The 57,671-nt window shown below is 44.8% G+C and carries 49 protein-coding genes, 2 tRNA genes and 1 riboswitch (2 of these 52 cut by a window edge); of the genes, 32 read left to right on the top strand and 19 right to left on the bottom strand.

Annotation, left to right across the window (positions count from 1 at the left end; all coding sequences use genetic code 11):
• From G5B06_RS00505 to G5B06_RS00530, 6 genes are all read left to right on the top strand, one after another.
• A protein-coding gene (locus tag G5B06_RS00505; protein WP_148445013.1) for a glycosyltransferase family 2 protein crosses the window boundary here: on the top strand, positions 1-587 show its 3' portion. 343 nt of this gene lie to the left of the window's left edge; 587 of the gene's 930 nt are visible here — the last part of the coding sequence; the start codon falls outside the window, past its left edge; it ends in the stop codon at positions 585-587.
• 124 nt (positions 588-711) lie between these two features.
• Positions 712-2,412: a S1C family serine protease gene (locus G5B06_RS00510; RefSeq protein ID WP_243278883.1), complete on the top strand. Its 1,701-nt coding sequence runs from the start codon at positions 712-714 to the stop codon at positions 2,410-2,412.
• 131 nt (positions 2,413-2,543) lie between these two features.
• Entirely contained in the window at positions 2,544-3,926 is a 1,383-nt protein-coding gene (gene clpX, locus G5B06_RS00515; protein ID WP_243278882.1) for an ATP-dependent Clp protease ATP-binding subunit ClpX, read from the top strand.
• 36 nt (positions 3,927-3,962) lie between these two features.
• A complete protein-coding gene (locus tag G5B06_RS00520; protein ID WP_148445011.1) occupies positions 3,963-4,544 on the top strand; it encodes a zinc ribbon domain-containing protein in 582 nt (193 codons plus the stop codon).
• A gap of 79 nt (positions 4,545-4,623) precedes the next feature.
• Positions 4,624-6,270 (top strand): hypothetical protein, encoded by a 1,647-nt coding sequence (locus tag G5B06_RS00525; RefSeq protein WP_173771121.1) that lies wholly within the window; start codon positions 4,624-4,626, stop codon positions 6,268-6,270.
• 16 nt (positions 6,271-6,286) lie between these two features.
• A complete protein-coding gene (locus G5B06_RS00530) occupies positions 6,287-9,925 on the top strand; it encodes a protein kinase domain-containing protein (protein WP_173771124.1) in 3,639 nt (1,212 codons plus the stop codon).
• Positions 9,926-9,953: 28 nt separating this feature from the next.
• On the opposite strand, the gene G5B06_RS00535 is transcribed toward G5B06_RS00530, so the two are convergent.
• The 3 genes from G5B06_RS00535 to G5B06_RS00545 all read right to left on the bottom strand — a co-directional run bounded on the left by G5B06_RS00535 (position 9,954) and on the right by G5B06_RS00545 (position 11,370).
• Positions 9,954-10,655 carry a protein phosphatase 2C domain-containing protein gene (locus tag G5B06_RS00535; protein WP_173771125.1) on the bottom strand — a complete coding sequence of 234 codons (702 nt, stop codon included), beginning with the start codon at positions 10,653-10,655 and terminating at the stop codon, positions 9,954-9,956.
• Positions 10,656-10,668: 13 nt separating this feature from the next.
• The gene (locus G5B06_RS00540; RefSeq protein WP_148445007.1) at positions 10,669-11,019 is read right to left on the bottom strand and encodes a DUF2500 domain-containing protein; all 351 of its coding nucleotides are present in this window, start codon (positions 11,017-11,019) and stop codon (positions 10,669-10,671) included.
• Positions 11,020-11,286: 267 nt separating this feature from the next.
• Positions 11,287-11,370 (bottom strand) — tRNA-Leu (locus tag G5B06_RS00545).
• A 238-nt stretch (positions 11,371-11,608) separates the two neighbouring features.
• On the opposite strand from G5B06_RS00545, the gene G5B06_RS00550 reads away from it, so the two are divergent.
• The 5 genes from G5B06_RS00550 to G5B06_RS00570 all read left to right on the top strand — a co-directional run bounded on the left by G5B06_RS00550 (position 11,609) and on the right by G5B06_RS00570 (position 19,605).
• Positions 11,609-12,685 (top strand): carbamoyl phosphate synthase small subunit, encoded by a 1,077-nt coding sequence (locus tag G5B06_RS00550; protein WP_015527400.1) that lies wholly within the window; start codon positions 11,609-11,611, stop codon positions 12,683-12,685.
• On the top strand, positions 12,685-15,900 hold the full coding sequence (carB, locus tag G5B06_RS00555; RefSeq protein WP_173771126.1) for a carbamoyl-phosphate synthase large subunit: 3,216 nt from the start codon (positions 12,685-12,687) through the stop codon (positions 15,898-15,900). The genes G5B06_RS00550 and carB overlap by 1 nt, the downstream gene beginning before the upstream one ends.
• Positions 15,901-16,070: 170 nt before the next feature.
• Positions 16,071-16,973: an undecaprenyl-diphosphate phosphatase gene (locus G5B06_RS00560; protein WP_173771127.1), complete on the top strand. Its 903-nt coding sequence runs from the start codon at positions 16,071-16,073 to the stop codon at positions 16,971-16,973.
• 34 nt (positions 16,974-17,007) lie between these two features.
• The gene (locus tag G5B06_RS00565) at positions 17,008-17,907 is read left to right on the top strand and encodes a hypothetical protein (protein ID WP_173771128.1); all 900 of its coding nucleotides are present in this window, start codon (positions 17,008-17,010) and stop codon (positions 17,905-17,907) included.
• A 90-nt stretch (positions 17,908-17,997) separates the two neighbouring features.
• Entirely contained in the window at positions 17,998-19,605 is a 1,608-nt protein-coding gene (locus G5B06_RS00570; protein ID WP_173771129.1) for a serine hydrolase, read from the top strand.
• A gap of 4 nt (positions 19,606-19,609) precedes the next feature.
• On the opposite strand, the gene G5B06_RS00575 is transcribed toward G5B06_RS00570, so the two are convergent.
• Both G5B06_RS00575 and G5B06_RS00580 read right to left on the bottom strand, forming a co-directional pair.
• Positions 19,610-20,530 carry a helix-turn-helix transcriptional regulator gene (locus G5B06_RS00575; protein WP_173771130.1) on the bottom strand — a complete coding sequence of 307 codons (921 nt, stop codon included), beginning with the start codon at positions 20,528-20,530 and terminating at the stop codon, positions 19,610-19,612.
• Positions 20,523-20,735 (bottom strand): TOBE domain-containing protein, encoded by a 213-nt coding sequence (locus tag G5B06_RS00580; protein ID WP_173771131.1) that lies wholly within the window; start codon positions 20,733-20,735, stop codon positions 20,523-20,525. Before G5B06_RS00580 ends, G5B06_RS00575 begins: the two co-directional genes overlap by 8 nt.
• Positions 20,736-20,929: 194 nt before the next feature.
• On the opposite strand from G5B06_RS00580, the gene modA reads away from it, so the two are divergent.
• From modA to G5B06_RS00595, 3 genes are all read left to right on the top strand, one after another.
• Positions 20,930-21,784: a molybdate ABC transporter substrate-binding protein gene (modA, locus tag G5B06_RS00585; protein ID WP_173771132.1), complete on the top strand. Its 855-nt coding sequence runs from the start codon at positions 20,930-20,932 to the stop codon at positions 21,782-21,784.
• Between the two features lie 64 nt (positions 21,785-21,848).
• Positions 21,849-22,544 (top strand): molybdate ABC transporter permease subunit, encoded by a 696-nt coding sequence (gene modB, locus G5B06_RS00590; protein WP_148445001.1) that lies wholly within the window; start codon positions 21,849-21,851, stop codon positions 22,542-22,544.
• A complete protein-coding gene (locus G5B06_RS00595) occupies positions 22,544-23,593 on the top strand; it encodes a sulfate/molybdate ABC transporter ATP-binding protein (protein ID WP_148445000.1) in 1,050 nt (349 codons plus the stop codon). Before modB ends, G5B06_RS00595 begins: the two co-directional genes overlap by 1 nt.
• Before the next feature lie 89 nt (positions 23,594-23,682).
• Here the strand turns inward: G5B06_RS00595 and G5B06_RS00600 are convergent, their stop codons facing one another.
• Together G5B06_RS00600 and G5B06_RS00605 are read right to left on the bottom strand one after the other, a co-directional pair.
• On the bottom strand, positions 23,683-24,768 hold the full coding sequence (locus G5B06_RS00600; RefSeq protein WP_148444999.1) for a PucR family transcriptional regulator: 1,086 nt from the start codon (positions 24,766-24,768) through the stop codon (positions 23,683-23,685).
• Between the two features lie 109 nt (positions 24,769-24,877).
• Positions 24,878-25,993 carry an ABC transporter ATP-binding protein gene (locus G5B06_RS00605; protein WP_118061999.1) on the bottom strand — a complete coding sequence of 372 codons (1,116 nt, stop codon included), beginning with the start codon at positions 25,991-25,993 and terminating at the stop codon, positions 24,878-24,880.
• Positions 25,994-26,330: 337 nt separating this feature from the next.
• On the opposite strand from G5B06_RS00605, the gene G5B06_RS00610 reads away from it, so the two are divergent.
• The 3 genes from G5B06_RS00610 (at position 26,331) to G5B06_RS00620 (ending at position 29,489) form a co-directional block, all read left to right on the top strand.
• Complete coding sequence (locus tag G5B06_RS00610; RefSeq protein ID WP_021976235.1) at positions 26,331-26,789, top strand: transcriptional repressor; 459 nt, start codon at positions 26,331-26,333, stop codon at positions 26,787-26,789.
• 265 nt (positions 26,790-27,054) lie between these two features.
• Complete coding sequence (locus G5B06_RS00615) at positions 27,055-27,399, top strand: DUF6110 family protein (protein WP_021976234.1); 345 nt, start codon at positions 27,055-27,057, stop codon at positions 27,397-27,399.
• A gap of 14 nt (positions 27,400-27,413) precedes the next feature.
• Entirely contained in the window at positions 27,414-29,489 is a 2,076-nt protein-coding gene (locus G5B06_RS00620; RefSeq protein ID WP_118061998.1) for a heavy metal translocating P-type ATPase, read from the top strand.
• Positions 29,490-29,644: 155 nt separating this feature from the next.
• Here the strand turns inward: G5B06_RS00620 and G5B06_RS00625 are convergent, their stop codons facing one another.
• A complete protein-coding gene (locus tag G5B06_RS00625; protein ID WP_173761795.1) occupies positions 29,645-30,589 on the bottom strand; it encodes an AraC family transcriptional regulator in 945 nt (314 codons plus the stop codon).
• Positions 30,590-30,801: 212 nt separating this feature from the next.
• On the opposite strand from G5B06_RS00625, the gene G5B06_RS00630 reads away from it, so the two are divergent.
• Positions 30,802-32,919, top strand: a complete 2,118-nt coding sequence (locus tag G5B06_RS00630) for a glycoside hydrolase family 36 protein (protein ID WP_173761796.1) — start codon at positions 30,802-30,804, stop codon at positions 32,917-32,919.
• A gap of 136 nt (positions 32,920-33,055) precedes the next feature.
• On the opposite strand, the gene G5B06_RS00635 is transcribed toward G5B06_RS00630, so the two are convergent.
• The gene (locus G5B06_RS00635; protein ID WP_173761797.1) at positions 33,056-34,249 is read right to left on the bottom strand and encodes an MFS transporter; all 1,194 of its coding nucleotides are present in this window, start codon (positions 34,247-34,249) and stop codon (positions 33,056-33,058) included.
• 183 nt (positions 34,250-34,432) lie between these two features.
• Here G5B06_RS00635 and G5B06_RS00640 point away from each other — a divergent pair, with 183 nt between their 5' ends.
• Entirely contained in the window at positions 34,433-35,278 is an 846-nt protein-coding gene (locus G5B06_RS00640) for a helix-turn-helix transcriptional regulator (RefSeq protein WP_173761798.1), read from the top strand.
• A gap of 14 nt (positions 35,279-35,292) precedes the next feature.
• Here G5B06_RS00640 and G5B06_RS00645 read toward each other — a convergent pair whose 3' ends face one another.
• A complete protein-coding gene (locus G5B06_RS00645) occupies positions 35,293-36,165 on the bottom strand; it encodes an AraC family transcriptional regulator (RefSeq protein WP_173761799.1) in 873 nt (290 codons plus the stop codon).
• Positions 36,166-36,397: 232 nt separating this feature from the next.
• On the opposite strand from G5B06_RS00645, the gene G5B06_RS00650 reads away from it, so the two are divergent.
• Both G5B06_RS00650 and G5B06_RS00655 read left to right on the top strand, forming a co-directional pair.
• Entirely contained in the window at positions 36,398-37,021 is a 624-nt protein-coding gene (locus tag G5B06_RS00650; protein WP_173761800.1) for a sugar O-acetyltransferase, read from the top strand.
• Complete coding sequence (locus G5B06_RS00655; protein ID WP_173761801.1) at positions 37,011-38,372, top strand: MATE family efflux transporter; 1,362 nt, start codon at positions 37,011-37,013, stop codon at positions 38,370-38,372. Before G5B06_RS00650 ends, G5B06_RS00655 begins: the two co-directional genes overlap by 11 nt.
• Here G5B06_RS00655 and G5B06_RS00660 read toward each other — a convergent pair.
• Together G5B06_RS00660 and G5B06_RS00665 are read right to left on the bottom strand one after the other, a co-directional pair.
• A complete protein-coding gene (locus G5B06_RS00660) occupies positions 38,365-39,651 on the bottom strand; it encodes a Na+/H+ antiporter NhaC family protein (protein WP_173761802.1) in 1,287 nt (428 codons plus the stop codon). The two genes, G5B06_RS00655 and G5B06_RS00660, sit on opposite strands and share 8 nt — an antisense overlap.
• A gap of 71 nt (positions 39,652-39,722) precedes the next feature.
• Positions 39,723-40,529: a Cof-type HAD-IIB family hydrolase gene (locus G5B06_RS00665; protein ID WP_173761803.1), complete on the bottom strand. Its 807-nt coding sequence runs from the start codon at positions 40,527-40,529 to the stop codon at positions 39,723-39,725.
• Positions 40,530-40,811: 282 nt separating this feature from the next.
• Here G5B06_RS00665 and G5B06_RS00670 point away from each other — a divergent pair, with 282 nt between their 5' ends.
• The gene (locus G5B06_RS00670; protein ID WP_173761804.1) at positions 40,812-41,345 is read left to right on the top strand and encodes a YgjV family protein; all 534 of its coding nucleotides are present in this window, start codon (positions 40,812-40,814) and stop codon (positions 41,343-41,345) included.
• 156 nt (positions 41,346-41,501) lie between these two features.
• Here the strand turns inward: G5B06_RS00670 and G5B06_RS00675 are convergent, their stop codons facing one another.
• The 4 genes from G5B06_RS00675 to G5B06_RS00690 all read right to left on the bottom strand — a co-directional run bounded on the left by G5B06_RS00675 (position 41,502) and on the right by G5B06_RS00690 (position 45,157).
• Positions 41,502-42,860 carry a M20 family metallopeptidase gene (locus tag G5B06_RS00675; protein WP_148444988.1) on the bottom strand — a complete coding sequence of 453 codons (1,359 nt, stop codon included), beginning with the start codon at positions 42,858-42,860 and terminating at the stop codon, positions 41,502-41,504.
• Between the two features lie 92 nt (positions 42,861-42,952).
• Complete coding sequence (locus tag G5B06_RS00680) at positions 42,953-43,612, bottom strand: SDR family NAD(P)-dependent oxidoreductase (protein ID WP_148444987.1); 660 nt, start codon at positions 43,610-43,612, stop codon at positions 42,953-42,955.
• On the bottom strand, positions 43,609-44,169 hold the full coding sequence (locus G5B06_RS00685; RefSeq protein WP_173761805.1) for an ECF transporter S component: 561 nt from the start codon (positions 44,167-44,169) through the stop codon (positions 43,609-43,611). The genes G5B06_RS00680 and G5B06_RS00685 overlap by 4 nt, the downstream gene beginning before the upstream one ends.
• 13 nt (positions 44,170-44,182) lie before the next feature.
• Positions 44,183-45,157 (bottom strand): nucleoside hydrolase, encoded by a 975-nt coding sequence (locus G5B06_RS00690; protein WP_173761806.1) that lies wholly within the window; start codon positions 45,155-45,157, stop codon positions 44,183-44,185.
• A 117-nt stretch (positions 45,158-45,274) separates the two neighbouring features.
• Positions 45,275-45,319: riboswitch (PreQ1 riboswitch) on the bottom strand.
• A gap of 149 nt (positions 45,320-45,468) precedes the next feature.
• On the opposite strand from G5B06_RS00690, the gene G5B06_RS00695 reads away from it, so the two are divergent.
• The 8 genes from G5B06_RS00695 (at position 45,469) to G5B06_RS00730 (ending at position 54,208) form a co-directional block, all read left to right on the top strand.
• On the top strand, positions 45,469-45,819 hold the full coding sequence (locus G5B06_RS00695; RefSeq protein ID WP_173761807.1) for a transporter substrate-binding domain-containing protein: 351 nt from the start codon (positions 45,469-45,471) through the stop codon (positions 45,817-45,819).
• 141 nt (positions 45,820-45,960) lie between these two features.
• Positions 45,961-46,983, top strand: a complete 1,023-nt coding sequence (locus G5B06_RS00700) for an ABC transporter substrate-binding protein (RefSeq protein WP_173761808.1) — start codon at positions 45,961-45,963, stop codon at positions 46,981-46,983.
• A gap of 434 nt (positions 46,984-47,417) precedes the next feature.
• Positions 47,418-48,656: an ABC transporter substrate-binding protein gene (locus G5B06_RS00705; protein ID WP_173771133.1), complete on the top strand. Its 1,239-nt coding sequence runs from the start codon at positions 47,418-47,420 to the stop codon at positions 48,654-48,656.
• A gap of 77 nt (positions 48,657-48,733) precedes the next feature.
• A complete protein-coding gene (locus tag G5B06_RS00710; RefSeq protein ID WP_173761810.1) occupies positions 48,734-49,606 on the top strand; it encodes a carbohydrate ABC transporter permease in 873 nt (290 codons plus the stop codon).
• Between the two features lie 12 nt (positions 49,607-49,618).
• The gene (locus G5B06_RS00715; protein WP_148444982.1) at positions 49,619-50,458 is read left to right on the top strand and encodes a carbohydrate ABC transporter permease; all 840 of its coding nucleotides are present in this window, start codon (positions 49,619-49,621) and stop codon (positions 50,456-50,458) included.
• 42 nt (positions 50,459-50,500) lie between these two features.
• Positions 50,501-52,027 carry a DUF5605 domain-containing protein gene (locus G5B06_RS00720; RefSeq protein WP_173761811.1) on the top strand — a complete coding sequence of 509 codons (1,527 nt, stop codon included), beginning with the start codon at positions 50,501-50,503 and terminating at the stop codon, positions 52,025-52,027.
• A gap of 100 nt (positions 52,028-52,127) precedes the next feature.
• On the top strand, positions 52,128-53,156 hold the full coding sequence (locus G5B06_RS00725) for a LacI family DNA-binding transcriptional regulator (protein ID WP_173771135.1): 1,029 nt from the start codon (positions 52,128-52,130) through the stop codon (positions 53,154-53,156).
• 29 nt (positions 53,157-53,185) lie between these two features.
• Entirely contained in the window at positions 53,186-54,208 is a 1,023-nt protein-coding gene (locus tag G5B06_RS00730; protein WP_148444979.1) for a threonine aldolase family protein, read from the top strand.
• Positions 54,209-54,297: 89 nt separating this feature from the next.
• Here G5B06_RS00730 and proC read toward each other — a convergent pair whose 3' ends face one another.
• From proC to G5B06_RS00745, 3 genes are all read right to left on the bottom strand, one after another.
• Positions 54,298-55,092 carry a pyrroline-5-carboxylate reductase gene (gene proC, locus G5B06_RS00735; RefSeq protein ID WP_148444978.1) on the bottom strand — a complete coding sequence of 265 codons (795 nt, stop codon included), beginning with the start codon at positions 55,090-55,092 and terminating at the stop codon, positions 54,298-54,300.
• A gap of 70 nt (positions 55,093-55,162) precedes the next feature.
• Positions 55,163-55,233: transfer RNA gene (locus G5B06_RS00740), tRNA-Gly, on the bottom strand.
• 46 nt (positions 55,234-55,279) lie between these two features.
• Entirely contained in the window at positions 55,280-55,732 is a 453-nt protein-coding gene (locus G5B06_RS00745; RefSeq protein WP_148444977.1) for a CYTH domain-containing protein, read from the bottom strand.
• Between the two features lie 173 nt (positions 55,733-55,905).
• Between G5B06_RS00745 and G5B06_RS00750 the strand changes: the two genes are divergently transcribed.
• Both G5B06_RS00750 and tig read left to right on the top strand, forming a co-directional pair.
• Positions 55,906-56,472, top strand: a complete 567-nt coding sequence (locus G5B06_RS00750) for a DJ-1 family glyoxalase III (RefSeq protein ID WP_173761884.1) — start codon at positions 55,906-55,908, stop codon at positions 56,470-56,472.
• A gap of 166 nt (positions 56,473-56,638) precedes the next feature.
• Positions 56,639-57,671 carry the 5' portion of a trigger factor gene (gene tig, locus G5B06_RS00755; RefSeq protein ID WP_173761813.1) on the top strand. Its footprint extends 254 nt past the window's final position, so only the first 1,033 of its 1,287 coding nucleotides appear in the window; its start codon is at positions 56,639-56,641; the stop codon falls past the right edge of the window.

A 57,671-nucleotide genomic window follows, 5' to 3' on the forward strand; every position in this document is an offset into this window, starting at 1 on the left:
CTGCCTATGCCAGACAGCTTCCAAAAAGTGATTGTGGTTTCCTGGAAAAATATACCCGTTCTTTTAATTATCCGTCAGAGTCCTGCCTGAAAACAGAGAAGGATCTGGCAACACGGGGAATTAAAACCTATTTCTGTTCCAATGTCTGTGCTGCCTATGATCACAAAATTTATAACGAAATCGGTGGATTTCCGGAACATGCGATTTTTAATGAAGATATGATTTATGCAGGATGGATGGTAAAAAAAGGATACGGAGTTGCCTATGTGGCAGAGGCAAGAGTTTACCATTCCCATAATTACAGCTGCGCGCAGCAGTTTCACAGAAATTTTGACCTTGGTGTTTCCCAGGCGGAGCATCCGGAGATATTTGAGGGAGTTCCATCTGAAGGGGAGGGAATCCGGCTGGTGAAAAAAAGTATGGCATATCTGACAAAAACAGGACACATCTGGATGATACCGGGACTGTTTTTTCAGAGCGCTTCCAAATATGCGGGATATTTTCTCGGAAAGCGATATAAAAAACTTCCTGAAAAGCTGATTCTATCCTGCACCATGAGTCCGGAATACTGGAAGAAAAAGAAATAAACAAACCGGATCAGAGGGTCACTCTTTTTTAAAAGATATATCACAGTTTGAACACAATTGCCTGTTAAACTGTGTCTTATAAAGCGATGGCAGAAGAAAAAATAAAGAAGGGAGCACCAGAATCATGAGTGAAGAAAACAGATGGGGTGAAAACCTGCCGGAAACAGGCGGCAACGCTCCTAAAGAGGGTAATGCTCTGAATACTTATGGAAATACAGACACTGGCAGTGCAACAGGCAGTGGCATGGATCATATAGAGACCGTACAGGAAGAGAAAACAGATTCTGACAGAAGAACATCTGAAGTGAATTTCACAATGGAAAAACCACTGACACATCCATATTCAGCAGGCAGACGGATGCAGGAGGGCAATGCCGGAAACACACAGAATGGCGGTATGGCTCAGGAAAAACCGAAATACGGACATTATGAAGTGCATCAGCCTCAGGCAGGAAATTATGCAGGAGGAAGCATACCGCCCAAGAAACCACAAAAACCCAGAACATCCGGTGGAAATGGGAATAACGGTTTTGGCAAAAAAGCAGCGACAGCAGTGGCTCTGGCTGTGATTTTCGGACTGGTTGCGGGTGCAGTATTCCAGGGAGTGAATATTGCAGCTGATAAATTCATAAAAGATGGCAGCAGTACACAGATTGAAAAAACAGAAACCATTGACGGAACAGACAACAGCAGTGCAGATAATAGTTCCACAGATTCCAGCGTACAGGATATTGTGGCAGAAAGCGGTACGGTAGCAGGCGTTGCACAGGCAACGATGCCATCTATTGTGGCAATTACTTCCGTCAGTGTTCAGGAGATCCCGAGCTTTTTCGGATATGGAACACGTCAGTATCAGAGTGCGGGAAGCGGATCCGGAATCATTGTAGGTGAAAATGACAGTGAGCTTCTGATTGCAACCAACAATCACGTAGTATCCGGTGCAACAACACTTACCGTATGTTTCGCGGATGGTGATGTTGTCGGTGCGGAAGAAGAAACACAGGCAATGGCCAGTGGTGACAGTTCCGGAAACGATGTGGATGTTGATAATGCGGTTTCAGCCAAGATCAAAGGTACCGATGAAGAAAATGACCTGGCAGTGATCGCAGTGGAGAAATCAGACATTCCGGAAGCAACTATGAGTAAGATCAAGATTGCACAGCTTGGAAGCTCCGATGATCTGGTTGTAGGAGAGCAGGTAGTTGCGATTGGTAATGCACTTGGATATGGTCAGTCTGTAACTTCCGGATGGGTAAGTGCCCTGAACCGCAGCATCAGTACAGAAGAAGGAGAGACATCCGGACTCATTCAGACAGATGCGGCAATCAATCCAGGAAACAGTGGCGGCGCACTTCTTAATATGAAGGGTGAAGTAATTGGAATTAATGCTGCCAAATATGCGGACAGCCAGGTAGAAGGCATGGGATATGCGATTCCGATTTCCAAGGCAGAGCCAATTCTGGAGGAGCTGATGAACCGCCAGACACGTGATAAGGTGGAGGATTCTTCCAAGGTTGGTTATCTGGGAATTAAGGCGGCTGATCTTACAACAGAAGCGATCCAGATGTATAATATGCCGGCAGGTGCTTTCCTTACACAGGTAACAGAAGGCGGTGCGGCCGACAATGCCGGAATAAAAAAAGGCGATATTATCGTGAAGCTGGATGGACAGAAAGTAAGTGGCAAGGATGACCTGGTAAGCAAGCTTCAGTATTACGAGTCCGGAGAAACCATTGAAGTGGTAATTGCCAGAGCAGAAAGCGGAGAATATAAGGAACAGACCGTGGAAGTTACACTGGGAAGCAAGCCATCTTCTGATAACTAGAAGAAAACAGCGAATAGAATTTATACAGGGAGCTGCAGGAAAATGCAGCTCCCTGGTTTTATAAAAAGTTAATTTGATACCTGAGGATTATGTGCTATAATATGCATAATAAAAACGAGAAAGGAAACGTTATGGCAGAGTTTGATAATAATAAAGACAATGATCAGGAGCAGAAATATGAAAAATTCTGCTTTTTATGCCGCAGACCGGAGAGTCAGGCAGGGAAGATGATTGACCTTCCCAATAATATACATATCTGTGCAGACTGCATGCAGAAGAGTTTCGATACTATGAATACACAGATGAGTAACGGAAATTATTCCGATCTTTTTAACATGCCGAATGTGAGTATGATCGACCTCAGCAGTCTTCAGAATCCGGGAAATCAGGCGAAGAAAATCAAGAAGAAATCCGAAACCCCGAAGCCGGTGATCAATCTTAAAGATATTCCGGCACCGCATAAAATCAAGGCAACATTGGACGAATACGTGATCGGACAGGAATATGCCAAGAAAGTAATGTCTGTAGGTGTCTATAATCATTATAAGAGAGTTGCCACAGACACCATGGATGATATTGAGATCGAGAAATCCAATATGCTGATGATCGGACCGACAGGCTGTGGTAAGACTTATCTGGTGAAGATGCTTGCCAAACTTCTTGAGGTGCCGCTTGCTATTGCAGATGCCACATCTCTTACAGAGGCAGGATATATCGGCGATGACATCGAGAGCGTAGTATCCAAGCTTCTTGCAGCGGCAGATAATGACGTGGAGAAAGCAGAGCATGGAATTATCTTTATCGATGAGATCGACAAGATTGCCAAGAAGAAGAACACCAACCAGAGAGATGTCAGCGGTGAGGCTGTTCAGCAGGGACTTCTGAAACTTCTGGAAGGAAGTGAGGTTGAGGTGCCGGTAGGTGCCACCAGCAAGAACGCAATGGTCCCGATGGTAACGGTAAATACAAGAAATATCCTATTTATCTGTGGCGGTGCGTTCCCAGATCTTGAGAACATCATCAAGGAGAGGCTGAATAAGCAGGCGTCCATCGGATTTTATGCAGATCTGAAGGATAAATATGACAATGATCCACATGTCCTGGAGAAGGTTACCGTAGATGATCTCCGTGCGTTTGGAATGATCCCGGAGTTTATCGGACGTCTTCCGATTATCTTTACACTGAACGGACTGACAGAGGACATGCTTGTAAAGATTCTTAAGGAGCCGAAGAATGCTATTCTCAAGCAGTACCAGAAACTTCTGGCTCTGGATGAGGTAAAACTTGAGTTTGAGGACGGAGCCCTTCATGCCATCGCACGTAAAGCGCTGGAGCGTCACACAGGGGCCAGAGCGCTTCGTGCGATCCTGGAAGAGTATATGCTGGATATCATGTACGAGATCCCGAAGGACGACAATATCGGTGAAGTAGTGATCACAGAAGGTTATATCCAGGGAAATGGCGGACCGAAGATTCTGATGCGTGGTCAGGAAACTCCGCTCATTGAAGGGTGAAAACGTGTTTTATAAAAGAAAAGGAGCGTGACAGATATGGCGAATTTTTGGGATGATCTTGGAAATACACTGACACGGAAGGCGAAGGGGCTCAGCTCCAGAGCAGAAAATCTTTATGAGATTCAGAAAATCCGGAATAAGCTTTCTGCACAGGAGCGTATGACAGAGAAGTTGATGATGGATATCGGAAAACTGATCTATACCCGTTATGAGCACGGGGAGGCAGTGGATGGTGAAGTAGGAGCAATCTGTGAAGAGATCAGTCAGCATATGCTGGAGGCGGATCACTTCCGGGATGCCATTGCAGCCAGCAAAGGTGAAAAATTCTGCCCGGCCTGCCATAAGGCAGTTATGCGGGAAGCAAGTTTCTGCCCTTACTGTGGAGCCGCGTGTCCTACTGCAGAGCTGGAAGAAAAAGCCACAGACGTAATCGAGCAGGCAGAGGAAGAGCTGAAAGATGCAGCGGAGGCAGAAGTTACGGAAGCAGAGGAAGTAACAGAAACTGTGAAAACTGAAGAAGCCGCTCCGGAAGCAGAGGTTTCGGAAGAGACAGATACACAGGAAGTGGTGGAAGAAGCAGAAGAAACTGCAACAGAATCCGAAGAGAAAACAGAATAAATATTTGAAGATGTGGCAGGCTCCTGAGAGAAAGGGAGCCTGTTGCTGTATTTTTTACAGGGAAAGGAAATAAAAACATATGGAAAATACAGGCCTTCAATACGAGAACAGTCTCACAAGACAGGCAGAAGAAGCAATGGATATGTGGACGAAAGAACTGGCGGATATGAGTGAAGAACTGATGAACGACCCCATGGCTGTTGTCAGGAGCCTGAATGATGCCAGAAATCTCTGCACGGCCGGATTTTTGATGAGAAGGCAGATACAGGTCTCTTTTCCGGAGCTTCTGGGTGGTGTTTCCGAAGAAACAGGGGAATCTTATGAAGATCTGACCGTAAACAACAATGTCCCATGGCCGGAGAAATTTCTTAAAGTTCTGAGCTCCAGGCTGGAAAAATATATGTTAAAGGAACAGGACGAGGTAGTAAAGGCAACCGAATGGTTTCAGTGGCTCAGTGACAAAAAATATCCCAGAAAAAGGGAACTTGCGGTAAAACTGTCTTTTCTTTTAAATATGGATGATTATACTACGACAAAATTTCTCCTTGCCTGTGGACATGAACCGTTCAGCGTAAGAAATCCGCTGGACTGTATCTGCCTGTTCTGCAAAATGCTGCGTCCCCGGGGAGACTGGACCAAAGTAAAAAGCATACTCAAAAAATATGAACAGAACAGGCCACGGTATGATGAAGAAGATGCCGGAAAAATACAGTCTGTAGGTAATATGGGGATGACCAGAATGATCAGCAACCAGATACCGGAACTGGCCGGTATCAGTGTCCCGGAATCCGAACGGGAAGATATGGAAGATAAGCTGATCGAATACATGTATTCCGTAGATTCAGAGTTTACCAGACGAAAAAACCTCGTGAAGAAAGATAAAAAAACGAAAAAAGTGATATCGGATAATCTTTCTGTTTATTATTCCGGATACTCCCTGCAGCGAAGAAAAGACCTGATGGAACTGACACGCTATCTTGTAAAACTCTATCCAACTTACGATTACTGGGCATATCACAAAGGTGACCGCAGAAGCGACGCAGTCGGAAAGGTCTCAAATTCCGGAGACAATCAGGTTAAGGTGGAGATCGCAGAAGATGGTTATCCGGATATGGGAAGCCTGGCCAAGGCATTTATGTGTGCTCATGGCTGGCAGTTTGCGGAACCCGGGGAGATTGGCCTGCCATCTCATGGAAGTCTGAAGACGAAACATGATAATATACCATTTAATAAAGAGATTTATCTTGTGTGTAAAGCTTATGAGAGAAGCAACCGTCTGGGTGCCATCAGACGTTTTGTGGAAAAACCGGACAATGCGGCCATTGTTGAACGTAAAGATATATTGCTGCTCGCATATCTGTTTATTTCCGGATATTCAAGAAATGAAAATGAAGATTTGCGGGATGAACTTTATGAAATGGCAGAAGCAAACGAAGAAAAACATTTTTCTGAAAATCTGGAAAACATTCTCGGGCAGCTGGAAGATGCGGTTGAATGCTGGGATGAATACGAAAAAATAGAAGGTTATATCAGCTGTATTAACGGATTTCTGATGATGTTTTCTTTTGACCCTCTTTATCCGCCATTTCCTCTGGACCGTTTTGTTCTTTATGCGCTTGTGGCGGAAGAGATAGGAACACCGGCTCTGTCATGGGATGGAAAAACAGAGAATTTAAGTGATATGTGGCTGGAATCCGGATACGGAATATGGAAGAAGTGTGAATAAGAAAGGGATAAAAATAATGCGAAAAGTACTGCGGGAGGGAACATGGATCCGTTTATCCCAGGGTGAACTGTATAAAATTACCGGAACGCCTGTCGGAGAAGGCGGCGGAAGTATCGTATACCCGTGTAAAAAAATATCTCATTTTAATGGGAAAATTACAGTCAGTGAAATTGACTATGCGTTAAAAGAGTGTTTTCCACTGTCATCTGCCTTTGTTTTTGAGCGCAGGGAAGATGGTGAGATCGTATCTGCGACAGAAAATCCGGCAGCAGTCCGTTATCTTAATTCTGTCAGAAAAATGCAGATGCAGGAGCAGGAAATAACAGGAAAAATTTACAATACCGCGGCTAGAACGATTCCTGTCATTAGTGCTTCCTGGGAAGTTGAGCTCTCTTTTGATGAGGGACATACCTTTCATCTGGTAAATAATACACTTACAGTCATGACATCACTGGAATCCAAAGGAAAAGCACTGAAATCTTATCTTTCCCGGGGAGAAAAACTTTCGGTTGTCCAGGCATTTCAGATCATAAAACAGGTATTATTTGCGGTAAAGGAAGTCCATGAAGCAGGTTTTCTCCATCTGGATATCCAGGACGGAAATGTTTTTATAAAAGGAAGCCTTTCGGCGGAAGATAATCTGGTTTCTCTGGTGGATTTTGGAGCGGCGAGACCTGTCTGCGAGGACGGGTTATGTCCTGTGATTCGTGACAGAGCATTATTTTCCACAATGGGATTCGAGTCGCCGGAGATTGTCGGGCACAATGATGGAACTCTGAGGCTGGGAGCAGAGGCAGATCTGTACAGTGTGGGATACCTGCTTCTTCTGATGCTGACCGGAAAGAGATACACCCAGAGGGAACTTGACTCTGCGAATATCGGCCTGTATCTTTCAAAAAGAAAACTGAAAAAGCTGAACTGTCCGGCTCATATGGCGGATAAAGTCCATCAGATCATTTCGAAAGCGTTAAAGAAAACGCCGGAGGAGCGATATCATTCCTGTGAAGAAATGCTGGCAGATGTATCGGATCTTATTCATGCGCTGCAGCCGTATAAAAGCGATCTTTCCCAGGTTGTATATGATGCGTTTATCTGCTATCGTCATGGGGAAACGGACAGCCAGGCTGCAAAAATACTTCAGCAGAAACTGGAACATTTCCACATTCCGTGGATGCGTAAAAATAAAATAAAAAAGATCAGACGGGTTTTTATGGACGAAGGGGAACTGTCATCCTGTTCTGATTTTGGGCTTCAGATCCGGGAAGCGCTGAAAAATTCAGGATGGCTGATCGTGATCTGCTCTTCTGAAACTAAAGATTCCCCCTGGGTTAATCTGGAAATAAAAACATTTCTTGAATTTCATGACCGATCCAGAATACTTGCCGTAGTAACAGATGGAGAACCGGAAGAAGTTTTTCCAAAGGAACTGCTGGGCAGTGACAGGACCGCAGAGGTTCTTGCTGCCGATGCAAGAGGGGAAACACCAGAACAGGTGATACGAAATGTAAAGAAAAATGTACTGTTAAAGATTGCTGCTCCCATCTTAGGAACCACATATGATTCTCTGAAACAGAGACAGAGAAATTATATCATAAAGAAATATACAGTCATTGGCTCCCTGGCTGTGCTGATGGCAAATGCTTTTTTTCTGTTTGCCATGGACAGAAACCGCAGGATTGAAGAACAGAACCGGCGGATCCTGGAAAACAGGGCAGAGGATCAGGTGGCTCTGTCTGGGGAACTTTTGAAGGAAGGAAACCGGGAAGAAGCACTGCAGGCTGCTCTGGAGGCACAGGAAGACGGGGATACTCCAGTGATTCCGGAAGAGATCTATGCATTGAATTCTGCCCTGTACAGTTATCATCATGAAGGAAATGTAGAAGGCTTCCGACCGGACAGACAGGTGGAACTGGAAAATAATACAACGGATATCGGTGAAAGCAGTCCGGATGGAAAGGTGTTTTTCTGTCTGGATGAATCCGGAATCGCGTATTTTTACAATATGGAAGATTGGTCTTTGCAGTGGAAGTGTAAACTGGAAGAAGAAACTTCTATATTTATAGATGGAAAATTTGTTTCCGAAGGAAAAATATTGTTGTTTTCACAGAACACAGCGTACTACATGGACATTGAACAGCAGAAATGTATAAAAAGGATTTCGTTAAAAGAAGACGACAACATGCTGGAAACTCCGGTCTGGGCACTTCATGATGGGATGCTTGTATTTGGTTGCGAGTCTCTGGATGGAGTTTATGTGTATCGGTATGATCTGAACCATGGCAGCATGAAAAAGATCAGACTGACTGTGGACGCAATGGATCATATAACTTCCATCGCAATTTCTCCGGACGGAAATATGCTGGCAGTCAGCTGGCTTGATTATGCTTCCGGAGATATCTGGGACGGAGGTATTCAGACGGTTGATCTGAATACCGGAAAACAGACAACACTGGAAGCCAATCATGTTTCTACGATCCGTTTTATCAGTAATTCGGAATTTCTTACCATAGAATGTGAGAACGTGCCTTTTGGAAACAGTGGAATCGATGATAAAAAAAGATACCGCGAGGTAATATATCAGCTGGAAAAGGGAAAAGTGTGGGAAAATACGACCCATTACCTGCGGACACAGTATGAAGATTCGCTGTATGCAGATGCGGCAGTATATGAAGATTTCCAGTTTGACAGTGAAAAAAAGGCAGATGTGATCTTCGTCAACCTGGGTACACATCTGATGATCATTGACAGGAATACATACAATATATTATGCGAAGAAGATTTTTCATATCCAATCGTAAAAATGGCAGTGTATGATGAAAGTACAGTGCTGCTTGGTCTTGCGGACGGAAGTGTGGAACGGTTCTGGATGGATAATCATCAGAAGATTTTTTCAGTGGAAGACCGTTCTGTTGGCGGTTTTTTATATGATTCGAATAAAAAAGTGATCATTCAGATGAAGGACGGGACGCCGTTTCTGGTTATTTCTCAGATCGCGCAGGATGCATCCATGAAACCGGCAGAGGCGCAGGATATAAAAAAGAAAATTCAGACAGAAGAAACTGTGGAGGAAACGACGGAAGAGACGCAAGTTCAGGGAACGTCAACGAAGCGTTTTGCAGTTGTAGGTGATACATCCATTGATGTGTATGACGGAGGGAAGAAAGAGCCGTTTTTCACAATTCCCCGTAATGGGGCAGAGGAACCGCTGGTGGCATTTTTTAAAAGAGATGAACAGTTGGTAGTATACTGCAACAAAAAAGTTACAATCTGGGATCTTGCTTCCGGAAAAAACATTGCGACACAGGTGGTGGATACGGATTCTGCACAGAAAACAGATATTTTGACAGATCCGAAAGGAAGATATCTGGCGCTGTATACAAAAGAGGGCCAGGTAAGCATCAGTTCCCTTGACGGATGGCTGGAAAGAGTACTGAATATCTATTCTGTGGATGAAAATTCTCAGCTGCACCCGTATGCGGATATTCCTTATGCCTATGTGGATTTTGAGAAAGAGATGGTATATGCGCTGGGACGGGATGACGACAGATATTATGGTATTCCTTTCTACGGGTACGGAGAGCTGAGGGAAAAAGCGGAGCAGATCCTAGGAGCCAGAAAAGAGAAAACTGTGGATATCACATATATTTCCGAATGATTTTGCCAAAATGTCCGTATCACTGACGTTATTGTCTGGAACAGGGAGCATCTAACTCACAGAGTACATAGCTCATATCATCAAAATTTCTGGTGTTTATCATTTTCTGATTCAGGAGATCTTGATTCTGCACAGAAAAGATACCGGAAGTGAGAGGAACGTTCAGGCTGTTCATTCCATCGGATAAAAGAATGATCCTTCTGGCACCAGGTTTTGTCCAGCGATAAAAACGCAGATAATAAAAAAGAGTGCAGTTCATGGTCAGATAGGTTGAATTTGGGGTATTTCCACTTTGGGGTGAAGAAACGGTCTGCAGGCGGTCGGAACTGTTAATGTTCCATAATATGCATCCATCTCCCAGATGTACACCGATAAATTTGCCGTTTTTGTCCATGGAAATGGCGAGTATGGTTGTTGCCAGCAGTCTGGGAGCGATCTGCATTTCTTTTGCCATTTTTTTCAGTTCGTTATTTATTGTCCGGGTGAGCTGCATTTTGATATCGGGAAGTGCGTTATGGAGATATTGCTCAAAATTAGAATGAAGATTCCGGGCCAGAATACTTGCAGTTACACTGGCTGCAATGCCACCATAGGGGCTGCTTCCAGCCCCGTCGCATAAAACAATGGTTGTCTGTGTGGCATCGGAAAGTATTCTGATCTGATCCTGACACCGGCTGATATCAAATCCGTGGCATTTCCCGGCAGTGCGGAAAGATCGTACATGAATCATAGAAAGTGTCCTTTCAGCGGATTGGATTGGTTATTTCTCTCTGGAAGGAGAGGATGGTGTTTCCCTGATAGCGGATAATTCCGATATCATTTACAGAAAAAAGTACTTTATGATTTTCAAAGGTTCTGAGTTTTAAACGTTCTCCGTCTTCACATTCAACGAGATACCATCCAACCATGTGTGCACCTGGAAGTTTTGCGAGGATTTTTACACGTTTTGTGATGACAGGCTTGGTTTTGTCGGAATTTTTTATAAAGTAGAAAACTATCCATGCTAAAATGGAGATGCCGGCCAGTACAATAATAAATGCTATGAAAGTGCTGAGAAATTCGTTGGGATCGTAATGATCAAATCTGATAGTCATATTTTTTCCTCCTGTTTTACATATGAATGAAGTTAATTGGTAATTGGTGTCTAAAGTTTAGGGCTTCATGATCGGATCCTCCTTTTGTAAATGTGTTGTTCTTTGAACTGACTACATCATAGCGAAAGTGGGAGAGAACCCGGGTTTTACTTTTTTCTCCGGATTTTTTGAGGAAAAATGAGAAAAATAAAAAGAGCTGCTGCCTCTGGATAAATATTCATCCGGAAGCAACAGCTCCTTTTTGATTTTGGATAAAATAAAAAAGAATGCAGGAAATGGGACTTGAACCCACACGATCTTGCGACCACAGGCACCTGAAGCCTGCGCGTCTGCCAATTCCGCCATTCCTGCATTTTTTCAACCGGCTTACTTCACTTCATTTAGCTCCGTTCGTCGACTGCTCACTTATAATAACCCAAGAATTGAATAATGTCAATAGAAAAATTCAAAAAAATTAAAAAAATTTGAAAAAAATATTTTGAGTTAGTTTTATGCATTTTTTTTGTATATGGTGTTGAAAAATGGCGATTCCTGTGATACAATCTTGAAGATTTAGGATAAAATAAGAGAACAAAGAAAGGGAGATTGTATGAAAGCATTTCTGATATTGGAAGATGGCCATGTATTTACAGGAACCAGCATTGGTTCTGCAAGGGAAGTCATCAGTGAAATTGTCTTTAACACTTCCATGACCGGTTATCTGGAAGTAATGACAGATCCTTCTTACGCAGGACAGGCGGTGTGTATGACATATCCGCTGATCGGAAACTACGGAATCTGTTATGATGACCAGGAATCAAGGAAGCCGTGGATTGACGGATTTATTGTACGCGAATTATCACGAGTTCCCAGCAACTTCAGAAGCGTAGACACCATTCAGCATTTTCTGAGCAAAAACGACATTCCGGGAATCGCAGGAATTGATACCAGAGCACTGACTAAGATCCTTCGTGAGAAGGGAACCATGAACGGAATGATCACAGTTGACGAGAACTATGACCTGGATACAATCATCCCCAGATTAAAAGCATATACAACAGGAAAAGTGGTAGAGAAGGTTTCCTGCCGCGAAAAGGAAGTGCTTAAGGGGAACGGACCGAAGGTTGCCCTTCTTGATCTGGGCGCCAAGAAAAACATTGCACGCTCACTGAATGAGAGAGGATGCCAGGTTACTATTTACCCGGCTCTGACATCCGCAGAAGAGATCCTTGGAGACAATCCGGACGGCATCATGCTCAGCAACGGCCCTGGAGATCCGAAGGAATGTACTTCTATTATTAAAGAAATCAAAAAACTCTATGACTCTGATGTGCCGATCTTTGCCATCTGCCTTGGACATCAGCTTATGGCTCTTGCAACGGGCGGAGATACCCATAAGATGAAATACGGTCACAGAGGCGGAAATCATCCGGTTAAAGACCTTGAGACAGGAAGAGTATATATTTCTTCCCAGAACCATGGCTACGTTGTAGACGCAGAGGGCCTTGAGGAGAAAAATATCGCACATCCTGCATTTGTAAACGTCAACGACGGAACAAACGAGGGTATGGCATATAATGGAAAGAACATCTTTACGGTACAGTTCCATCCGGAAGCATGCCCGGGACCACAGGATTCCAGTTATCTGTTTGACAGATTCATGAAGATGATGGGAGGAGAGAAATAATGCCAAGGAATAAGGACATAAAAAAAGTACTTGTAATCGGCTCAGGTCCGATCGTAATCGGCCAGGCAGCAGAGTTTGACTATGCAGGAACCCAGGCATGCCGCTCCCTGAAGGAAGAGGGCATGGAGGTTGTACTTTTAAACTCCAATCCTGCTACCATCATGACAGATAAAGACATCGCAGACAGAGTTTACATCGAGCCTCTGACTGTTGAGGTCGTAGAGCAGCTGATCCTCAAAGAGAAACCGGACAGTGTACTTCCTACACTGGGCGGCCAGGCAGGACTGAACCTTGCCATGGAGCTTGAGGAGAAAGGCTTCCTGAAAGAGCACAATGTACGCCTCATCGGTACCACAGCAGCAACCATCCGTAAAGCTGAGGACCGTCAGGAATTTAAGGATACAATGGAAAAGATCGGCGAGCCGGTTGCAGCATCCAAGGTCGTAACAACTGTAGAAGACGGTGTTGCGTTTACTCAGACTATCGGTTATCCGGTTGTTCTCCGTCCTGCATATACACTTGGCGGAAGCGGCGGCGGTATCGCGCATAATGAGCCGGAGCTTCGTGAGATCCTTGAGAATGGTCTCCGTCTTTCCCGTGTAGGCGAGGTTCTTGTAGAGAGATGTATCGCCGGATGGAAAGAGATCGAGTACGAGGTAATGCGAGACAGCGCAGGAAACTGCATCACAGTCTGCAACATGGAGAACATTGACCCGGTTGGTGTCCATACCGGTGACTCCATCGTAGTTGCTCCTTCCCAGACCTTAGGAGACAAAGAGTATCAGATGCTCCGTACATCTGCACTTAACATTATTACAGAGCTTGGCATCACAGGTGGATGTAACGTACAGTACGCTCTTCATCCGGAGAGCTTTGAGTACTGCGTTATCGAGGTTAACCCTCGTGTAAGCCGTTCCTCCGCACTTGCAAGTAAGGCTACCGGTTATCCGATCGCCAAGGTTGCAGCCAAGATCGCACTGGGCTACACACTGGATGAGATCCCGAACGCCATCACAGGCAAAACATACGCAAGCTTCGAGCCGATGCTGGATTACTGTGTTGTTAAGATCCCGCGTCTGCCATTTGACAAATTCATCACAGCAAAACGTACACTGACTACACAGATGAAGGCTACCGGTGAGGTTATGAGTATCTGCCATAACTTTGAGGGTGCTTTAATGAAGGCTATCCGTTCCCTGGAGCAGCATGTGGACAGTCTAATGTCCTATGATTTCTCACATCTTTCTGATGAAGAACTGATGGACGAGCTGAACATTGTGGATGACCGCCGTATCTGGAAGATCGCAGAAGCCCTGAGACGAAATGTTTCCCAGGAGAAGCTTCATGATATCACAAAGATCGACATCTGGTTCATCGATAAGCTGGCTATCCTTGTTGAGATGGAGCAGGCTCTGAAAACTCAGAAGCTGGACAAAGACCTTCTTCTGGAAGCAAAACGTCTGGAGTTCCCGGACTACATCATCGCAGACCTGACAGGAAAGACAGAAGCTGAGATCAAAGACCTGCGTAAAGAGTACGGCATCCGTGCGGCATACAAGATGGTTGATACCTGTGCAGCAGAGTTTGCGGCAGAGACACCATACTATTATTCTGTATACGGCGATGAGCAGACAGAGAATGAAGCTGCAGAAACAAAAGATAAGAAAAAGATCCTGGTACTTGGTTCCGGCCCGATCCGTATCGGTCAGGGTATCGAGTTCGACTTCTGCTCTGTACACTGTACATGGGCATTTGCGAAAGAAGGATATGAGACGATCATCATCAACAATAATCCGGAGACAGTAAGTACAGACTTCGATATTGCAGATAAGCTGTATTTTGAGCCGCTGACACCGGAAGATGTTGAGAATGTTGTAAATATCGAGAAACCGGACGGAGCTGTTGTTCAGTTCGGTGGACAGACAGCTATCAAGCTTACAGAGGCACTGATCAAGATGGGCGTTAAGATCCTCGGAACATCTGCTGAGAACGTAGATGCTGCAGAGGATAGAGAGCTCTTTGATGCCATCCTTGAGAAATGTGAGATCCCGAGACCGAAGGGACATACCGTATTCACAGCAGAAGAGGCGAAAAAAGCTGCCAATGAGCTGGGTTATCCGGTACTTGTCCGCCCGTCCTATGTACTTGGAGGACAGGGAATGCGTATCGCTGTCAGCGATGAGGACGTGGAAGAGTACATCGGAATCATCAACCAGATCGCACAGGAGCATCCGATCCTTGTTGATAAGTACCTGATGGGTAAAGAAATCGAGGTCGATGCAGTATGCGACGGTGAGGACATCCTGATCCCTGGAATCATGGAGCACATCGAGCGTGCAGGTATCCACTCCGGAGACAGTATTTCTGTATATCCGGCACAGACCATCAGCCAGAAAGCAAAAGATACCATCGCCGAATACACACGTCGTCTTGCACAGGCACTTCATGTTATCGGTATGATCAATATTCAGTTCATCGTTGTAGGCGAGGATGTATATGTGATCGAGGTTAACCCGCGTTCCAGTCGTACAGTACCGTACATCAGCAAGGTAACCGGAATTCCGATCGTTCCTCTTGCAACAAGAGTTATCCTTGGCCGCAAGATCAAAGAGCTGGGTTATACACCGGGACTTCAGAAGGAAGCAGAGTACTTTGCGATCAAGATGCCGGTATTCTCCTTTGAGAAGATCAGGGGCGCAGATATCAGCCTCGGACCTGAGATGAAATCCACAGGTGAGTGCCTTGGTATTGCAAAAACCTTTAACGAGGCTCTTTACAAAGCCTTCATCGGAGCCGGAATCCGTCTTCCGAAGCACAAACAGATGATCATCACTGTAAAAGATGAGGATAAGAAGGATATCATTCCGATCGCAAAACGTTTCGAGGCTCAGGGATACCGTATCTTTGCAACAAGAGGTACTGCAAGCGTACTGACTGAAAACGGAATCAAGGTAACACGTACCAACAAGCTGGAGCAGCCGTCTCCGAACCTGATGGACCTGATCCTTGGTCACAAGATCGATGTTGTTATCGACACACCGCCACAGGGTGTTGAGCATCAGAAAGATGGTTTCGTGATCCGTCGTAATGCCATCGAGACAGGTGTCAATGTGCTTACAAGCCTTGATACTGCAGAGGCTCTGGTCACAAGTCTTGAGAATACAGACCTGAACCACCTGACTCTGGTAGATATTGCGACAATTGACAATCGTTAAGCGTTGTTAAATGTAAAAAATATGTAAATTTTGCGAAATAAAAGATTCAAAGTTTACGAATTGAAAAATATGTAATATACTGATAAGGACGGAGCCGCTGTTTATATATCGGTTCGGTCCTTATCTTATTTTGGGCACAAAGCGAAATGTGCTTTTGGAAAGGAGTTAACATGAGTTTTATAGAATTGCTGAAGGTTATCCTTCTTGGCATTGTGGAGGGAATCACAGAGTGGCTTCCGATCAGCAGTACCGGGCATATGATCCTGGTAGATGAATTTATCAAGCTGAATGTGTCCGATGCATTTATGGAATTTTTTCTGGTAGCGATCCAGCTTGGTGCGATCATGGCAGTTGTTGTTCTGTACTGGAACAAGTTGTGGCCTTTTTACATAAGGAAGATTCCCAAAAAAACACAGATGGCCCTTCGTAAACAGCCGGCAGTATCCAGAGGAATCCTTACATTTGTGGAGAAATACTGTGATAAGGAGAAATGGATTCTGTGGTTCAAGATCCTGGTGGCATGTCTGCCGACGATCATCATCGCACTTCCGTTTAATGACATCATTGAAGAGAAATTCTATAATTATGTTGTGGTTGCGATCACACTGATTGTTTATGGTGTTCTTTTTATTGTGATCGAGAATTACAATAAACGCCGCAGACCAACCTGTACCAGACTGGATAAACTTACATTCAAAACAGCTCTGATTATTGGCTGTTTTCAGGTGCTTTCCGTAATTCCTGGAACTTCCCGTTCCGGATCTACGATTATCGGAGGAATCCTTGCCGGAACATCCCGTACGGTTGCGGCTGAGTTCACCTTTTTCCTGGCAATTCCGGTTATGTTTGGCGCAAGCCTTCTGAAGCTTGTGAAATTCGGTTTTGCCTTCAGCTCCACAGAGCTGATCATCCTGATCGTAGGCGTACTGGTATCTTTTGTGGTATCAATCCTGGCGATCAAATTCCTGATGGGATATATCAAGAAACATGATTTCAAGGTATTTGGATGGTACAGAATCATTCTCGGAATCCTGGTTCTCGGATATTTTATCGGAAAAACATTACTTGCGTAAATATGTGTAAACAGTAATTCTGGAGGTAATTATTATGAAATATAAGAAAATTATGATTGCACTGGCAGCAGCTGCAGCACTGAGTGCAGCCGGATGTGGAAGTTCCTCAAAAGACACAGTGGAAGTAACCCCGACACCGGTTCCGACTGCGGCACCGACTGCAGCACCTGCGACGTCCACACCGCTTCCGACTTCCACGCCGGCACCGAAGCTGATTGGCGTAAAAACAAGCACTGCAAAATTTGTATATCTTACCAACAGTACCAAGGGTGAAATCCGTGAGATTTATCTCCGTGCAGCCGGCGGAACAGAATGGGGCAAAAATCTCATTCCTGCGGAATCTACCATCAAAGATGCAGAGCAGGTACAGATGTATTACACACCGGATTCTGCCACAGATGCAATCTATGATATGAAAGTTGTAGACGGAGATGGAAACGCATATGAGATTTACAGTGCAGAGCTGGGCGATATGGAGAAGGCCAAACTGATGATTCAGGACGGTTCTGCATATCTGACTTACATGAGTTTAAGTGACAAGAGTGAAAAGAGTACACAGGGAAATGTGGAGACCGATAACAGTGAATCTGACAGTACAGATTCCACAGACAGTACAGACACTTCCAGTGTGACCGATACTTCTTCCACAGATGACAGCTCTTACGACAGTTCTGATAACGGCAGCTATGATAGCAGCGATGATGGAAGTTCAGACAACAGTTATGACAGCAACGACAACAGTGATAACAGCGATGACGGAGACGGCGGAGATTACGATAACAGCGATAGCGGAAACTATGATGGCAATGATGACGGCGGTTATGTAGATGACAGTGATAACAGTGGAAGTGGAGACGATGTAATTGATGACAGTAACAGTGGCAGTGATGGAGACATTGTCTGGGATGATAATGGAGACTGGTCAGAAGAGTAACCAAAATCCGAATATCCCGTAAAAGTTACATAAAGGTACATACAGGTGGAAGGGCCTGCCGGGAACTCCGGCAGGCAGTAAAAAAGAGAAATGGAAGAGAAAAGAGTAAAAGTTAATAACAAAAAACCGGGAATTGCTGTGCTTGCGTGTTTATTTATGCTGACAGCAATTTTTTGCATTGGTCTGGCAGGAAACTGCCGTGAGGTAAAAGCGGAGTCCGGCACAGAGAAAATCATGTTTCAGGATAATAGTGGAAGGTACCTGAAAAAGTCCGGTGCAAACTGGTGCCTGCGGGATGTAAAAAACAAAAAGATTACAGGACTGCAGTATCTGGCAATTCCGGAAACAGATTTTCTGCACCGTGGCATTTACATGTTTGACAGCAACGGACGTCTGATACAGAAACGGGTTGTTTATTATTTTAAAAATCTGACGGTTCGTGGAATTACGTTTCAGGGGTATTATGTTTCGGATCCCAATGGCCGTTTTACAAAAGGAGAAAAAGGCCTTGTAAAAATTGCAGACCAGAAAGTAAACGGAAAAGTTTTCGGAGGCTATTATTATGCAGGCGATCGTGGCAAATTAAACGGAAAAACTTATGTCCGTTATATGAAACAGAGAAAACTTTACGGTATGACACTGAAAAGAGGCTATTATTATTTCAACGGCATGGGAAAAATGTGCTTTGGAACACATTTTCATAAGCTGAATATAACCGTAAACGGAAAGAAATTTAACGGAAGTTATTATTTTGGAAGTGGAAACGGTCGATTGACGCAGAAAGCCGGATGGATTACCTACAGAAGTCGCAAATACTATATCGACAAAAATGGAAAGATGGCAACCAATTGCTGGAAGAACGGTTATTATCTGAAATCTGACGGTACCATTGCCAAGACAACGAAAACGCCGGATGGCCAGTATGTAGACTGGCAGGGAAGAAAGAGCACAAAGTCTGAGTATAAATTAAGCGCTTTTAAGGCTGAGATGGAACATTTTGCATCTGCTTACGGAGGAAACTGGTCCATTTACATAAAAGACCTGAAAACCGGAAATATTGTGAATGTAAATGATCAGGCAATGTATCCGGCAAGTACCATCAAAGCTTTTGTCATGGCATCTACCTACGATCAGATCAGACAGGGAAAAATGCAGTACAGTTCCAGCGTTCGAAATCTTTTGTGGGATATGATTACAGTCAGTGACAATGAAAGCTACAATGAGCTGGTAAGACGGCACGGAGGCGGAAGTTTTGTAAAAGGAACCGCGGTAGTAAACCAGTATCTGAAAAAGAACGGATACACGAGGACAGGCTGCCACAGTTCCCTTCATCCGTCATCCTCTTCCTGGGCAAGTGACGGAGGACGAAATACCGCATCCGCAAAAGACTGCGGAAAGCTGCTGGAACAGATTTACCGTGGCAAATGTGTGTCCAAACAGTATTCCAAGGAAATGCTGAATCTTCTGCTCCATCAGACTGTACGCTATAAAATTCCGGCAGGTCTTCCATCCGGAGTGGTATGCGCCAACAAAACAGGAGAAACAAGTTCTGTTCAGCATGATATTGCAATTATTTACGGAAAGAAGACGGATTATGTATTATGCGTATTTTCAAGCGGTGCGTCCGAAGAGCATCTGCAGTCCGGAATCCGGGCGGTATCAACCAGAGTATATGAATATATGAACGCAAACCATTAAGTAATTACAGGGTGATAATTTCTCCTGTATGTGAGGTATCATATCCGGTCTGAAGAGAAAGGGTGCGCCGGAAATTTTCAGAGGCAATGGTATCCGCCACTGCCTGAAAACCGGGAGCGCAGAAGTTCTCGGAACGCAGGATAAGATACAGCGTTTCCTCACGGACAGGAAGAAAAGTAAGCCCTGGAAAACTTCTGGCGGCATAGCCCTCACCAAGTGCTGTGTCGGCCTGTCCGCCGGCAACGGCAGCGGCGGTGGAATAGTCGGAAACCAGTTCGTTGCGGTAGCCGGATATGGCTTCCGGTGAAATTTTGGAAGCCTTCAGCTGCCGGTCAAGAAGAACTCTTCGGCTGCTTCCTTTTTCGCGGTTTGCAAAAATAATGTCTGCCCGTGTAAGATCTGAAAAATCCCGGATATTTCTGGGATTTTCTTTTTTTACATAAAAACCGACCGGATACTGGCAGAACCGGATTGCTGTCAGGGAAACTCCTGGAACAAGGCTCTCGATATCTTCCAGGGAAGCGGCAGCACAGGCCAGGTGGACTTTTTCGAAATAGAGAGAATACAGTCCGTTGTAGGTATTCATATGAGACTGCAGTACCGGCAGGCTTCCGGGAGTGGAAGGCAGCTGATTTAAGAGAAGATCCAGGGCAGGGGAAGACTGTCCGCTGATGATCAGCCCACTGGAGTGGAGAAGATAATCTCTTTTCAGAAGAGAGCTTTCCGGCTGATAGTCACGAGTCTGCGCTGCAGTACTGATCTGCGCTGCTCCATCCAGATACTGTGCTAACTGTTCTTCGCTGACACGAAGCTGTTTGCCGATTTTTGAGGAAGAAAGTTCGCCTCTCTTGATCAGTTCGTATACGGTTGTCTTTTTGATTTTCAGTTTATCGGCGACTTCCTGGGCTGTGTAAAATTTATTCATCGATTCCCACCATAACGCTGGTAGCCTTGATTATCGCATAAGCATCAGAGCCAACTTTCAGTCCCAGTTCCTCCACAGCGGCACAGGAGATGGTTGCTGTGATAATATTTCCCCCGCCAATATCAATGGAAACAATGGAATTTACGGCGCCTTTGTTGATGTTGATAACTTTTCCTTTTAACTGATTACGTGCACTGAGTTTCATAAAAAAATTCTCCTTATCTTTTAAGATCTTGATGTTGCAGTAAAAACTGCTCTGTGTATTTCATGATAGCATGTGTATGAAAAAACAGCAATGGCCTTACGCTTGACAAGAAACTTTCATTTGGGTAAAATTAGACGAAACCATTCAAAACTGAATGAAACTGAACGAAACAGAAAAAGGAGAGGGACAAAAAGGTGAAGAAAAAAATCTTAGCAGCTCTTACAGCGGGAATTCTGACAACAGGCCTTATGACCGGAGGTGTTTTTGCGGCAGACACAGAGGTGAAAGGCGATGAGAATCTGAAAGGTGAGGTTTATGCTTTTATCGCAGCCAGCCTCAGCAATTCCATGGAAGAGATCCAGAAGGATTTCAATGAACTTTATCCGAATGTGACAATCTACTACAGCGCAGACAGCTCAGGTACACTGCAGACACAGATTGAGGAAGGCGCACGCTGCGATCTTTTCTTTTCAGCAGCAGATAAACAGATGGATGCCCTCACAGAGGAGAAACTGACAAAAGAGGACACTGTTGTTGACCTTCTTGAGAATAAAGTCGTTCTGATCAAACCAAAGGACGGAGAGACAAAGGTAACAGGATTTGAGAACATCACAGATGCCGAGAATATGGCGCTTGCAGGTGAGGATGTTCCGGTTGGACAGTACTCCCGTGAGATTTTCAACAACCTTGGAATCATGGATGATGTAAACGAGATGGAGATCAACGAGTGCAAGAACGTAACAGATGTACTTGCTGCAGTCAGTGAGGGAAGTAATGAAGTTGGTGTAGTATATGCGACAGATGCTGCATCTGTTGCGGATAAAGTAGAGACTATTGCAGAGGCACCGGCAGACAGCCTTCAGACTCCGGTTCTTTATCCGGTAGGACTTATTGAGGATAAAGAAGCATCTGAGGATGACACCAAGGCAGCAGAGGCATTCCTGGATTATGTAGAATCTGACGCTGCAATCAAGGTATTTGAGTACTATGGATTCACAGCATATAAGGCTGAGGACAGCACAGACTCTGAAGACAGTATCTCCAAATAATCATTATGCAGAAAACCGGCAGTAATTTTTTGAAATACGGTAAATGTCGGTGCAGGAATGAACGATGACAGAATTTTTGAAAGAAATAAACTGGAGTCCTCTGTGGATTTCCTTAAAAACAGGTCTGGTGGCTACCGTGATCGCCTTTTTTCTGGGGGTATTCTGCGCCCGTAAGATCATGAAACTGAAACCAGGAGCCAGAGCAGTACTGGATGGTATCCTTACCCTTCCTCTGGTACTTCCGCCTACAGTTGCCGGATTTTTTCTTCTGCTGATTTTCAGCCTGAAAAGACCGCTGGGAAGTTTTCTTCTGGATAATTTTGATATTAAGATCGTACAGACCTGGAAAGGTTGTGTGATCGCGGCTGCAGTGATTGCGTTTCCGCTGATGTACCGCAATGCACGTGGTGCTTTTGAGCAGGTAGATGTGAATCTGATCTATGCGGGCCAGACTTTGGGAATGAGCGATAACCGGATCTTCTGGAAGGTGGTTATGCCTGCGGCAGGACCGGGAATTGCTTCCGGAACGGTACTGGCTTTTGCACGTGCCATCGGTGAGTATGGAGCAACTTCCATGCTTGCCGGAAATATCCTTGGAAAAACAAGAACGGTTTCGGTAGCCATAGCTGCAGAGACCGCAGCCGGAAACTATGGAACTGCAGGCTTCTGGGTCGTTGTGATTGTGCTGATTTCCTTTGTGATTGTAGCGCTGATTAACATTGTATCCGGAAGAGGAATGAAGACAAGAAGGTGGATCTGATGGCAGTCAGTGTAAATATCGAAAAGAATTTCCGGGATTTTTCCCTGAAAGTACAATTTGAGGGCAGCTCGGCAGCCATCGGGCTTCTTGGAGCATCCGGCAGCGGAAAGAGCATGACGCTGCGGTGTATAGCAGGAATTGAAACTCCGGATCGGGGTAAGATTGTAATTAACGGAAAAACAGTCTTTGATTCGGAAGCAGGAATCAATCTGAAACCACAGAAACGGCGGATTGGCTATCTTTTCCAGAATTATGCATTGTTTCCAACCATGACCGTAGAGCAGAATATCCGATGCGGTTACCGTGGGGAAAAGGCCTCCGTCCAGGAAAAAGTGTCGGATTTGATCCGGCGTTATCATCTGGAGGGACTGGAAAAACGTCTTCCATCCCAGCTTTCCGGCGGGCAGCAGCAGAGAGTGGCACTGGCCAGAATGATGATCGGAGAGCCGGAAGCAATCCTTCTGGATGAACCGTTTTCCGCACTGGATGGATTTCTGAAGGATGTGCTGCAGAGAGAGATGCAGGATTTTCTTAAGGATTATCCGGGGGATATGATTCTTGTAACTCACAGCAGAGATGAGGCCTATAAATTCTGTAAAGAGCTTTCTGTTGTGGATGGAGGACGTATCCTCGTGACCGATGAAACGAAGCGGTTGTTTGAGAATCCCAGAATGCTGAAAGCGGCAAAACTTACCGGATGTAAGAATTTTTCAGCAGTTCAGCGGCTGGGAGAACACGAAATTTATGCCACAGACTGGAAAATGAAACTTCATACAGCAGAAAAAGTGGCAGAAGATATTACGCACGTGGGAATTCGTGGACACTGGATCCGGCCGGAAGAGAAGCCTGGAGAGAACTGCCTGGAAGTGCAGGTGGATGAGTATATTGAAACAACGTTTGAACATCAGTATATGATCCGTAAGAAAGATGAGGAGGCAGCAGCCGGTTTGTGGTGGATGCATCCCAAGAACAGTTTCATGGAAGATCCGGACATGGGACTTCCCAAGTATCTGTATCTTCCACCGGAACATCTGATGCTGCTGAAATAAAAATATCTCTGTAAAAAATAAAATCCCGGAAATATCCGTCAGATATTTCCGGGATTTTTTTGTGCTATGTACTATATTTTCTGAGATATTTATTTTCCATGATTCCGGGAGTAGGTAATGTAATCCGTTACCATCATGGCAAGTTTAAAAGCCAGTGCATCTTCGAAGGTACGGATATCCAGTCCGAATCGTTTTTGAAGCTTTTCAAAACGGTACACCAGAGTATTTCTGTGTACATAAAGCTGTCTGGATGTCTCGGAAAGATTCAGGTTGTTTTCAAAGAAAGTTCGGATAATATTCAGTGTTTCATCATCAATAGAATCCAGAGACTCATCTCCGAAAATTTCATTTACGAACATGTCACAGACCTGCGTCGGAAGCTGATAGATCAGGCGGCCGATACCAAGGCGGTTGTAGCCGAAGACATTTTTGTCTGCATAAAAGATTTTTCCGACTTCCAGAGCAGTACGCGCTTCTTTGTAGGCATCAGAAAGCTGCATAATATCGTCGGCAGCATTGCTGTAGGAGACCCAGGCAGAAGTCATGGCTTCTGTATTCAGCATATCTACAAGCATACAGGCAATTCCGTCAAGCTCTTCATAGCCCTCTGTGCTCTGAAGCTCACGGACAACAATAATGCCGGAATCATCCAGGGCAGTGATAAAGTCACGGGTCCGGGCGGAAAAGATATTCCGGATGGTTGCCAGAGCATTTTCATCTTTATGCTGTTTGGTTTCCACAAGAAATACTGCACGGCGGACAGAAGGTGCAATGTGGAGACGGGCAGCTTTGTTGAAGGCTTCCACCTGAGAGTAGCGCTCCAGAAGAAGGTTCTGCATGAAGGAATTTTTGTCCGTTTTTTCCGCATAGGCAGTAAGAAGGCTTTCTACCTGGCAGACAGCAAGTTCTCCGATGGTAGAAGCAGAATCCGTGGAACCCCATACAGTCAGAAGCATATCGCCGGATGTGCCGTTTAATTTGTAGAGGCTGCAGGAACGGTTGGAAATGCATAAAGCAGGATCTTCACGGAACTGGGTGAGTTTTTCGGCAGATGGAAGCTTTCTGTCTCCGGTGGAAGCGAAAACTTGATTACTTTCATTCAGAATACAGAAATCCAGTCCACTGATCCGGTTCCAGTCATCCAGACATTTTTGAAGTGTTTGCTGTATTTTCATAAAAATTGAGTCCTTTCTGTAGATGAAGTGAAAATTGTGCAGAGTAAAAAAGAAACCCCGGGAAAATATATCCCCGGGGTTAAATTCATTTTTTGTAATTCGGTAAGAATTAGTTTGTGATTGTAAGCTCTGTCTCTTTGTCGAAGAAGTGAGCTTTCTCCATATCGAATGCGAATCTGATCGGATCACCGGTCTTAGCTGTTGTACGAGGATCAACTCGTGCTGTGATCTGAGTTCCGTCAACATCGAAGTACAGGAATACTTCGGCACCAAGAAGCTCGTAAACTTTAACTACGGAGTTCATCGGTTTGCTTGGGGATGTCTCAAGGAACATCTGAGAATCATGGATATCCTCAGGACGGATACCAAGAACAACTTTCTTTCCAACATAGCCTTTGTCTTTGAGAACTTTAGCTTTAGCTGCAGGAACAATAACCTCATGCTCGTTACCGATTGTAGCGATCATGTTACCGCCTTTTTCGGAGATAACAGCATCAAGGAAGTTCATCTGCGGAGATCCCATGAATCCTGCAACGAAGAGGTTGCCTGGTTTCTGATACAGGTTCTGTGGTGTATCAACCTGCTGAACAACACCGTCTTTCATAACGACGATTCTGGTACCAAGTGTCATAGCCTCTGTCTGGTCATGTGTTACATAGATGATTGTAGCACCAAGTCTCTGATGGATCTTGGAAATCTCGATACGCATCTGTACACGAAGTTTAGCATCCAGGTTGGAAAGAGGCTCATCCATAAGGAATACCTTAGGATTACGAACGATAGCACGTCCCATAGCGACTCGCTGTCTCTGACCACCGGAAAGAGCCTTCGGTTTACGATCAAGAAGTTTGTCAAGGTCAAGGATTCTTGCTGCTTCACGAACTGCTTTATCGATCTGATCTTTCGGAACTTTACGAAGTTTAAGTCCGAATGCCATGTTATCATAAACAGTCATATGAGGATACAGAGCGTAGTTCTGGAATACCATTGCGATATCACGGTCCTTAGGCTCAACATCGTTCATGACTTTGTCACCGATCTTAAGTGTACCACCGCTGATCTCCTCAAGACCTGCGATCATACGAAGTGTTGTGGACTTTCCACATCCAGACGGTCCTACGAAGATGATAAACTCTTTGTCTTCGATTTCAAGGTTGAAATCTTTAACTGCCTGGAAGCCGTTTGGATAAGTTTTATTAATGTGAGATAATGATAAACTTGCCATTGTTGTTTCCCTCCAAAATTAATATATTGTTTTTTACGTAATTTCCTTTGCTGGTTAACAGTATATCGAAAATGGAGGAAAAGAGCTAGAGCTGAATCGTACAAAGTTTCCGGCAGTTTCTTGTCATTCTGACGAAAAAACGAAAGGGGATTTTTCGTCATTTTGTCAAAACGACGGTTTCATATGGATAGATTCACGAATTATTATACTGCATTCCGGCGAAATCCTCAATATTATAAAAAAATCCAAAACAAGTTATTTACAGCTAACCACAGTTGGAGTATACTAACTTATTAGATAAAAGAAAAGTTTTCTCAATAATAAAGGAGGGATCAGAATGCAGAACGCAAAAGCTGAGAAAGAAGAAAAGAGAACAGGATGTTACCGCCATACACAGATGCAGAAAGATCTTATTATAGAGAAGCTGAAAGAACGGGGCTTAAGAATTACCAGACAGAGGAGGATCCTGCTTGATATCATTCTGGAAGGGGAGTGCTCCTGCTGTAAGGAAATTTATTACAGGGCTTCCGCACTGGACCCGAAGATCGGTGTGGCAACGGTATACCGTATGATCAATACGCTGGAGTCCATCGGAGCCATCAGCCGCAAAAATATGTACCGGGTAGCCTGCAGTACCAAAGGGGCCTGCACAGTGGAGCTGGATGATGATACCATCTGCCACCTGTCCGGGCAGAAGCTTAATGAGGTGATCCGTGCGGGACTTCGGGCATGCGGGGAGATCCATGAGCAGAATATCCGCACACTTGCAGTGCTTCCGGTACATGAAGTGGGATAAACACAGCAAGGAGATATTCCCTATATAATAGGAAATAAAGGGTTTGTACAGACTAAAAATTAGAAAAACGAAACTATTAGTAAAACTTAACTGTTAGGAGAAATTAACTGAAAATTCAGCGAATTGTGTTAAATTCACAAAAAAAACACTGGACATTTTTTTACAAGTATTTTATAATGATGAAAATACCGGGGCAGGCATGGGAAATTGTCCACCGGAAATCAGTAAAATGATAAAAATTATATATTTAGGAGGAAAAATTATTATGGTAGATTTTAAATTCAAAAAATCAGGACTTTTTGCAGCAGGTGTTCTTTTTGGAACAGCAGGAATCAAGATCCTTACAAGCAAGGATGCGAAGAAGCTTTACACAGGATGCACAGCAGCCGTTTTAAGAGCTAAGGACTGCATCATGAAAACAGCTACAAGCCTTCAGGAGAACGCGGAGGATATCTACGCTGAGGCTAAGGGAATCAATGAGGAGAGAGCTGCAGCAGAAGAGGCTGTAGAAGATGTTGCAGAGAATGCAGAAGAGACTGCAGATGAGGATGCATTCAAGGAGGCAGCAGAAGAGACAAAAGAAGCAGCAACTGAAGAGACAGCTGAGTAAAGAGGCGATTTCCCGTGAAATTTTATATTAAACATGAGACAAGAGGACGACTTCGTATTCATCTTGCCCAGAAGAGAATGAGTTACGAGCAGGCGGATACTTTGCTGTATTATCTCGAAAATCTTGACGGAGTGGCTTCCGCCAAGGTATATGAGAGAACCTGTGATGCGGTTGTGAATTATCAGGGCAGCCGTGAGGCTGTTATCTGCGGTATCAGAGCATTCCATTATCAGGATGTGGAAGCTCCCCAGCAGGTACTGCAGAGCTCCGGAAGAGCACTGAATGCAGAATATCAGGAGAAACTGATCTCCAAGGTGATCTATCATTTTGGAAGAAAGCTTTTCCTGCCATATCCGTTGAACGCGATTTATACGACAGCAACTTCCCTGAAATATATCTGGAAGGGCATTGATACACTTCTTCACCGCAAGATCGAAGTACCGGTTCTGGATGCCACTGCGATCGGTGTATCCGTACTGCGTCAGGATTTCGGTACTGCAGGTTCCATTATGTTCCTGCTTGGAATCGGAGAAATTCTGGAAGAGTGGACACATAAGAAATCAGTCGGTGATCTTGCAAGAACCATGTCACTGAATGTTGGCAAGGTGTGGCTGAAGAGAGAAGATCAGGAAATTCTTGTAGAATCCAAAGAAGTTCAGCCGGGAGATGAAGTTGTTGTCCGTATGGGTACTGTGATTCCGTTTGACGGAAGCGTTACGGATGGAGAAGCTATGGTGAACCAGGCGTCTCTTACCGGTGAGTCTGTACCTGTATGTAAGAAAGAAGGCAGCGTTGCCTATGCAGGTACCGTTGTGGAGGAAGGTGAGATCACTATCCGGGTGAAGACGGTAGGTGGTTCCAGCCGTTATGACAAGATCGTCACCATGATCGAGGAATCTGAGAAGCTGAAATCTTCCCTGGAAGGCAAGGCAGAGCATCTGGCAGATAAGCTGGTTCCGTATACTCTTGGAGGAACAGCCCTTACATATCTGCTCACCAGAAATGCAACCAAGGCCCTTGCAATCCTGATGGTAGATTTCTCCTGTGCACTGAAGCTTGCAATGCCAATCTCCGTACTGTCCGCGATCCGTGAGGCAGGTACACATAAAGTTACGGTTAAAGGCGGTAAATATCTGGAAGCAATGGCTGATGCAGATACCATCGTATTTGATAAGACCGGAACTCTGACAAAAGCAAAACCAACGGTTGTGGATGTGGTTTCCTTTGATAACAACAATCCGGACGAGATGCTGCGTATTGCCGCATGTATGGAAGAACATTTCCCGCACTCCATGGCCAAGGCCGTTGTCAGTGCAGCCAGAAAGAAACATCTGGCACATGAAGAGATGCATTCCAAGGTTGAATATGTAGTGGCACATGGAATTTCCACTACCATAGAAGAACATAAAGCCGTGATCGGAAGTTATCACTTTGTTTTTGAAGATGAGAAATGTGTGATCCCGGAGGATGGCCAGGAGAAATTCGACAGCATTCCGGAAGAATATTCTCACCTGTATCTGGCTATTGACGGACGTCTTGCAGCTGTGATCTGTATTGAAGATCCACTTCGTGAGGAGGCAAAAGCTTCTGTAGAAGCACTGCGCGCGGCAGGAATCTCCAAGATCGTTATGATGACAGGAGACAGCGAGCGTACAGCAGCAGCTATTGCCAGACGTGTAGGTGTGGATGAATATTATTCCGAGGTACTTCCGGAGGATAAGGCCAACTTCATCGAAAAAGAGAAGGCAGCCGGAAGAAGGGTGATCATGGTAGGTGACGGAATCAATGATTCTCCGGCACTTTCCGCAGCCAATGTGGGCATTGCCATCAGTGATGGTGCTGAAATTGCCCGTGAGATCGCAGACATTACCGTAGGTGCGGATGATCTTCAGGAATTGGTTGTTCTGAAAGAGATCAGTAATGCACTGATGAAACGTATCAGACGTAATTACCGTTTCATCATTACCTTTAATGCAGGCCTTATCGCCTGTGGTGTTGCAGGAATCCTGCAGCCGACTACATCTGCACTTCTGCACAATACTTCTACACTGGCGATCAGCCTGAAGAGTATGCAGAATCTGCTTCCATAAATAGTCCAATAATAAAATATTAATCCAGCCGGATCACGTATGAGATACAAAATCTCTGTGATTCGGCTGGATTTTTTTGCCTGTGTGATGGTGTTACAGCTGATCAGAAGTGGAGACGTGAATGCCCGGTTGTCGTTCAGAATTCAGATCTGACTTCATTCATGTGGAAAAGGTTCACTTTCCAGTTTCAGGCCATCCGCCATATGATAGCGCTTCTTTTCGGTATCCGAACGGAGAGGCCGGGTATGCAGGCTCCGGTACCGGGAAGGGTTCATATGATAAAATTTTTCGAAGGTATGTGCAAAATGCTGCCGGCTATTGTAACCGGAAGAAAAGGCAATATCCGTAATGTGCAGAGTACTGTTGCACAGAAGAAAGGCGGCCTGCTCCATGCGTTTGCGGTTAATGTAAGTGTTGATGGTGCAGCCGTTTTTTTCTGTAAAAAGCGCCTGGAGGTAGGATTTGTTGATTCCTGCATATGCGGCAATGGCAGGAATATCAATATCTTCCAGATAATGCTCGTCAATATAGCGGAGTGCTTTTTTTAGATAAGCACTTCCCGATGAGTTCCGGCTGGAGTGGGCGCAGAAGGCAAGTTCTGTAAGCATACGGCCAAACAGAAGAAAGAAGAGAAATTCTTCCTCCTTTATCTCACCGGAACTGCGCTGCAAAAAGGTGAGAAGGTCTTTCAGGCTGTATCCGAAATTCCGGGAATCTGTGCCGGAACAGAATCCCCGGGAGGAGTCCATAAAGGTCCAGAACCGGGAAAATCCGGGATCTTTTTTCAGAAGAAGATCCAGAGAAACCGGGCTTTTTTCGGAAGTGAGGGAAAATTCCAGATTCAGGATCGAGCAGGGAAAACCATCCGGGATTTCAAGCCTGTGAGGGACATCCGGTCGGATAAAGATAAACTGTCCGGATTTCAGCAGAAATTCTACGTCCTGTTCCTCATCCATGCAGAAAACCCGGCAGGAACCGGAAGTAATATACATGATCTCATAACTGGAATGGGTGTGATGTTCCATATGGTAATAAGGAAGGGAAAGGGCATAAAAAGCGGAAATATGAAAATATCTGGAAGAGTCCTGAAAAATATCCATTTGGCAAACCTCCTGATCGTCAGAAAATATTATGGGATAACGGCGGCACAGGATCAGAAACCTGTGAAAAAATATCTGTGAGACAGTATAGCACAGAAAAATAAATACGACAATATATTGCATTTTTACATTCAGGGGATGATACCTGTCACCTTGCAAAAGATCAGATGCTATACTGAGATCAAGATTACAAAAACGGGAGGATATTTTGTATGAGCTACAAAAACGGGAACATGAAAACAATCGAATTACATGAAAACGGCCTGGATATCCAGTTCCGTATCCGTGAAAACGGCGTGGTAGAGCTGGCAGATCTTTCTTCACAGGAAGTAAAAAAGGCAGCCATGGAGCCGAAGGAAGATATTTATTATCCGGCTGTTGAGATCCACAGAAGCGGCACCGGAAGCCTGAATATGCATGCTTACAAAAACAACATCAATCAGTCCTCTGTAGACTTTGTTTATGAGAAACATGAACTGAAAGAGCAGGACGGTGGAAAAGAACTGGAGATCGTAATGGTTTCTCCGGAAAAGCTGAAAGCCGTATATCATATGCGCCTGTTTGACGGAGTTCCGGCAGTGCAGACCTGGACAGAGATCACCAACGAGGGAAGTGAAGATCAGGGCCTGACTTACGTTTCTTCTTTTATATATCAGGGAATTTCCAGAGGCGGTGACAAACCTTATTACAAAAAAACAGATATCTATGTACCGTTTAACAGCTGGTGCTGTGAGGCACAGTGGCAGAAATATGATGCAGAGACACTGAACTTAAACGGAATGGTCGTAGACGGATTTAATCATCAGGGATATGGACTGAACCGTTATTGTTACAGTGGAAAGGGAACCTGGTCTACCTGCGAGTATCTTCCAATGGGAATTGCCGAAGACAGAGAAACAGGGGAAACTTATATTTTCCAGGTTGAAAGTTCCGGACAGTGGCTGATAGAATATGGTTCCGCCCAGGGTGGGAATCTGTATCTTACTGTAAGCGGTGCCACAGAGCAGGAGCATGGATGGTATAAGAATCTGAAACCGGGAGAATGCTTCACAACTGTTCCGGCAGGGGCAGCCGTTGTAAAAGGAGGTTTGAATCCGGCAGTAGCAGCGCTGACCAGATATCGTAGAAAAGTACGCAGAGCGAATCCGGACGATGAGAAACTGAACGTGGTATTTAATGATTACATGAACTGCCTGATGGGAGATCCCACAACAGAGCGGGAGCTTTCCATCATTGACAAGGCGGCAGAGCTGGGATGCGAATATTACTGTCTGGATGCAGGATGGTATGACGACGGATTCTGGTGGGACCGTGTCGGTGAATGGAAGGAAGCATCCGGAAGATTCCCTGGAGGCCTGAAAGAAGTCTGCGATTACGCACACAGCAAAGGCCTGAAAATGGGACTCTGGCTGGAAATCGAAGTTATGGGAGTTGCCTGTGAGCTTGCAAATAAACTTCCGGATGACTGGTTTGTCTGCCGCCATGGAAAACGCCACATTGACAACAAACGTTACATGCTGGATTTCCGCAATCCGGAAGTACGGAAATACTGCCGTGATGTAGTGGACAGGCTGATCCGTGATTATGGCGTAGAGTACTTCAAGGTGGACTATAACGTAACGATGGGATACGGAAGTGAATTGAACAGCGACAGCTGTGCAGATGCCATCCGTGAGCATTATGAATGCCTCCATCAGTGGTATGAGGAGATCTTCCGTGATTATCCGGATCTTGTTGTGGAGAACTGCGGTTCCGGCGGACAGCGTATGGACTATGGTATGCTGAAAGTCTTAAGCCTGCAGTCCACCAGTGACCAGACCGATTATCTCTACAATGCCAATATTGCAGCCAATGTGGCAAGTGCGGTTGCCCCTGAGCAGGGTGGCATGTGGGTATATCCGTATGAGGATGAAGAAGAGCATGTGATCTACAATGTGGTAAACGGTATGCTTCTCCGCCCGTACATCAGTGGTATGGTATGGAAGCTTGGTGAAAATTCCATGAACCGGATGCGAGAGGGAATTGCCCTGTATAAAGAGATCCGTGAGGAAGTCCGTGACGGTGTGCCGTTCTTTCCGCTTGGTTTTGGAACTCTGAAATCCGAAGTGCTTGCTTACGGAGTAAAAGCAGAGAAGAATACCTATCTTTCCGTATGGACACCGGGAACAACAGAAGCAGTGATCCCGCTGGAAGATGCAGAAAAGATCAGCAAAGTATCCGTGATCTATCCAAAGGAAGAGATGTGCGAATATAAAGTTGAAAATGGAAATCTTGTAGTGAAGATGCCGCAGGAAAAAGCAGCGAGACTGTTTAAAATTGAGATGAAATAGGGATACAGGAAAGTCCGGTTTATGGGACTGGAAGAATACAAAAGTAAAAGCAGATCAGTAACAAAAGAGTACTGAGAGAATAAAATACAGCCAGGAATACAGGATACAAAATCCGGAGATATTCCTGGCTGCGTTTTTATCGGATATCCGCACCCGGTTTCATGATCTGAAGCAGGATCACCGCGCAGATGATCGCTCCGATACCAGGGATTGCACCGCCGATTCCCACAAAACGAAGACCGGCATATTTCACGATCACACCACCCATGGCAGAACCGGCCGCAATACCAAAGTTAAAGAAAACCGAGATCAGAGAAGAAGCCAGGTTTACACAGGCCGGATGTTCTCTGGTAGCAATTTTCAGGAAATGCATCTGCAGCGGTGAGTTCAGAAGATACATCACAACACCCAGGATAAAAAGTACCAGTCCTCCGCTTACCAGATTGTGGGTGGCAATGGGAAGAAGCAGCAGGCATACAGTCTGTATCACATAGATCAGAGGCAGCAGGCGGATGCCGGTCTTGTTTGCCACCTGACCGGAACTTACGTTGCTGGTGATAGCCGCAATACCGAAGATCAGAAGCGCAAGGCTTAACATGGAATCCGGAATATGAAGCTCCTGCTGGAAGATCGGTGTCAGATATGTATAAAAACAGTAAGTGGAAGCACCGGCCAGAAAAACAATGGCACAGCCGATGGAGATTCTTTTATCCAGAAAAAGCTTAAACTGTTCCAGAATACTCCCTGCTTTCAGACGGTTCTGCCGGGGCAGTTTCATAAACAGAAGTGCCAGCAGAGCCAGAGTTGCCACGAAGATCGTGATAAAAGCCGCGCGCCATCCAAAAACATGAGTGATGGTGGAAGCGATAGGCACACCGATGACCGAAGCGATACTGAAGCCTGAAAAGACACCTGCAATCACACCCGGGATATGCTCCGGGATGGAAGCAACATCTTCCGCATACGTCATGGAGATGGAAACCACAGTACCGGAAACCACAGCTGTAAGGATACGGAACACCAGAAATACCATGTAATTGGTAGCAATGGCACAGATCAGGTTGCAGAGTGCAAACAGTGAAATTCCCAGCATGGTAATACGGAAACGGTTATATTTTCCCACATAGGCAGCCAGAAACGGAGTGCCCAGGCCATAGGCGAAAGCAAACAGAGATACAATGCTTCCGGCCTGTGTCAGTGAAATCCCGAATCCGTCCGCAATTTCCGGCAGGATACCGATCACCGTATATTCACTGGTACCCAGAAAAAAGCTGAGCATGATCAGGCCTACAACAGCCGGATTAAAAAATCGAGCTTTGGATGATGACATGATAATAAGTCCTCCCTCAAAAAGAAATAAAGATCAAGTTTCTGCATCAGAGAGATCGTTTTTCAACAGAAAATCTACCTCAATGCGGTAAAAAGAATATCACAATTTCCACCGTGTTTCTTGTTTACAGCTGTCAGATTTTTGTAGTATATTGATATCAGAAAACGGGGAGGAGTAGAAAAAATGGCAATACCGGTATTTGGAAAAGAACAATATCCACTGCGCAAAGAGTCCGGACTTTCCTATACGATCTCGGATATTTACAAGCATGTGCCGCTACATACCCATAATCATTATGAACTTTTTATTATTTCAGAGGGTACGGCCTATCATTTGATCAATGATTCCGTGCAGACGGTGAAAAAAGGAGACCTGTTTTTTATACGCCCCAATGATATGCACAGCTACAGCTTTTTTCACTCAGAGAATTTCTGTGTCCGGAATCTGGGCTTTTCCACCCAGGTGCTCCGGAATGTTTCCCTGTTTCTGGAGCAGGAAGAAAAGATGGATAAACTGATAAACAGTGAGATGCCGGCCTTCGTACATCTGGAAGGGGAAAATTTCCGCAGGGTTCTGGAAGCGATGGATATGGCCGGAAATCTGGTAAACGGCAGCCACCCCCGGCATGCAAGATATCATGCACAGTGTATCATTGCACTTCTTCTGGAGGATTATTTCTTCACTTATGATGAAAAGGATCCCTGGAATCAGATGCCTTCCTGGCTGTCAGAGCTTCTCTTAAATATGTCAAAGATTGAAAATCTTCAGGAAGGCTACAAAAAAATGTGCGAGCTGGCTCCCTGTTCTCCAAGCCATCTCTGCAGACTTCTGAAACAGATCAGCGGGAAAACTCCTACTCAGTATATCAACCAGGAACGTCTGAAATACGCGGTCTATCTCCTAGCGCAGACAGACAGGGAGATCCTGGACATCTGTGAGTGCTGTGGATTTTCTAATGTGAGCCATTTTTATCATCTGTTCCGGGAACAGTTCGGCGTGTCACCGGCAAAATTCCGGAAGACAGTGTGATCTGACGGCAGCAGTTACCTGGCTTTTCGAAATTCACCGGGGCTCATGCCGGCCCATTTCCGAAAAGATTCCGCATAATAACTGGCACTGCCAAAGCCGGTGGAAAGAGCGATTTCCGTTATGGTCATATCGGTTTCCCGGAGAAGCAGGGCGCTTTTGTTCAGGCGGTACTGATTCAGATAGAGATTGGGGCTTTGGCTGAAATATCTGGAAAAGAGTTTGCAGCATTTGCTGATACCTACGGAACCGGCAGCCGCAATTTCCTTAAGGGAAATTCTGGAAGCATAGTTCTGCTGGATAAAACCGGTCATGTTCCGGATGGTGGTAAGATCTGTATTGGTATGGTCTTCGGTCCGGGAGGCAGAGGGCAGATGTTCAAGAAGCAGAGCCCAGATCAGGGAAAAAGAGGACAGGATCCGTAAAGGAGCAGTTTTACTCTTACGGTGCACATAGATGTCGGCCATTTGTTTCAGAATCTGTGCCTGCCAGGAAATCCCGGGATCAAAGATAAAAAAGGGAACTTCGTTGTTCCGGATCAGAGGAAGGACGAAGTTTTTTTCATAGGCAGGTAATGTGCACAGAAGCATGGGGTGGATGAGGATGCAAAAAAATTCACATTCCCTGTGACTTTCAGAAAATCCGTAATGCATCTGCCTGGAATTTACAAAAATCCCCTGTCCCTGTTCCAGAGTGAGGATTTTTCCGTTGACATTATATTGCATCTGGCCGGACTGGATCATCAGAAATTCAATGTCATCATGCCAGTGGCTGATAGCGGAATAATTGGGATAGTGGGAAAGCATTTCATGGATGGTGTAGGCCGGGCAGTCAGGATAATCGTAGACCATTTTTTCAGAAAGGTCATCCTTTAAGTCTATATAGATCATATTCATACCTCGCAGGATTGTTATAAAGTTAGATAGAAAACCGATAGAATAACTTAAAAATATACAATATAATTATAAAACGAAAAGATGCTTCGGTCAATGTCCGCGTAAACTGTGAGGCAGATATAGTGGAGCATGCCGCCGTCCTCTCCGGAATCACTCACAGTGCGTCAGGAGACACCGGGCATTTTTTTGAAGAAAACAAAGTGTATTTATAAGAGAGGGATTTACAATGGACAATATTTACAGAAGAGATCACGAAATGGCATACATCTCCGATGATGCAGTAGTGGCGCAGCAGAAAGAAACAAAAAAGGCCGTCCGGGAGTACAATGAGGCCATGCCTTTTGACCCGGAAAAAGGGATGGAATGTCTGGAACGTACAGGACTGAAACATAAGAAAAACGTATATTTTGAGCCACCGTTCCACTGTGAGTACGGAAGCCATATCGAAGTCGGGGAGAATTTTTATGCCAACACCCACTGTGTGATGCTGGATGTGGGAAAGATCACCATCGGGGATAACGTACTGTTTGGTCCCAATGTAGGTATTTACACAGCCGGACATCCTATCCATCCGGAAAGCCGTAATTCCGCTTTTGAGTACGGGATTCCTGTCACCATCGGGGATAATGTGTGGATCGGCGGAAGCTGCTGTGTTCTTCCTGGTGTAAAAATTGGAAACAACGTTGTGATCGGTGCGGGAAGCGTAGTGACAAAGGACATTCCGGACAATGTATGTGCAGCTGGAAATCCCTGCCGCGTGATCCGCGAGATCGCGGATGCAGACAAGCCATATTACTTTAAAGATTGGAAATTTGATGAGGAGGCATGGGCAAAAATAAATGAAAAATAAAAAAGACCCGGCATTCACCAGAAAGCTCATAAGCCTGGTGATGCCTATCGCTTTTCAGCAGTTTATGCTGGCGCTGGTCAGTGCATCCGATGCCCTGATGCTGGGAGTGATCTCACAGGATTCTCTTTCCGCAGTATCTCTGGCGGGGCAGATAACATTTATCCACAACCTTCTTCTGGAAGCAATGACCATCGGCCTTTCTCTTATCGCAGCCCAGTACTGGGGAAAGGGAGATATTCCGGCAGTGGAGCGGATCTTTGCCTTTGTGATGAAAGTTACCACTGTGATCTCTCTGGTCTTTACCCTGTCTGCGCTGCTGATCCCGGGAATGCTGATGAGGATTTTTACCAATGATCCGGTACTGATCCGGGGCGGTTCCCTGTATCTTCGTGTGATCGCGGTATCCTATCTGCTTACCGGAATCTCACAGATGTATCTCTGTATTCTGAAAAACAGCGGCAGAGCGGCAAAAAGCAGCATGATCAGTGCCACCAGTGTGGTAGTAAATATTTTTATCAATGCAGTGCTGATCTATGGATTGTTCGGAATGCCAAGAATGGAGATCGCCGGAGCCGCACTGGCAACAGTAACGGCCCGTATCATTGAAGTTACATGGTGCGTTCTGGAAACTGTGGGAAAAGATCAGGTAAAACTCCGGGCAAAATATCTCCGCAGAGACGATCCCGTTCTCAGGAGAGATTTCTGGAAATATACAACACCGGTGATCTGCAATGAGATCGTCTGGGGAACCGGATTTTCCATGTATTCCGTAATTATGGGACATCTGGGAAGTGATGCGGTAGCCGCCAATTCCATTGCCAGCATTGTCAAAAACCTGGCCGGATGTTTCTGTATGGGACTTGGAAACGGTGGCGGAATCATGGTAGGAAACGAACTGGGAGCCGGAAAGCTGGAGAAAGCCAAAGAATACGGCAGAAGGCTCTGTCATCTGTCTGTTTCCAGCGGAATCGTATCCGGACTGGTGCTTCTGGCATTCAGCCCGCTGATCCTTTGTGCGGCCAACTTAAGCGTTACAGCGGAAGGATATCTTAAGGGAATGCTGCTGATCTGTGCTTACTATATGATCGGACGTTCCGTAAACGGAGTAACCATCAGCGGGATTTTCTGTGCAGGCGGAGACAGTAAGTTCGGATTGTACTGCGACTGTATTTCCATGTGGTGTATTATGGTTCCACTGGGCCTTATCGCCGCATTTGTGCTGAAGCTTCCGGTGCTTGCGGTTTACTTTATCATCAGTCTGGATGAATTTGTGAAGATCCCGGCTGTGTATCTGAATTATAAGAAGTATCGTTGGGTGAAGGATCTGACGGTAAAAACAGACCCTACCTGAACAGATGCACAGCCAGTCCCCACAGCGGCAGCAGATACAGATAAAAGGCAACTGCGATACTGATGTTTGGCGCACCGATGGCAGCCAGCGGAACGGCTCCTGCAATGGACCAGGGGATCATGGGCGCTATGACTACTACCGTATTTTCCAGGTCCAGGGCAAAAGAAGATCTTTCCGGATTGTTTTCCCCGCACAGCTGGCTGGTGAGCATGATGGCAAGGGTCTGGTTGCAGGAGATGGCGGAAGTGACAATGGAAGTCAGTAAGGTTGTGCCATAAGGGGTGATCCTGGAGCCCAGTTTTTCCATCAGGGCTTCAATTCCGTTCAGAAATCCGGTTCCCTCAAACATGCCGGAATAGCAGGAAGAAATTCCAACGATCAGGTAAACACGCAGCATGGAAAGAAAACCGCCGCCGCTCATCAGCTTCGCAATTTCCCCATCAGAAGGAGAAAATCCCGAAAAACATAAAGCAGGAAGTTCCGAAACCGGAAAGTGCTGTACCAAAACCGCAATGACCATTCCCACCAGTCCGCTGATGGCAATGGTCTTTTTTACATCCACATGAAGAAGGGAAAGTACCAGCACGATTACAACAGGAAGAAGCATCAACGGCGAGAACGCATAATAATCCCGCAGCAAATTTCTGGTAGTATCCGCAGCAGATCCTGTATGGACGGAAAAACCAAGAATTCCATACAGAACACAGCTCAGTATAAAGGGAACCGGAGCACTGCGTGTCATATTCCGGATATTGGAAAAAAGATCTGTTTTCGTCAGCTCGCTGACAAGAAGTGCACTGGTGGAAACAGGAGAACACCGGTCCCCGAAAAAAATCCCGGCCAGGATTGCGCCGCCGGTAAGAAAGGCTGGAATCCCCATACTGTTGGCCATAGTCATACAGATCACGCCGATGGTGGCGGCACTTCCAAAGGAGGTTCCCGTAAGGAAGGAGATCAGACAGCACAGAAGAAAAGACGCCAGCAGCATCACGGAAGGAGTACAGATGGCAGAAGCATAATATACGATATAGGCAATGGAACCACAGGCACGCCAGATCGCGGTCAGCATACTGATCAGCAACAAAGTCAGCAGAACATTTTTTACCGTGAAAATTCCGTTCCGGGAAAAACGAAGCATCTCTTTTACACTTTTTCCATGGATCAGTCCATAGAAAAAGAACAGAATGTACCCGAATACCAGGGCGAAAACAACAGAAGCACCGGTGACTACACATGCGATCAGACTGGCTGCAAACAGCGCCAGAAATAAAAGTTCCATAGATATTTTTTCCTCCGTAATACTGAAAATTGTTTTCGTATTATACCAGTATGGAAATAGGAAAACAATTGTTACATTATCAGTTCACGAAGTGCATGAGCGATACCGTCCGAATTATTGGATAGTGTAACCTTATCAGCGACAGCCTTTACCGCATCTTCCGCATTTCCCATGGCAACACCACAGCCGGCGGCCTGGAGCATAGGAATGTCATTTTCGGAATCACCGAATGTTGCCGTGTCAGCCGGATCAATACAAAGGCGGCTGCACACATCAAGAAGAGCTTTTCCCTTATTGATGGAAACCGGAATGATCTCCAGATAAAAAGGTGCCGTGCGGACAACACAGAGATCATCAGGAAGATGGCTGCGGATCATATCCTGAATGTTCAGGATTTCATCCGGGTCAACAGACAGGAGAAGCTTTACCGGGGAAAAATCCAGAAAATCTGCAAGGTTATCGACTTCTGTGCAGTCCATCTGATTGTTCCAGCATTCGTATTCCACCTTATATCCATGAGCATCTTCCACATAGAAGCGTTCGCCGTCGTCCAGGATTACAGTGACAGGAAGCGCTTCCAGAAAACGGAGAAGTTCCCGGGCTTTATTAAGGTCCATATGGGTTTGTGAAAGAAGTTGGCCATCTGTGGCATCTACAACTTTTCCACCGTTGTAGGCCATGAGGATGCCGTGGTGGTCACAAAGGCGCAGCTCACTGGCAGCAGAATAAAGTCCGGGCACAGGTCTGGCAGAAGCCAGCATTACCCGGACTCCCTGTTTCTGAAAGTTCAGAAGTGTGCTCCGGGTATCTTCTGTGATCTTTTTTTCATCGTTGGTAAGTGTACCGTCAATATCAAGTGCGATTAATTTTAATGTCATATAAGAATTCTCATCTCCATGTTAGATTGTGAGCAAGTAGCGAATGCGGATTGCGAATATCCGCTTGACCCAAATCAAATAAGTCCCCAGCAGGGGTGATTTATATGAGATATTATAACACAGGTGCTTTCTTTTTCCATAAGATTTGTTATTATCAGAAAGAAAAGTCAGATATGAAAGGGGTTTGTCAGAGTAAACGGAAATAGAAATATGGCTGAGATTATGATATGATCTGGAAGGAAAATATATTTCACAGAAACAGATAATAATTTTGGAGGAATAATGTCAATTCGTTTTTTATTAATACAGGGGATAGGATTTTGGGGAACCATCTTATTTTTTTTATCTTATCAGTTCAGGAGTAATAAATCACTGTTTCGGGTTCAGTTTTTTTCCTATCTGTGTTATACGGTACATCTGTTACTGTTAGGGGCAGTTACCGGTGGGATAAGCTATATACTGAATACCGTGCGTTCATTCTGCCTGGGAAGCAAAAATGATATTCTGAAAGGAAGACGGATGTGCTGCCTGCTTTGTATATTGCAGGTGACAACGCTGATCTTTACCTGGACCGGATGGTGGTCGCTGCTTCCGGTTGTGGCTAATATTGCGGCAACGATAGGTGGATACACATACAATGCACGGAAAATCCGCCTGGTTGGAATGCTGATCAATTCACCATTGTGGATCATATATGATATTGTTGTTGGTTCCTGGGCGGGAATATTAGACGAAATTGTCAGTGAATCGTCTATGGTGATATCCATTCTCCGTTATGGATGGAAAAATATGGATTCATCAGAGAGTGAAACATAATAAGACAACAGAAAACGGAAAATCATACACAAAAATTAAATGAATTTTTTGTATAAAACATATATAATTGAATTATTTTCCCTGAAAATAAAACAGGTTCCGGCAGAAGTAATCCTCCACTTCTGTCGGAACCTGTTTGACGTTTCAGTGTGTTTTTCAGATCGCAAGCAGATTTCTGATTGCTTCCATATAGATCAGGACTGCTTCTTCCATACCGGAAACCAGGATAAATTCGTCGGCTCCGTGGATGCGGTAGTCGATTCCCTCTTTTTCAGGTCCGAAGGCAATGATATTTTTGAGGGATTTTGCATAAGTACCGCCGCCGATGACTACAGGTTCGTGTTCTGTATCGCCAGTTACATCGGTGTAGGCTTTGTACAGGGCATTTACAAGCGGAGATTCTTTCGGGAAGAACAGCGGAGCGCCGATCTCAACGATTTCAATGCGGCCGTTTTTGTCTTCCAGTTTACCTTCGCACATTCTGCGTACATCTTCTTCTTTCAGTGTTACAGGAACACGGATATCAATGGTACAGGAAATTACACCGTTTTCGGTTTTTACAACTCCGTTGCAGAAAGTCAGCTCGCCGTACTCGTCTGCAAATTTCAGTCCGATACCGGAACCATCGCAGGCGGTGCCGAGATGGGAATTATAGAATTCTACAAAATCATCTTCAAATCCGGCTTTTGCAAGGCACTCAAAGGTTACGCCTGCGGCATTGACACCAAGGGCCGGTGTGCTGGCATGGGCAGGAACGCCTTTTGCGTAGATGGTCAGTTCTCCGTTTTCTTCGGTTACTTTGTATTCCTGGAGCTTGCTCTGGGATAAGGCGGATTCCAGTTTCTCTTTCAGGCCGGTATCTGCAGGGATTACGGTTGTGCAGGTGTCGCACATTGCGTTTGCTACAAATCCACCATTTACAGAAATGATCCGGGTATTTTTGGAATAGGCCATCATAAATGCACGGCCTTTTTCACCGTGGATACATGGGAAGCTGGCATCCGGGGTAAAACCGCAGGAGAGTTCTTCTGCTACCTGGTTATAATGTTCCATACATTTGGAACCGGTCTCCTCGTTGCAGCCCATGATCAGACGTACTCTTTTGTTTAGCTTTACGCCGTGGTCACGGAGAAGTTTCATGGCGTAGAGTGCTTCCAAGACGGGCCCCTTGTCATCGGTGGTTCCACGTCCGTATACATGGTCGCCCTCACGGGTAAGTTTAAAAGGATCGTAAGTCCAGTCACCACCGACTGGCACAATATCCAGATGTCCGGCGATTCCAACGATTTCATCGCCCTCACCCATTTCTGCATAGCCGCAGTAGTTATCCAGGTTTACGGTTTTGAAGCCAAGTTCTTCGGCAATCTTAAGACCCTCTTCCAGAGCTTTTGCAGGGCCTTCACCGAAAGGTTTTCCTTCGGCAGGTGTGCCAAGCTGGGAGTCGATGGCAACCAGTCTGCCAAGGTTTGTGAGCATTTCTTCTGATAATGAATGGATTTCCTCTTTGATGTCCATAGTGATTTCCTCCTGTTTACGGCGTTTTTTGAAACGCTGAATATTATGAGGTCTATTATAACACAAATCAGAAAAGACAGCAGAAGAGATTTTTATGTTTCATCCGGCCAGATAAAGTTGCAGTTTCCGGCTTCCAGGCCGTCGATGAGAATATTCTGACCGGTGCAGAAGCGGTTTTTTACAGAGATAAAATAAATCCATTCCGCAGCTTCTTCCACAGTCATCCACCGCTTCATAGGAGTCAGATCCATGATCTGATCCCAGAGTTTTTTGTCCTCCATGACCGGACGGTTCAGCTCGGTCATGACGCCGCCGAAATCCAGACTGTTGCAGGTGGCCTGGTAAGGCGCAATCCGCATTGCCACATTTTTGGCATAGGCCAGAACGCCACCCTTGCTGGCTGCATATTCCGGGAATTCGGAGCCGGTATGTCCGCTTGCTGAGCCGATCATCACAATAGAGTAAATATCAGGGTGGATTCCGTAATGTTCGGTAATGGAAATGGTTCCTTTTAAGTTTACGTCAATGTCATTTCCGTCCTGCGTTCCAGCATTGTTGATCAGGATATCCACAGGAGGGAGTTCCGGGTAGGAATCCTTATTCCGGATATCCAGGCAGAAATGGGTATATCCAGGCAGCGCGATCGTAGCAGCATTTTTATCAAATCCATAGACTTCATGGCCTTTTTTCAGAAAAAACTTCGCGCATCCTTTTCCAATTCCGGAGCTGGTACCTGTAATAAGAACTTTCATCGGATAAAACTCTCTTTCATATTTTTGCGTAAGGCACCGATCATAACAGCAGCCAGTGCAAGACAGAGAACACGGTCAATGTAATCGGTGACAAACTGGACCACAAAACAGCTTCCGACCATTCCAAGAGGTGTTTTGGAAAGAAGCTGTACAAGAATGGAGGAACCAGAAGAGGTGATTCCGCCAAATAAAAACGCGGTGATGCAGGAGCTGATCAGGGTTGATGGAAGGGTGATTGCAACAGCTGCCGGAAAAATCTGCCATTTTTTTGGCTGGAATTTCCGGTATACAAGACCGGTCACAAAACCGAGAACAATTCCCACCGGAGCATAATACAGAGAATAAATATCCACAGTCATTCCCATCAATAATCCGCTGATGAGATTAGGAAGCATGCCATAAAACGGTCCAAGAATGGAAGCAATAAATACAGTACCGATACTGTCGAGATAAATGGGGAGTTTCAGAAAAAGCGCGATCTGTCCGCCTACGAAATTAATGCAGATGGCGAAAGCAATCAGGCAGATTTTCTGTACGTTTATTTTTTCTGTTTTCATATTCAGTCACTCCTTATATTAAATCCTGCAAAATATCTAGTTTTTCCGGTTCCAGGCCAAGAATCCTGGAGAGGAACAGCTGGAAGAATGCGTATACGTCTACTTCGGTCAGTACTTTTGTATTTGGAGTTTTCCGATAAAAATTCATGGAATCCACAACGGACTGTCCGAGAGTAATGCCTCCGGTTTCAATCTGTACATAGGAATCAAAACCCTGGCAGATATCCGGATTCAGGAAGTATGCCACTGCCAGTGGATCATTGATCACACAGCCAATGATATGCTCCCATTCCCAGTGGAAGTCAAAATAAAATTTCGTGATCTTTCGGATAAATTCACCGGTTTCCTTATCCAGGCGGCAGATGTATTCCAGAATAGTAGGAGTGAGAACGATCTTTCTTGTCACATCAAGACCGATCATGTGTATCATTTTTCCATTCTTGTAAAGGGTGTCATAGACCAGTGCGGCAGCATCCGGATCGCACCAGTAGTTGTACTCTGCAACAGGAGAGCAGTTTCCGTGGCTTTTGAAGGAACCGCCCATAGATACCAGTTCCTCGATCTGGTCAAAAGCTTCCGGGTCTTTCTGAATCAGTTTGGCAAGATTGGTCATCGGTCCGAGTGCGATTACGGAGACTTTTTCTTTTTTCAGCACATCGGCCAGAAAATCTACGGCACCGATTTCTTGCTGATATCCAAGCACCCTGGGCAGAAAGCTTTCGCCAAGACCATCTGCACCGTGAGTGTCCAGAGCGTTTACATAGTCACGTTTCAGAGGCTTGTTTTCGCCGATATAAACCGGTATATCCAGCCGGTTCATATGCGCTAGGATTTTTTTTGCGTTTTCGAATCCCATTTTCACCGGGGAATTTCCGCAGACAATGGTGATTCCAAGCACTTCGACTTCCGGTGATTTTAGAGCCAGCATAATCGCAAGGCTGTCATCGATTCCCGGGTCACAGTCAATGATAATTTTTCGTTTGTTCATTTTGTTCCTTTCCAACTTATGTCAAAGCAAAAAAAATGCTTTTGTTTATCACCTCCAATAAACAAAAGCATCAGCAAAAAGGCTGCTTATTACGTGCAGCCGGAAATTCTTTTTTTACTTTGCCTAGTTTTTTATACTGGGAGGTTTTCGAACCAGTTTCGTTGCATATTTTAACATATGATTCATGACGTGACAATATTTTTGAGAAAAAAAGCACAGCAGGATTTCTTAACGGAAATTATGTTGACGCAGGATAACCCGGCATTGCATCATGGAAATCAACCGATCTTTCTACGCTTGAGAATGCCAGAGTGGGAATCAATAAAGGCAGTGTGCAGGTAGATCTTTTTCAGGAGTGGTGTGAGAAAAACAATGTGAAATGCCAGGTCGAGCTTTATGAGAGCAGTGAGCAGAGATATGCAGACATGAACAGCGGTAAGCTGGATGCCATTGTTTCCACAACGGTTGCGGAGAAAGAAATTTCCAAATATCTCTGGAATTCCATTGTGAAGATCGGATATTCCCCATACTATTTTGCAGTCAGCAAAAAAAGTCCGGAATTATATGATGAGATGGAAACTGCTCTTTTGCAGGGAGAAGTTGATACGATTTTTCCTGTTTACGGCAGTTACTGGATCGCGGAAGATTATGCAAATCCGTAAATGAATGTGAGACAGTTCCTTCCAAGATCCAGTCCAAACAGGGCAGAAGAGACTGAGAAAACGGATAATACCTTTGAATTTGAACCTTTTAGGACCTTTATGCATATCCTAACAGCAGAAGTTTCTTAAAGGAGTATCTGCATGAAAAATAAAAAATGGATTTCACTGACGGCAGCAGTGGTTTTGGCGGTGACCGCGCTGCCGATGACGGCTTTTGCTGCTAAGAAGGACGGGGCAGAGGAGAAGATTACGAAGGTTACATTAAATGAGGTAGCGCATTCGATTTTCTATGCGCCGCAGTATGTGGCGATTGAAGAGGGATATTTTGCAGAGGAAGGTCTGGACTTGACACTGGTAACTGGTTTTGGCGCAGATAAAGTTCTGACAGCTCTGATTTCCGGTGAGGCAGATATCGGTTTCATGGGAGCGGAAGCATCGATCTATGCATACCAGGAAGGCGCCACCGACCCGGCAGTAAACTTTGCCCAGCTTACCCAGCGGGCCGGAAACTTCCTTGTGGCTAGGGAGGAGATGCCTGATTTCAAATGGGAAGATCTGGAAGGAAAGAAAGTTCTCGGTGGACGAAAAGGTGGCATGCCGGAAATGGTATTTGAATATATTCTGAAGAAAAATGGCATCGACCCACAGAAAGATCTGACCATCGACCAGAGTATCGATTTTGGTTCTACGGCAGCGGCTTTCACAGGGGATGATTCTGCGGCATATACGGTAGAGTTTGAACCATCTGCCACAATCCTGGAAAAAGAAGGGGCAGGTTATGTGGTAGCGTCTCTTGGGGAAGCATCCGGATATGTGCCTTACACATCCTACAGCGCAAAAGAAAGTTATATGAAAGAGAATCCGGAGATCATCCAGAAATTTACCAATGCACTTCAGAAAGGAATGGACTACGTTCAGAGCCACACGCCGGAGGAAATTGCGGAGGTGATCGCACCACAGTTTAAGGGAACCGATCTCGACACGATTACTACTATTGTAGAACGTTATTATGATCAGGATACATGGAAAGAAAATCTGATTTTTGAAAAAGACAGCTTTGAGCTTCTACAGGATATTCTGGAAGATGCAGGAGAGCTGAACACACGTGCAGAGTATGAAAAACTGGTGCAGACAGAGTATGCACAGAGAGCGTGTGAAAGTTAAATTATAAAAGTTTAAAAAGAGTTTAAATATTGCTAGAAAAGCCTGCGGTTTTTGCAAAAATCGCAGGCTTTTGTATACATAAAATAGAGCGTGAGAAAAAATCTATGTCAGAGAATGTTATAAAATGTCTAAAAATGTTAGGGAAAAAGATCAAAAAAGAGTACTTCACGGATGGATAAAAAACATCTACTAAACACAATGGATGCGTAATTATTGCTAAAAATTCAAAAAAAGTTTATATAAACTAAATATATAACAACAAGTTTATAGTGAAAAATAAACAAAAAATACTATGTAAAATTATCATAAATGTAGAAATAGTAAAAAACAGTTGAAAACAACTAAACAATGTGCTATCTTTTGTTTAACGAAAAACGAGACATACCAAACAAACAACTAAACAAATTTATAAAAAGTTTAAAGGAGGACATGACATGAATTTTAAAAAAGTAATGGCAGCAGTACTTGCAGGAACAATGGTATTCGGAATGGCTTCTTCTGTAAGCGCAGCAACAGAAGTTTCTTTCTGGACACTGAACACAAGACAGAACGCAGTTGAGCCGATCGTAGAGGCATTCAACGAAGCAAACCCGGATATTAAAGTAACAGCATCTTTCTATGACACAGACGGAATCAAGGATGCCTGCAAAGTTGCAGCTTCTTCCGATACACTTCCAAGTATGTGGTTTAACTGGGGCGGTAGCCTTGGAAGCTTCTATGTAGACAACGACAAAACATATGATCTTACACAGTATGCAAAGGACAACGGATGGAACGATGAGTTTACAGAAGCTGCTTTAGACCTCTGTACATTCGATAACAAGCTTTCCGGATATCCGACAAGCTACAATGCACTTGGTGTTTACTACAGCAAACAGATCTTTGATGATTGCGGAATCGAAGTTCCGACTACATTCGATGAATTCGAGGCAGCTCTTAAGACTCTGAAAGATAACGGATATACACCAATGGATACTGCAGGTCTTAACGGATGGCATGTAATGAGATGGCTTGAGCTTCTTGTTGAGCATTATGCAGGCGCTGAGCTCCATGACAAGCTGAATACATTCGAAGAGAGCTGGGACTGTGAAGCAGTTGTACAGGCATTCACAAAATATAAAGAGTGGGTTGATGCAGGATACTTCCCAGATGGCTTCCTTACCCTTGACCCGAACGATACAATCATGGCAATGGGCACAGGAGAATGTGCAATGGATCTTCAGGGACAGTGGTATGACGGAACTATGATCCAGAATGACCTTGATCCGAACGACTATGGCGTATTTGCATTCCCATCCGGTGACAGCAACCGTATGTCTGCTTTCGCAGAGATGACACAGTTCAACAAGAACCTTTCCGATGAGGAACTGGATGCATGCGTGAAGTTCATGGATTACTACTACAGCGATGACAGCGTTGACCAGTACGGTGAGTACTACAACTTACCACTTCCAAAACAGGGCAAAAAAGCTCCGGCAGATCAGGTTAACGTAGATGGTATGCTTGAGACATCCAATACAAACGGAACATTTACAATCACTGACCAGGCATTCCCGACAGAGGTTGCAGACGTTCTCTTCAATGCACAGGATGCAGTTGCTAACGATGAGATGACACCAGAGGAAGCAGCATCTAATATCCAGAAAGCAATCGAGGAATATCAGGCTAAATAATCAAGTATAAAAGCATAACGGAGCGGCCAGGGCGCAGACTTTGGCCGTTTTTTCAGTAAAAGTGGAGGTAATCCGGAATGAAGAAAAAAAGCAAAGTTGATTTCGGCGCATATGCGTTTCTGATACCGGCAGCAGTGATCTATCTTTCCGTTATTGTAATACCGGTATTTTACTCACTGTTTATCAGTCTGTTTAAATGGAACGGTGTTGCGGAAAAGGAATTTGTAGGTCTGGCAAACTATATCAATCTGTTTACAAACGATGCAACATTTATGATCGCATTGAAGAATAACCTGATCTGGATCGTACTTACAATTGTACTTCTGATGACGGTTTCCCTTGGTTTTGCGGTAATTCTTAATAAACAGTTCCGCGGACGTACCGTATTCCGCGCATTCTTTTATTTCCCATGTGTCATCGCACCTATCGCGGTAGCGATCATCTGGAGATGGATCTATAATCCGAATATCGGATTTATCAATCAGTTTTTCAAAGCACTTGGAATCAATTTCAAACAGACATGGATTTCTGATCCGAAGGTCAGCCTGTATGCAATTTTTGCGGCAGCACTGTGGCAGGGAATCGGCCAGCCGATGATTCTTTTCCTGGCAGGTCTTCAGGCAGTATCCCCGGACGTTCTCGAGGCAGCTACCATTGATGGTGCAGGCCCGGTTCGTAAATTTTTCAGTGTTACGGTACCTCTTATGAAAGAGACATTCGTTATGGTTCTTGCAACACTGATTGTAGCTGCTATGAAGGTTTACGATATTGTACAGGGTCTTACCGGCGGTGGTCCGAACAACTCCACACAGGTTCTGGCAACTTATATGTATTCTCAGACATTCCAGTATAATAATGTAGGTATGGGAACCGCAGTTGCATGTGTCATGGTAGTTATGATGCTTGTGGTAATCATTCCATATATTTCCTTTACAGCAAAAGAAAAGTAGGAGGTGCAGACAATGGACGGAAAAAGTAAAAAAATTACAAAAAAAGTACTGCTGTATGTGCTTCTGATCATTCTGGCGCTGATCTGGATTGTACCGATTTTTACACTTGTTGCAACAGCACTGAAACATAAAAAAGATTTCATGAGCGGTCTAAGTCTGTTCCAGCTTCCTGCAGAGATTGCATGGGACAACTTTACAAATGCCATCACAAAAGGAAATCTTTTCAACTATATGAAAAATGACCTGATCATTTCCTGCCTGAAAGTACCGCTTGGTATCTTCGTAGGAGCGATGGCATCCTTCGCGCTGACACGACTGAACATCAAACATCGTGTGGGGATTTTTGTATTCTTTCTTATTGGTATGATGCTTCCAATGCAGACAGCACTGGTACCGATCAACATTATCTACAGCAAACTGAATCTTCTGAATACATATTTCGGATTATTCTATGTTTATATCGGATTTGGTATTTCCTACTGTATCCTGATCATGCGAGGTTTCATGCTAGGAATTCCGAAAGATATTGATGAAGCTGCATGTATTGACGGATGTAACAAATGGCAGCTCTTTTACAAGATTATCCTTCCGATCGCAAAACCGGCGATTGCAACACTGTTTATCACAGACTTCCTTTCCACTTGGAATGAGTACCTTCTGGCCAGTGTTATCATCAACGATAACACAATGAAGACAGTACCGGTTGGTATCATGACATTCGTTGGTGAGCACGGAACCGATTATGGTTATCTGTGTGCAGGTGTACTTGTTTCCGTTATCCCGGTTATGATTGTATACCTGATCTTCCAGAGATATTTTGTAGAAGGTATGGCCGGAGCAGTTAAATCCTGATACGGGCAGACGGCTTGATTACAGAAAGAAAGAGGGCGAATTATGAGTACTTGTAAATATACAGAATCTGTGGAAAAGTGGGGAACTTTTGAAGCAGAGATGCCAGGTAAACACGAGGGCAATCCGTTTACGGATTATGCAATTCAGGGAACCTTTAAAGGCAAAGAAGAGACAAAAACAATAGACGGTTTTTATGATGGAGACGGAATCTATCGCGTACGTTTCATGCCATCTTTTGAAGGCGATTATACATTTGAAATCAAAGGAAGCTTTTCTGATGAGGTGTATACAGGTGCATTCCATGTAACACCGGCAACAGAGGGAAACCACGGCCCGGTTCGTGTATCCTACACTTACCATATGGCATATGAAGATGGAAAACCATACTATTCTATCGGAACAACCTGCTATGTATGGGAACTTCAGAGCGAGGAACTTCAGAAACAGACACTGGAGACACTGGCAGATAGTGCATTCAACAAGATCCGTTTCTGTGTATTCCCGAAACACTATGATTATAACCTGAACGAGCCGATCAGCTATCCATATGAAGGAACTCCGATGGACAGTTCTGTACTGACATCTGAGAATTTCCAGGAATATGTTGGCTGTGCAGAAGGCAATAACTTCGATTACAAGAGATTCAACGTAAAACATTTCCAGCACATTGATGACTGTGTGAAAAAACTGATGGATCTTGGAATCCAGGCAGATATCATTGTAATGCATCCATATGACCGCTGGGGATTCAGCGAGATGAGTGCGGAGTGCGATGATCTTTACTGGAAATATCTCATTGCCAGAGTCAGTGCATACAGAAACGTATGGTGGTCCCTTGCCAATGAGTACGATCTTTTCCCGAAAAAGACAACAGAGGACTGGGAGCGTTACGCATCTATCATCCAGGAAAAAGATGTTTACAATCACCTTCGCTCCATCCACAACTGCAAGAGCTTTTATGATTATACAAGACCGTGGATCACTCACTGCAGCATCCAGAGACAGGATCTTTACAAATCTTCTGAGATGGTAAATGAGTGGCGTATCCGCTATAAGAAACCGGTAGTTCTGGATGAGATTGCTTACGAGGGAAATATCCAGCACGGATGGGGAAATATCAGCGGAAAAGAAATGACAAGACGTTTCTGGGAAGCATTCTGTCGAGGAGCTTATCCGGGACACGGCGAGACTTATATGAATGATGAGGGAATTCTCTGGTGGTCCCATGGAGGCAAGCTTCATGGAGAGAGCCCTGAGAGATTTAAGTTCCTTCAGAAGATCATGGAGGAGACTCCTGCACCAGGTCTTCGTCCTCTTGAAAATCAGTGGGATGAGGTTGGGGCATCTGTAGACAACAGTCTTCAGGATATTAAGTACTATATTTTCTATTACAGCTTTATGCGTCCGTCATTCCGTGAGTATCATATTGATGATGAAACAGAGTTTGAGGTAGAAGTAATCGATACATGGAACATGACCATCGAGAAAAAAGGAACCTTTAAAGGCAAGTTCCGGATCGACCTGCCGGGAAGAGAGTATATGGCTGTGCGTGTGCGCGAGGTTAAGTGATTTATGGGGAGCTGCCGGAGAGGCGGCTCCCTGCTTTATGTTGACAGGAAAACCAAAAGTGTTTAGAATCAAGGAGAAGTTTAAATCAAGAGGGATCAGAATGAAGATAAAGGCAGCAGATATAGCAAGAAATCTTAATCTTTCCAAGGCAACGGTATCCCTGGTTTTAAACAATAAACCAGGAGTCAGTGAGAAAACCCGACGAAGGATTTTTGATTATATTGAAGAGGTTACAGGAGAAGCAGAACGACAAAAAGAAGAAAAAAACAAGCAGGAATTAGAGAATAAAAATATCATCAAGGTACTTTTTATTGATAATGCTCTCAGATTCGTCAAGAATTTTGAATTGGATGTATGCCCGGATAGTCTGACGATATTTGAACAGGAAGCCAGAAGAATGGGCTGTATCATCAGTGTGACCTATGCTTCTTCCACAAAAAAAGAAGATGTGGAGCGCGTAGTGCGTGAGGCCAATGAGGAAAATGTGGCAGGTGTGATCCTGTATGCAACGGAGATGCAGCCGGATCAGTTTCCACCGTTTCGGGCGATCCGAAAGCCAATGGTGATTTATGATAATGATCTTGGAAATGAATATCATTGCGTTACCTTCGGTGGGGTGGAAGGAATCAGTGATTGTGTGGATTATCTGGTTTCCAGAGGCTGCCGGAATATCAAATATCTGGCCAATACCCAGAATATCTTTAATTTTCAGCAACGTCGTGCAGGATTCCGTGCAGGACTTCGGAAGAATGGCCTGCCGCTGGAGAAAGAGTCTATTTACTCGCTGGGAGAAACTACCAGTGAGGTATGTGAGGCAACACTGAAATATCTGGATACTCATGCACTGCCGGATGCCTTTATCATGGAAAATTATCAGATATCCATTGGAGTGATGCGTGCGTTACGGCAGAAGAAGATTTCGGTTCCGGAAGACATTTCTCTTCTGGGTGTGGATGAGATCCCGGATTATCTTACCGGAGATATCCTTCTTACCACACTTCGGATGGAGCATCTGGAACGTGCGCATGTAGCCATGCTTTTCCTGGAACAGGAGATGAAGGGAGCGATTTCCTGTAAATTCAAATCGTTTTCTACCTGTAAGATCATTCCGGGACAGACGGTCAAATAAAATGGAAATACAGATGAGGAGAAAATAAAATGTTATTTTTTGTAAACGATTATTGCGAGGGAGCTCATCCGGCGATCCTCCAGAAGCTTCTGGAAACCAATATGGAGAAGCTTTCAGGCTATGGCACGGACAAATACTGTGATTCTGCCAAGGAGAAGATCCGTAAAGCCTGTGGCTGCCCGGATGCAGAGGTGTTTTTCCTGGTGGGAGGAACCCAGACCAATGCCACGATCATAGGTTCTGTCCTGAACCGTTATGAAGGTGTTCTTGCGGCACAGACCGGACATGTAAGCTGTCATGAGGCAGGAGCTATTGAATATACAGGACATAAGGTACTGACACTTCCGGCAGAAAACGGGAAGATCAAAGCAGAAAGCATCACAGACTATGTGGAAACCTTTTACGGGGATGAAAGCCACGATCATATGGTATTTCCGGGAATGGTTTATATTTCCCATCCCACAGAGTACGGAACTCTTTATACGAAGAAAGAACTGGAAGAAATTTCAGAAGTATGCCATAAATACAATCTTCCGCTGTTTCTGGACGGAGCAAGACTTGGCTATGGCCTGGCAAGCCCGGAAACCGATGTGACACTGGAAGATATCGCCGGATACACCGATGTATTTTATATCGGCGGAACCAAGGTAGGAGCACTCTGCGGTGAGGCAGTTGTCTTTACGAAAAAAGCTCCGAAACATTTTATGACCATGGTGAAACAGCAGGGAGCCCTTCTGGCAAAAGGCCGTCTTCTGGGAATTCAGTTTGATACGCTGTTTACCGATGATCTGTATACAAAGATCAGCAAAAATGCCATTGAAACGGCTATGAAACTGAAAAAAGCCCTTCAGGAAAAAGGCTATCAGTTATATCTGGATTCTCCTACAAACCAGCAGTTTGTAGTTCTGGAAAATAAAAAGAAAGAAGAACTGGGCAAAAAAGTTCAGTTTGATTTCTGGGAGAAATATGATGAAGATCATACTGTGATCCGTTTTGCCACAAGTTGGGGAACGAAGATGGAAGATATTGATGCGTTGATTGAGCTGTTGTAACTCCTTCAGACATGAGATGAAAAACTCCGTGAAGCCTGCATGAGAGCAGACTGACACGGAGTTTTTGCTATCTGTAACTGTGTCAGATATTATAATTTTTTGCCTTTTTCCGCAGCAGCAGTAAGCGCCTCAAACACAGCACTGCGGAAACCATTCTTCTCCAGGGTACGAACTCCTTCGATAGTAGTTCCTGCCGGTGAGCAGACCATATCTTTCAGGTCACCTGGATGACGTCCGGTTTCCAGAACCATCTTCGCACTGCCAAGTACGGTCTGGGAAGCGAATTTGTAAGCCTGTTTACGGGGCATTCCCTGGCTTACAGCGGCATCTGCCATAGCTTCGATAAACATAAACACATAAGCCGGTGCACAGCCGCCTACAGCGCCTGCGGCATCCATCAGACGTTCCGGGATTACTTCGGTACAGCCGAAGCTGTCTGTGATCTTAAGGATTTCAGCCAGTTCGTCCTGAGAAACTCTTTCGTTGGCACATACGGCAGTCATGCCTTCGCCAACCTGTGCAGGAGTGTTAGGCATAAAACGGACAACTTTCAGAGGCAGACCAGCTTTTTCTTCCAGCCATGCAAGGGTCTTGCCAGGGGCGATGCCGATGATGGTGTGATCTTTGGTGAGGCTGTCGTGGACTTCACTCAGAACTTCCTCATAAAACTGAGGCTTTACGGCAAGAACGACAGTTTTTGCGGATCTGACTACTTCGTTGTTATCCAGAGTGGTCACAACGCCGAGATTTTTTTCACTGCGGGCTTTTCCCTCTGGGGTAAGGTTGGAAACGATGATCTCCTCTTTGGAAAAAATTCCCTGGCGGAGAATGCCGCCGATCATGGCAGAACCCATATTTCCGCATCCGATAAATCCAATCTTCATAATAAAATCCTCCTTAAAATCATTTATAAAAAAAGACACGCCTGACTCGCGTGCCCTCTTTGGCAATGAAAGCAGATAACGGGAATCGAACCCGCCTCCTCAGCTTGGGAAGCTGATGTTCTACCAATGAACTATATCTGCCTGCATCACTAATTATAGCACTGGAAATAAGAAATACAAGTGTGATTTACCAGCCCTGGCTCATGGTGCTGTTATGATATTTTGTAGAATAGGTTACATCTTCTCCGAACCAGTCCGGTGCAGTGTAGGCGTTGGCTGCGTCCTCTGTGGGAAATTCTACTTCAGCCAGAAGAACGCCCTCATATTTTCCGTGGAACACATCCAGTTCAATAAAAAGCCCGTCTTTTTCCGGGATTACATAACGGTCTTTTGTGATGAGGATTCCGTCTGCCTTGGGCTTCAGGTGTTCATAGGCCTCTGCTGTGAGTGGAAGATTGTACTCCTCGCGTGCCATCAGTCCTTTGGATTTATAAGTGAGAAAATAGTCATCGTCCTGTCTGCGGATGCGGACTACCGGCGAGGTACAGAGATAACCCTGCTCGATTCGATGACAGGGATAAGAAGCCAGGTTTTCCGGCAGATTTTCTTTTTCAATAAGAAATTTACGTTCAATTTCCATAACCGATTCCTCCTGCAAATATACTGCCCTCAGTTTACATGAAAAAAATATAATTTGCAACGGACTTACTCTGCAAATTTTCTTGACATTTTTTATAGAAAAAAGCATTATGAAAGGGAGTGAAAAAACCTCCGGACAGTACCGGAATAATATAAAAAGAAAGGACGGAAAACATTATGAGCAAAGTATATATTTTTTTCGCAGATGGTTTTGAAGATATCGAAGGACTGACAGTGGTAGATCTGATGCGGAGAGCCGGAATTGATATTCAGACAGTGTCTATTAAAGAGACAAAAGAGATTAAAACTTCCCATGGAATCCACCTCCTTACAGACCGTACATTCGGAGAATGTGATTTCTCTGATGCGGACATGCTGGTAATCCCGGGAGGAATGCCTGGAACAAAATATCTCGAGGAATACAAACCGCTGACAGATCTTCTCACCGGTTTTTACCAGAAAGGCGGAAAAGTGGCTGCTATCTGTGCCGCACCGGGAGTATTCGAGAGACTTGGCTTCCTGAAGGGCAGAAATGCTACTTCCTATCCATCTGTGATGGAGCAGCTTACAAGCGCAAAAACATCCCTGGAACCGGTTGTGGTAGATGGAAATGTAACCACCAGCAGAGGCCTTGGAACTGCTATTGATTTCAGCCTTTCTCTGATCCGTCAGCTGGAAGGAAGAGCGAAAGCAGAGGAAATCGCAGAGTCTGTGGTATATTCAACGGAGATTTTTTATTAAAAACAGGGAATTTACAGCCTGATAAGAGCGATGTATGATGAAAAAAATACTGGCGTTTTTACAGGGATTATGCTATACTACAGAAATGACTGTAAATATATAAAATGCGAGTGTTAACTATTTATATAAGGTATTTACTCGATATAATTAAGGAGGAACAAGAAACATGAGTTTACAGGTGGAAAAAATGGAGAAAAACATGGCGAAACTTACAATCGAGGTTTCCGCCGAGGATCTTGACAAAGCAATGCAGAATGCATATCAGAAAGCGAAAGGCAGAATTTCCATTCCGGGATTCCGTAAAGGAAAAGCTCCTAGAAAAATGATCGAGCAGATGTACGGCAAGGGTGTATTCCTTGAGGATGCTGCTAACGCTCTGATTCCTGAGCATTACAGCAAAGCACTTGCTGAGTGTGATCTTGAGATCGTTTCCCAGCCTAAGATCGATGTAACACAGGTTGAGCCTGGCAAACCATTTATCTTTACAGCAGAAGTAGCTACCAAACCAGAGGTAACTCTTGGCGACTATAAAGGACTTGAGGTTCCGAAGTCTGAGACAGAAGTAACAGACGAGGAAGTTGAGGCAGAGCTTAAGAAAGAGCAGGAGAAGAACTCCAGAACAATCACAGTTGAGGATCGTGCAGCTGAGAACGGCGACACAGCAACTATCGATTTCGAGGGCTTCGTAGACGGAGAGGCATTTGAGGGCGGTAAAGGAACAGACTATCCGCTGACACTTGGTTCCAACACATTCATCCCGGGATTCGAGGAGCAGCTTGTTGGTGCCAACACAGGTGATCACGTAGAAGTTAAAGTAACATTCCCAGAAGAGTATCAGGCAAAAGAGCTCGCTGGTAAAGAAGCTGTATTCCAGTGCGACGTTAAAAAGATCGAAGCAAAAGAGCTTCCGGAGCTTGACGATGATTTCGCTAAAGATGTATCTGAGTTTGATACACTTGCTGAGTACAAAGAAGACGTTAAGAAGAACCTGACAGAGAAGAAAGCAGAAGATGCTCGCCGTGCTAAAGAGGACGCAGCAGTAGATAAAGTAATCGAGAATGCCCAGATGGATATTCCGGAGGCAATGATCGAGACACAGACACGTCAGATGCTTGACGACTTCGCAAGAAGAATGCAGTCCCAGGGTCTTTCCATGGAGCAGTACTTCCAGTTCACAGGCCAGAGCGTTGACAAGATGA

Source organism: Blautia luti (genome assembly GCF_013304735.1).
GTDB lineage: Bacteria > Bacillota > Clostridia > Lachnospirales > Lachnospiraceae > Blautia_A.

Coding starts and splice junctions, on each gene's coding strand:
- G5B06_RS00580 (WP_173771131.1), bottom strand. CDS start 20,735: ATGAAACTCAGTGCACGTAATCAGTTAAAAGGAAAAGTTATCAACATC.
- G5B06_RS00530 (WP_173771124.1), top strand. CDS start 6,287: ATGCGAAAAGTACTGCGGGAGGGAACATGGATCCGTTTATCCCAGGGT.
- G5B06_RS00745 (WP_148444977.1), bottom strand. CDS start 55,732: ATGGAAATTGAACGTAAATTTCTTATTGAAAAAGAAAATCTGCCGGAA.
- G5B06_RS00610 (WP_021976235.1), top strand. CDS start 26,331: ATGCAGAACGCAAAAGCTGAGAAAGAAGAAAAGAGAACAGGATGTTAC.
- G5B06_RS00650 (WP_173761800.1), top strand. CDS start 36,398: ATGGACAATATTTACAGAAGAGATCACGAAATGGCATACATCTCCGAT.
- G5B06_RS00700 (WP_173761808.1), top strand. CDS start 45,961: ATGAAAAATAAAAAATGGATTTCACTGACGGCAGCAGTGGTTTTGGCG.
- G5B06_RS00615 (WP_021976234.1), top strand. CDS start 27,055: ATGGTAGATTTTAAATTCAAAAAATCAGGACTTTTTGCAGCAGGTGTT.
- G5B06_RS00605 (WP_118061999.1), bottom strand. CDS start 25,993: ATGGCAAGTTTATCATTATCTCACATTAATAAAACTTATCCAAACGGC.
- G5B06_RS00715 (WP_148444982.1), top strand. CDS start 49,619: ATGGACGGAAAAAGTAAAAAAATTACAAAAAAAGTACTGCTGTATGTG.
- G5B06_RS00665 (WP_173761803.1), bottom strand. CDS start 40,529: ATGACATTAAAATTAATCGCACTTGATATTGACGGTACACTTACCAAC.
- G5B06_RS00630 (WP_173761796.1), top strand. CDS start 30,802: ATGAGCTACAAAAACGGGAACATGAAAACAATCGAATTACATGAAAAC.
- carB (WP_173771126.1), top strand. CDS start 12,685: ATGCCAAGGAATAAGGACATAAAAAAAGTACTTGTAATCGGCTCAGGT.
- G5B06_RS00575 (WP_173771130.1), bottom strand. CDS start 20,530: ATGAATAAATTTTACACAGCCCAGGAAGTCGCCGATAAACTGAAAATC.
- G5B06_RS00520 (WP_148445011.1), top strand. CDS start 3,963: ATGGCGAATTTTTGGGATGATCTTGGAAATACACTGACACGGAAGGCG.
- G5B06_RS00655 (WP_173761801.1), top strand. CDS start 37,011: ATGAAAAATAAAAAAGACCCGGCATTCACCAGAAAGCTCATAAGCCTG.
- G5B06_RS00565 (WP_173771128.1), top strand. CDS start 17,008: ATGAAATATAAGAAAATTATGATTGCACTGGCAGCAGCTGCAGCACTG.
- G5B06_RS00720 (WP_173761811.1), top strand. CDS start 50,501: ATGAGTACTTGTAAATATACAGAATCTGTGGAAAAGTGGGGAACTTTT.
- G5B06_RS00635 (WP_173761797.1), bottom strand. CDS start 34,249: ATGTCATCATCCAAAGCTCGATTTTTTAATCCGGCTGTTGTAGGCCTG.
- G5B06_RS00710 (WP_173761810.1), top strand. CDS start 48,734: ATGAAGAAAAAAAGCAAAGTTGATTTCGGCGCATATGCGTTTCTGATA.
- G5B06_RS00570 (WP_173771129.1), top strand. CDS start 17,998: ATGGAAGAGAAAAGAGTAAAAGTTAATAACAAAAAACCGGGAATTGCT.
- G5B06_RS00560 (WP_173771127.1), top strand. CDS start 16,071: ATGAGTTTTATAGAATTGCTGAAGGTTATCCTTCTTGGCATTGTGGAG.
- G5B06_RS00510 (WP_243278883.1), top strand. CDS start 712: ATGAGTGAAGAAAACAGATGGGGTGAAAACCTGCCGGAAACAGGCGGC.
- G5B06_RS00685 (WP_173761805.1), bottom strand. CDS start 44,169: ATGAAAACAGAAAAAATAAACGTACAGAAAATCTGCCTGATTGCTTTC.
- clpX (WP_243278882.1), top strand. CDS start 2,544: ATGGCAGAGTTTGATAATAATAAAGACAATGATCAGGAGCAGAAATAT.
- G5B06_RS00680 (WP_148444987.1), bottom strand. CDS start 43,612: ATGAAAGTTCTTATTACAGGTACCAGCTCCGGAATTGGAAAAGGATGC.
- G5B06_RS00660 (WP_173761802.1), bottom strand. CDS start 39,651: ATGGAACTTTTATTTCTGGCGCTGTTTGCAGCCAGTCTGATCGCATGT.
- proC (WP_148444978.1), bottom strand. CDS start 55,092: ATGAAGATTGGATTTATCGGATGCGGAAATATGGGTTCTGCCATGATC.
- G5B06_RS00535 (WP_173771125.1), bottom strand. CDS start 10,655: ATGATTCATGTACGATCTTTCCGCACTGCCGGGAAATGCCACGGATTT.
- G5B06_RS00725 (WP_173771135.1), top strand. CDS start 52,128: ATGAAGATAAAGGCAGCAGATATAGCAAGAAATCTTAATCTTTCCAAG.
- G5B06_RS00640 (WP_173761798.1), top strand. CDS start 34,433: ATGGCAATACCGGTATTTGGAAAAGAACAATATCCACTGCGCAAAGAG.
- G5B06_RS00600 (WP_148444999.1), bottom strand. CDS start 24,768: ATGAAAATACAGCAAACACTTCAAAAATGTCTGGATGACTGGAACCGG.
- G5B06_RS00645 (WP_173761799.1), bottom strand. CDS start 36,165: ATGATCTATATAGACTTAAAGGATGACCTTTCTGAAAAAATGGTCTAC.
- G5B06_RS00550 (WP_015527400.1), top strand. CDS start 11,609: ATGAAAGCATTTCTGATATTGGAAGATGGCCATGTATTTACAGGAACC.
- G5B06_RS00705 (WP_173771133.1), top strand. CDS start 47,418: ATGAATTTTAAAAAAGTAATGGCAGCAGTACTTGCAGGAACAATGGTA.
- G5B06_RS00595 (WP_148445000.1), top strand. CDS start 22,544: ATGGCAGTCAGTGTAAATATCGAAAAGAATTTCCGGGATTTTTCCCTG.
- G5B06_RS00670 (WP_173761804.1), top strand. CDS start 40,812: ATGTCAATTCGTTTTTTATTAATACAGGGGATAGGATTTTGGGGAACC.
- G5B06_RS00690 (WP_173761806.1), bottom strand. CDS start 45,157: ATGAACAAACGAAAAATTATCATTGACTGTGACCCGGGAATCGATGAC.
- G5B06_RS00730 (WP_148444979.1), top strand. CDS start 53,186: ATGTTATTTTTTGTAAACGATTATTGCGAGGGAGCTCATCCGGCGATC.
- G5B06_RS00675 (WP_148444988.1), bottom strand. CDS start 42,860: ATGGACATCAAAGAGGAAATCCATTCATTATCAGAAGAAATGCTCACA.
- modB (WP_148445001.1), top strand. CDS start 21,849: ATGACAGAATTTTTGAAAGAAATAAACTGGAGTCCTCTGTGGATTTCC.
- G5B06_RS00525 (WP_173771121.1), top strand. CDS start 4,624: ATGGAAAATACAGGCCTTCAATACGAGAACAGTCTCACAAGACAGGCA.
- G5B06_RS00540 (WP_148445007.1), bottom strand. CDS start 11,019: ATGACTATCAGATTTGATCATTACGATCCCAACGAATTTCTCAGCACT.
- G5B06_RS00625 (WP_173761795.1), bottom strand. CDS start 30,589: ATGGATATTTTTCAGGACTCTTCCAGATATTTTCATATTTCCGCTTTT.